This window comes from Saccharomonospora piscinae (genome assembly GCF_005862235.1).
Classification (GTDB): Bacteria; Actinomycetota; Actinomycetes; order Mycobacteriales; family Pseudonocardiaceae; genus Saccharomonospora; species Saccharomonospora piscinae.
In genome coordinates, this window is the sequence record NZ_VCEK01000004.1 from 560779 (window position 1) to 618449 (window position 57671).

General features: G+C 70.9%; 28 protein-coding genes and 1 pseudogene (1 of these 29 running past the window's edge). 18 read left to right on the plus strand and 11 right to left on the minus strand.

Annotated features, from left to right (window positions below; genetic code table 11):
• Positions 1-28 precede the first annotated feature (28 nt).
• The 3 genes from FFT09_RS19015 to FFT09_RS19025 form a co-directional block, all read right to left on the minus strand.
• Entirely contained in the window at positions 29-1120 is a 1092-nt protein-coding gene (locus tag FFT09_RS19015) for a helix-turn-helix domain-containing protein (RefSeq protein WP_138383511.1), read from the minus strand.
• Entirely contained in the window at positions 1117-1920 is an 804-nt protein-coding gene (locus FFT09_RS19020; RefSeq protein WP_138383512.1) for a hypothetical protein, read from the minus strand. Before FFT09_RS19020 ends, FFT09_RS19015 begins: the two co-directional genes overlap by 4 nt.
• Positions 1921-2090: 170 nt before the next feature.
• A complete protein-coding gene (locus FFT09_RS19025; protein ID WP_167305398.1) occupies positions 2091-2687 on the minus strand; it encodes a TetR/AcrR family transcriptional regulator in 597 nt (198 codons plus the stop codon).
• 118 nt (positions 2688-2805) lie between these two features.
• Here FFT09_RS19025 and FFT09_RS19030 point away from each other — a divergent pair, with 118 nt between their 5' ends.
• Entirely contained in the window at positions 2806-4668 is a 1863-nt protein-coding gene (locus FFT09_RS19030; RefSeq protein ID WP_138383514.1) for a flavin-containing monooxygenase, read from the plus strand.
• Positions 4665-5696, plus strand: a complete 1032-nt coding sequence (locus tag FFT09_RS19035; protein WP_138383515.1) for an SMP-30/gluconolactonase/LRE family protein — start codon at positions 4665-4667, stop codon at positions 5694-5696. Before FFT09_RS19030 ends, FFT09_RS19035 begins: the two co-directional genes overlap by 4 nt.
• Positions 5697-5775: 79 nt before the next feature.
• Here FFT09_RS19035 and FFT09_RS19040 read toward each other — a convergent pair whose 3' ends face one another.
• Together FFT09_RS19040 and FFT09_RS19045 are read right to left on the minus strand one after the other, a co-directional pair.
• Positions 5776-7482, minus strand: coding sequence for an ABC-ATPase domain-containing protein (locus FFT09_RS19040; RefSeq protein ID WP_138383516.1), 1707 nt, complete (start codon positions 7480-7482; stop codon positions 5776-5778).
• 210 nt (positions 7483-7692) lie between these two features.
• Positions 7693-8190, minus strand: coding sequence for a CGNR zinc finger domain-containing protein (locus FFT09_RS19045; RefSeq protein WP_138383517.1), 498 nt, complete (start codon positions 8188-8190; stop codon positions 7693-7695).
• Positions 8191-8315: 125 nt separating this feature from the next.
• Between FFT09_RS19045 and FFT09_RS19050 the strand changes: the two genes are divergently transcribed.
• Both FFT09_RS19050 and FFT09_RS19055 read left to right on the plus strand, forming a co-directional pair.
• Positions 8316-9158, plus strand: a complete 843-nt coding sequence (locus FFT09_RS19050) for an alpha/beta fold hydrolase (RefSeq protein WP_425273067.1) — start codon at positions 8316-8318, stop codon at positions 9156-9158.
• A 235-nt stretch (positions 9159-9393) separates the two neighbouring features.
• The gene (locus FFT09_RS19055; protein WP_081195281.1) at positions 9394-9819 is read left to right on the plus strand and encodes a cold-shock protein; all 426 of its coding nucleotides are present in this window, start codon (positions 9394-9396) and stop codon (positions 9817-9819) included.
• 83 nt (positions 9820-9902) lie between these two features.
• Here the strand turns inward: FFT09_RS19055 and FFT09_RS19060 are convergent, their stop codons facing one another.
• Together FFT09_RS19060 and FFT09_RS19065 are read right to left on the minus strand one after the other, a co-directional pair.
• Positions 9903-10478, minus strand: coding sequence for a 3-hydroxyacyl-CoA dehydrogenase NAD-binding domain-containing protein (locus FFT09_RS19060; RefSeq protein ID WP_081195283.1), 576 nt, complete (start codon positions 10476-10478; stop codon positions 9903-9905).
• Positions 10479-10537: 59 nt separating this feature from the next.
• On the minus strand, positions 10538-11944 hold the full coding sequence (locus FFT09_RS19065; RefSeq protein ID WP_081195284.1) for an acyl-CoA carboxylase subunit beta: 1407 nt from the start codon (positions 11942-11944) through the stop codon (positions 10538-10540).
• Between the two features lie 266 nt (positions 11945-12210).
• On the opposite strand from FFT09_RS19065, the gene FFT09_RS19070 reads away from it, so the two are divergent.
• Entirely contained in the window at positions 12211-13377 is a 1167-nt protein-coding gene (locus FFT09_RS19070; RefSeq protein ID WP_081195286.1) for a DegT/DnrJ/EryC1/StrS family aminotransferase, read from the plus strand.
• Between the two features lie 9 nt (positions 13378-13386).
• Here FFT09_RS19070 and FFT09_RS19075 read toward each other — a convergent pair whose 3' ends face one another.
• On the minus strand, positions 13387-13965 hold the full coding sequence (locus FFT09_RS19075) for a hypothetical protein (protein WP_138383519.1): 579 nt from the start codon (positions 13963-13965) through the stop codon (positions 13387-13389).
• Between the two features lie 207 nt (positions 13966-14172).
• Between FFT09_RS19075 and FFT09_RS19080 the strand changes: the two genes are divergently transcribed.
• Together FFT09_RS19080 and FFT09_RS19085 are read left to right on the plus strand one after the other, a co-directional pair.
• Complete coding sequence (locus tag FFT09_RS19080; RefSeq protein WP_081195290.1) at positions 14173-14703, plus strand: YceI family protein; 531 nt, start codon at positions 14173-14175, stop codon at positions 14701-14703.
• Positions 14704-14805: 102 nt separating this feature from the next.
• Positions 14806-15456, plus strand: a complete 651-nt coding sequence (locus FFT09_RS19085) for an NAD(P)-dependent oxidoreductase (RefSeq protein ID WP_138383520.1) — start codon at positions 14806-14808, stop codon at positions 15454-15456.
• Here the strand turns inward: FFT09_RS19085 and FFT09_RS19090 are convergent.
• Positions 15453-16364, minus strand: coding sequence for an ROK family protein (locus FFT09_RS19090; protein WP_138383521.1), 912 nt, complete (start codon positions 16362-16364; stop codon positions 15453-15455). The genes FFT09_RS19085 and FFT09_RS19090 overlap by 4 nt on opposite strands.
• The gene (locus FFT09_RS19095; RefSeq protein WP_024875688.1) at positions 16361-16804 is read right to left on the minus strand and encodes a type II 3-dehydroquinate dehydratase; all 444 of its coding nucleotides are present in this window, start codon (positions 16802-16804) and stop codon (positions 16361-16363) included. Before FFT09_RS19095 ends, FFT09_RS19090 begins: the two co-directional genes overlap by 4 nt.
• A 195-nt stretch (positions 16805-16999) precedes the next feature.
• Here FFT09_RS19095 and FFT09_RS23360 point away from each other — a divergent pair.
• The 7 genes and pseudogenes from FFT09_RS23360 to FFT09_RS19125 form a co-directional block, all read left to right on the plus strand.
• Positions 17000-18067, plus strand: a pseudogene (locus FFT09_RS23360) (Gfo/Idh/MocA family protein); the annotation flags it as partial.
• Positions 18068-18082: 15 nt separating this feature from the next.
• The gene (locus FFT09_RS23365) at positions 18083-18739 is read left to right on the plus strand and encodes an HAD-IA family hydrolase (RefSeq protein WP_244231425.1); all 657 of its coding nucleotides are present in this window, start codon (positions 18083-18085) and stop codon (positions 18737-18739) included.
• A gap of 127 nt (positions 18740-18866) precedes the next feature.
• Positions 18867-31706 (plus strand): type I polyketide synthase, encoded by a 12840-nt coding sequence (locus tag FFT09_RS23370; protein ID WP_138383523.1) that lies wholly within the window; start codon positions 18867-18869, stop codon positions 31704-31706.
• 13 nt (positions 31707-31719) lie between these two features.
• Positions 31720-33324: a bifunctional 3-(3-hydroxy-phenyl)propionate/3-hydroxycinnamic acid hydroxylase MhpA gene (mhpA, locus tag FFT09_RS19110; RefSeq protein WP_138383524.1), complete on the plus strand. Its 1605-nt coding sequence runs from the start codon at positions 31720-31722 to the stop codon at positions 33322-33324.
• Between the two features lie 58 nt (positions 33325-33382).
• Entirely contained in the window at positions 33383-34273 is an 891-nt protein-coding gene (locus tag FFT09_RS19115) for a class I SAM-dependent methyltransferase (protein ID WP_138383525.1), read from the plus strand.
• 166 nt (positions 34274-34439) lie between these two features.
• Positions 34440-35201 carry a thioesterase II family protein gene (locus FFT09_RS19120; protein WP_081195302.1) on the plus strand — a complete coding sequence of 254 codons (762 nt, stop codon included), beginning with the start codon at positions 34440-34442 and terminating at the stop codon, positions 35199-35201.
• 33 nt (positions 35202-35234) lie between these two features.
• Positions 35235-37976 carry a helix-turn-helix transcriptional regulator gene (locus FFT09_RS19125; protein WP_138383526.1) on the plus strand — a complete coding sequence of 914 codons (2742 nt, stop codon included), beginning with the start codon at positions 35235-35237 and terminating at the stop codon, positions 37974-37976.
• A gap of 379 nt (positions 37977-38355) precedes the next feature.
• On the opposite strand, the gene FFT09_RS22970 is transcribed toward FFT09_RS19125, so the two are convergent.
• Positions 38356-38502, minus strand: coding sequence for a hypothetical protein (locus FFT09_RS22970; RefSeq protein WP_167305399.1), 147 nt, complete (start codon positions 38500-38502; stop codon positions 38356-38358).
• Positions 38503-38607: 105 nt separating this feature from the next.
• Here FFT09_RS22970 and FFT09_RS19130 point away from each other — a divergent pair, with 105 nt between their 5' ends.
• From FFT09_RS19130 to FFT09_RS19145, 4 genes are all read left to right on the plus strand, one after another.
• The gene (locus tag FFT09_RS19130) at positions 38608-41499 is read left to right on the plus strand and encodes a helix-turn-helix transcriptional regulator (protein WP_167305400.1); all 2892 of its coding nucleotides are present in this window, start codon (positions 38608-38610) and stop codon (positions 41497-41499) included.
• Positions 41500-41537: 38 nt separating this feature from the next.
• On the plus strand, positions 41538-42191 hold the full coding sequence (locus FFT09_RS19135) for a VC0807 family protein (protein ID WP_024875680.1): 654 nt from the start codon (positions 41538-41540) through the stop codon (positions 42189-42191).
• 256 nt (positions 42192-42447) lie between these two features.
• Positions 42448-52773: a type I polyketide synthase gene (locus FFT09_RS19140; RefSeq protein ID WP_425273068.1), complete on the plus strand. Its 10326-nt coding sequence runs from the start codon at positions 42448-42450 to the stop codon at positions 52771-52773.
• A 43-nt stretch (positions 52774-52816) separates the two neighbouring features.
• Positions 52817-57671 carry the start of a type I polyketide synthase gene (locus tag FFT09_RS19145; RefSeq protein ID WP_138383529.1) on the plus strand. The gene runs 8576 nt beyond the window's last position, so the window shows 4855 of its 13431 coding nt (coding positions 1-4855); the start codon lies at positions 52817-52819; its stop codon lies beyond the right edge, outside the window.

A 57671-nucleotide genomic window follows, 5' to 3' on the forward strand; every position in this document is an offset into this window, starting at 1 on the left:
GTTGCGCACTGATGTCGAGCGGTGCAGCTCACGTCGCTTCGGTGAGTGGCGTTCGCGAGGTGATGGTGCGGAAGAGGCGTAGTGGAGCTTGGCATTCATTAGCGAGGGTGAGTTCGTCGGCCTGGTTCTCAGAATGGAGAAGCTCGACCGCCCGGGGAAGGAGAGACGGCTGTTCGAGCATGGGCATGGGCCCGGGTTCACGGCGGCGCCATCCTCGAGTGGATACGGTGGTCATGGCGTTCCGGTAGGTGACGTCTTTCATGATCTCGAGGGTGCGGGCGCGGTATAGGAGTGCTTGGAGGCTGACGTTCCAGCGTTGTTTGAGCTGGCTAAGTGTGCGCCAGTCGGCCTTGTGGGGTAGTTCGTTGGCGATCTCGTCGGCGGGCATGAGGAGCTCGGCAGCGAAGCGGTGTGCTTGGTCTTCGACGACTCGGCTGCCGGGTTCGGCGTCGAGGTGCATAACGAGGTGGCCGATTTCGTGGGCGACATCGAAGCGCTGGCGGTAGTAGTCGTCTTTCAGTGGATTGAGAAGGATGACCGGACGTTGTGCTGTGTCGAAGGAGTAGGCGTCGACGGTGGCGTTGTCGAGGGGGCTGAAAACGACGAGGCAGCCGTAATTCTCGACAAGTCGGATGAGGTGACCGACCGGTCCGGAAGGAAGCTCCCATTCTTTGCGGAGTAGACGTGCGGCTTCTTCCGGGCCGGTGCCAGCCGAGCTGTCGCCGGCCACGGGGTGCTGTGGGAGATTGCGCTCAGGGAACTGGACATGCCGTTCGATGGCGGTTGCGATGTCGACGGCCATGCAGCCGTACGCGTGCGCTTGGTCTCGTGAAATCTGGCTGGTCGAGCGCAGAGACCGGAAGTGTGGGGTTGCGGTCGTGGCGGGCAGGTTGGAGGAGCTGGTGATGAAGAACGCGGGATTGACATCGAGTGCCAGCGCGAGTGCAGCGACTGTGGATGCCGCCGGCCGCTTCGAGCCATTTTCGTATGCAGCGACGGCGGTGGGTGTCTTCTGGATCTGGACTGCGAGGGCGTTCTTACGGAGTCCGGTCAGCTGCCGCGCCAGTGTCAGCCTGCCGCCGTCGAAGAGGGCGGCAACGTCCTCCAACCGATCGTTCATGCCTCACCAATAGCACGGGGCGCAGAGCTGTCGTTCGGCAGGCGGCGGATTGAGACCGGCGCGTCGTTCGCCTCCGTCGACGAGGGCGGAACGGGATTGTCCGGAAGTTTGGGCGTGGTACGACCGGCGGGCGGTGGGGTTTGTCTGTCGAGCAAGTCGGAGCGCCACACCCAGGCGTCGCCCCGGTCCTGGTTCCATCGGATGCGACCGAGAAAGAGTTCGAAGTCGACTGTGTTGGAATCCATCGCGTGCGCCAGGACCAAGGTGTTGCGAAGGAGTTGCTCATGATCGCCCAGCTCCTCGAGGCGAGGGAGGCCAGCGACGTCTTCAATCGTGAAAAGCCCGCCGTCATCGGTGTTGTGAGGTTGTCTAGCCACCGTTTGCTTGGTCTCGCTCTTGTCGGTCCAACGGATCTTGGTCACTTGGCCGAAAGGGTATGAGGCGAGGAGCCAACGCCACCCGTCCACCATCCAACCAGGCGAGCCGTTGAGGTCGTGGCGCACGACGGTGCCGGGCGCCAGGTCAGGCATCGTTGCGAAGTCGCTGATTCCTGCGGCCAGCACGTCCCGCCCGACTGGTCCTTCCCCGGATGGTGCTTGGTAGTCGCCGCACTGGAAGACGCGGTCCAAGCGGTCGACCAAGTAGGTGTAGGCGTTGTAGCCGATCCACCCCTGCTTTTGCCCGCCTTCCGGATTGAAGTCCTGACGAACTTGTCCGTACGCCGATCCGTGGGCCCACAGTAGGGCTTCCAGTACCCCGCGGTCGGCTAGTAGATCCAGCACTTGATCTTCTTCGGCCACAGAAGAGATCGTACTTGTTGTCAGTAAACAGTGTCAAAAAATGAACCATTACGGCGTGTCTGTTGTCTGTTTGTGAACTGTGGGTCTCGTGGCGTGGCGTCCTGGCGCGGGTGCAGTGCGCGTGTCGTGGCCTCGCAATTTCATGGCCGCGGGTTGACCCGCTCGACGTTTCAGCCCTCTCCTCGCTTGGTCTCGTCCGGGCGGCGTCGCGGCGGGTCCGTCGTGAACAGCCCGCGATGCAGCACCGTCCGCACGTGGTCCGAACGATGGGTGCTGGCTGGGTGCTGACGCGCCATTTGCGCCGCCATCGCCATCGGCAGCGCCAGAAGCACGTCCTCGGTCCCGAGTTCGGGCCACAGCACGCCGCGAGCCCGGGCCTGATCGACCAGCGGTTCGATGGCCGCCGCCGTGCGATCACCGAGTGTGCGGGTTTCCGGTGGAACGGCGTCGGCGCTGACGAACCGGGCCAGCCAGGGGGCCTCCGCCTGGACGTCGAGCAGGTAGTGGAAGAGCCGCTCGAGGCCGTCCGTGACGTCGAGGAGCTTCCTCGCACGGGATTCGATGTCGGCGACGTTCTGTTCCAGCACGGCGGCCGCGAGATCCTCACGCGCCTCGAAGTGGCGGTGCAGCGTCGTGCGGCTCACGCCGGCGGCGCGCGCTATGTCCTCGAGCGGCGCGTCCGGGCCCAGGGTCGCGAAACAGTGCCTGGCCGCGGTGATCAGGCGATCCCGGTTGCGTGCGGCGTCGCGGCGCGGGGTTGTCGGCATGGATGGAGCGTAACCATCCGGTGGGTTGAAAGAAACGTACATCAATGTACGGTTAGTGGAGTGCCCAGGCGGGTTGGTGCCCTGGGCCCCGAAACCGACCGACGAGAGGGCCTCATCCGTGACCGAGAGGACAACCGCCGCCGTGCCACCGGCTGACCTGGGGTTCGACCCCGATGCCTTGCGGGAGAAGTACCGCAGCGAGCGCGACCGGCGGATCCGTCCGGAAGGTCTGGGGCAGTACGTGCGCGCGGCGGGGGAGTTCGGGTACTACGCGAGGGATCCGTACACGCCGCGCACGGAGCGTCTGCCGCTGACCGACCGCGTCGAGGTGCTGGTCGTGGGCGGCGGCTTCGGTGGCCTGCTGACCGGGGCGCGGCTGCGTGAGGCGGGGTTCGAGTCGGTCCGCATGATGGACGAGGCCGGGGACTTCGGGGGCACGTGGTACTGGAACCGCTACCCGGGCATCCAGTGCGACGTCGAGTCGTATGTGTACCTGCCGCTGCTGGAGGAGACCGGGTACGTGCCGCGGTGGCGCTACGCCCCCGGTGAGGAGATCCGGCAGCACGCGGTGCGGATCGCCGAACAGTACGAGCTGTATCGCGACGCCGTCTTCCACACCCGCGTCACGGAGCTCACGTGGGACGAGCGCTCGGCCGAATGGCAGGTGCGCACCGACCGCGGGGATGCGATGCGCGCACGCTATGTCGTCGTCTCCTCCGGCACGCTCACCCAGCCCAAACTGCCGGGAATCCCCGGGATCGAGGATTTCCGGGGACACACGTTTCACACCAGCCGCTGGGACTACGGCTACACCGGCGGGAGTGCCGACGGCGGGATGACCGGGTTGGCGGACAAGCGGGTGGCCGTGGTGGGCACCGGCGCGACGGGACTTCAGGTGGTTCCGCACCTGGCCCGCGACGCGGCCCACCTCTACGTCATGCAGCGCACGCCGTCGTCGGTCGATGTACGCGACAACCGGCCCACGGACCCCGAGTGGGCCGCGTCGCTGCGGCCGGGCTGGCAGAAGGAGCGGATGGAGAACTTCCTCGCGATCCTCGCGGGCGAAGAGGTCGAGCGGGACCTGGTTCAGGACGGCTGGACATCGACCGCGCGGCTGCAGCGCATGATGATCACGGGTGCTGTGGACACCTCGCTGGACCCGGCGGAGCGGGAGCGGCTCGACGAGCTGGCCGACTTCGCCACGATGAACCGGATCCGAGCCCGTGTCGACGCGGTCGTGGACGACCCGGCCACGGCGGAGGCACTCAAGCCCTGGTACCGGTACATGTGCAAGCGCCCGGGCTTCAGCGACACGTACCTGCAGGCGTACAACCGTCCTAATGTGACCCTCGTGGACACGGCCGACCACGGCGGGATCACGAGGATGACCGCAAACGCCGTCGTCGTCGGCGAGGACGAGTACGAGGTCGACTGCGTCATCTTCGCCACCGGGTTCGAGGTCGGGGTCTCCGGGGTGGTCTCGGGGACGCTGCCGGTGTACGGGCGGGGCGGGCGGACGCTGCTCGAGGCGTGGGGGCGCGGGCCGCGCACCCTGCACGGCTTCTACTCCCACGGGTTCCCGAACCTGTTTCACCTCGCGTCGCTGCAGAACGCGAACTCCGTGAACTTCACGCACATCCTGTCCGAGCAGGCCGACCACATCGCCGCCGTCCTTACCCGCGCGCACAAGACCGGTGCCCACCACGTCGAGCCGACCCGTGAGGCGGAGCAGGCGTGGTGCGACACGATCGTCGAGACCGCCGTCGACAACTCCGCGTTCCTCGCGGAGTGCACACCCGGCTACTACAACGGCGAGGGCACCCGGCGCGCGACACCGAGGTCGTACAGCCCCGGCCCGGTGGCGTTCCACCGCCTGCTGGCCGAGTGGCGTGCGGGGGACATGAACGACGTCCTCGTCGGTGCGGATGCGGCAACAGCGGACCAGGCCGCGGACGAGACGAGGGCGGAGGGACGGGCATGACACGCGATTCCGGGCGACGTGCGCCGGCCGTCGGCGCCGCCGTGGTGATGCTGGTCCTGGCGGGGTGCGCGTCGGATTCCGGCGGCCCGGCGGGCCGGGCAGGGGAGCAGCGGCACCCAAAGGAACAGAAGGCACGCCAGGTGCTCCACGTCGCGGAGCCGCGGGACCAACCCGCGGGAACCCTGCTCGAGGGGCCGACCTTCGGCGACGACGGACGGCTCTATCTCGTCGACGTCACGGCGCCGCCCGGCGGCCCCAAGGTCGTGGCCGTCGACCTGGCCACCCGCGAGACGGACCCGGTGTATACCGACGACTCGGGCGCCTACACGTCGGCACAGTTCAGTCCCGTCGACGGACGGCTCTACCTCACCGACTACGCGGGCGGCCGAATCCTCAGCGTCACCCCCGACGGTGAGGACCCGGAGGTGGTCGCGGGTGGCCCTGTGGACGGGCGCCCGATGCGGCCCGACGACCTCACCTTCGACGACGCGGGCAACATGTACGTCACCGACTCGTCGTTCACCACGTATCCGGATGCCGAACCGTCGGGTCGCGTGCTTCGGTTCGACGTCGACACCGGCGAGGGCACTGTGCTGGCCGACCACCAGCCCAACCCCAACGGCATTTCGTTCGACCTCGACGGCGGGGCGCTCTGGGTGAGCCAACTCGACGCCAACCGGATCGACCGGCTCACTGTGACCGAGGACGGCACCGCCGTCACCGCAGGTCACAGCGGGATGTACGTCGACGGCGGGACCGCGCAGACCGACTCGAACGCCGTCGACGCGGCCGGCAACGTCTACCAGGGCATGCACGGCGAGGCGAAGGTCCTCGTGTACGCACCCGACGGCACCCACAAGGCCACGATCACGGTGCCCGAGAAGGACGGAGACCTCAAGTCCGCGACGAACCTGGCGATCCGACCGGGAACGACCGACGGATACGTGACCGTGAGCGGCCCCGCTGGCGGATACGTCTACCGCTTCGATGCGCTCGCCGAGGGGGTACGGCAATCGAACGGCGGCTGACACTACCCAGCCGAGACCGACGGCACGGACCAGGCGTTCCGCGCTCACCGTTCGTGAGCCGCACCCCGGTGGCGTTGGCTCAGTCTCGCGTCGTGATGCGCGATCCTCGGTAGCGGTTGAGCGCGGCGTGCACCTCGTGGCGGCGGGGGAGCGCGAGGTGGCCGGGGTGGCCGCTGTGCGGGGAGAGCGCGTCCAGGCCGTCCCGCTCGATGCGCCGGTAGACCTCGTCCACCGCCTCGTGCAGGGATCGGCGTCCGTCGAGCAGGTCGGCGAGCCGGTCGAGAACGTGCGCGACGGCGGTGGTCTGCGCCGGGTCGACCAGCTGGGCGACGGCGCTGAGGTCGATGGTGTCCGTTCCGTACTGGATGGCGCCACGCCCGCGCGCCTTGGCGGGCTTGGTCTTGTTCTTCGGGCGCAGCGATGTCGCGGCAGGCACGCGGCGTGCTTCGGCGGCGAACACCCGCGTCGTGTCTTCCGTCGCTCGCTCGGCCGGAGTCTCGCGAGGCCCGTCGGTGATCGCGTGTGCCGCATCGGTGACATCGCGCGGAACGTAGGCGTCAAGTGCGATGACGTGGTCGGCCACGGCGAAGAACGCACTGGAGCCGCCCGCGACCAGCATCGTGGACACGCCCAGCTCCTCGTAGAGCGGACGGATGCGGTCGACGAACGGAGTGATCGGCTCCCGGTCGGCCGGAACGAGCTTGCGCATCAGCTCGTCGCGGATCATGAAATTGGTCGCCGACGTGTCCTCGTCGATCAAAAGCAGCGATGTCCCGGCTTCGAGCGCCTCGACGAGGTTGGCCGCCTGCGAGGTCGAACCGCTGGCGTTGGTGGTGGTGAAGCGCGTCGTGTCGGTGCCCGAGGGCAGGCCCGTGATGAACGGGGAAATGTTCACGCCCGTCACGGCCCGGCCGTCCTCGGCTCGGACGGTCACGGCGTCGTGCCGGGTGATGACCCATTCGCGCCCGTCCCCGGGAACGTGCGGGTAGACGCCGCGTTCGAGCGCGCGCAGCAGCGTGGATTTGCCGTGATACCCGCCGCCGACCACGACGGTGACGCCTTCGGGCACCCCCATGCCAGTGACGGTGCGCCCGCTGGGCAGGTCGAACGACACGCGCAGCGACTCCGGGCCCGCGAACGGCGTCGCACCGGCGGACATCGGCAGGTCCGAGTCACCCGAGCGGCGCGGCAGGATCGCTCCGTCGGCCACGAAAGCCACCAGGCCCCGCTCACCGAGCCGGGCTCGCAGGTGTTCCTGGTCGAGGTGCAGCTCGACGTGGGCGCGCAGGGCCTCGGCGTCGAGGTTGTCGTAGCGCAGCGACGACTCGACGATCCGGGGAACCGTGCGGGTGAGGATGTCCGCCGCGACCCGTCCGAGGGCCCGCCGTCCCTTCGCGGGCAGGGCTACCTCGAAACGCGCCTCGACACGGTCCTCGGTGATGAGCACGCTGGTGCGGGGCAGAACCTCCTGACCAGGCGTGCCGAAGGACACCGTACGGTCGCCGTCGGTGGCCTTCCGGGCGGCCTCGTGGCAGCGCCGGGTGAGGAAGTCGCTGACGGCGACCCGCTTGCTCGCGGTGTCGATCAGGTCGGCGGGCAGGCCGGTGGCGTCGAGGTCGAGGATCGCCCGAGCCTTCGACGGCGGCGCGTACGGGTCGACCTGGACGTGGTCGACGGCCAACCGGAACAGGCCGAGGTCGTAGGTGCCGTGCAGTTGCTTGTAGGAGGCGTACCCGCGCCCGTCGATCGACGCGAGCGTGCGCTCCAGTGTCTCCCGTGTCCGCATACCGTGGTCAGTTCCTGGAGCCGAGGCCGTCGATGATCGGGAACGGCCGGACTCCGGCGCTGGTGCCGGGCGAGAACCTCGGGGACAGAACAAGCGCAACCATGTTCACCCAGTCTGCCACACCGGTCGATTCACGAGCTCGCTGCGCAGCCTCCCGCGGGCCCGCTGCTCCCGACCGACCACCGGTGGGAACACGTCGTGCGCCGGCGGTCATCGACGTCGGCTGCGTTGGGCGTGGGCGCGCGCCTTCATCCTGTTGCCACAGGTGGCCATGGAGCACCACTTCGCTGTGCCCGGGCGGCTGTGGTCGATGAGGAACAGGTTGCACTCGGTGTTGGCGCACGCACGAAGGCGCCCCGGCAGTGTCTCCATGACTCGGGACCACGCCAGCACGGTCCGTGCGGCGAGTCGTTCGTCGGCCGGGGCGTCGAGCTGCCACTGGATGCCGTCGCTGGTGACCTCGGGAAGAAGCGTGGTCCTGCCGAGGGTCGCGGCAAGGCGCTCGGCGGCGTCGCTCTCCTCGCGGATCATCCCGTGCAGGGCAGCGCGAGTCCGTTGTAGATGGTGCAGCTCGGTTGTCGTGCCGGTGCCCCCGAAACGGTCGCGAAGCTCGTGACCCGCTGAGCCGTCGAGCTGCTCGGTGGGTGTGCCGTCGATGACGGGGGCGCTGTTGAGCACGGCCATCAACAGTTCTTCGTCTTCGATCACTGTCGCCTCCGGGTGGTCGGCTGTCGCCGGGCTCGGTTGCCTGCCCGGTTATCCCATGCTAGCTTGCGACTAACCAGTAAAACAGATTTAAGAGGTTTGCTGTGGCTGTCACCCACCATCGCACCGTGTCCGTCGACGGGCTGGACGTGTTCTACCGTGAAGCCGGGCCGCGGGATGCTCCCGTGATCCTGTTGCTGCACGGCTACCCGACCAGCTCCCACATGTTCCGGCATCTCATCCCCGCGCTCGCCGACCGGTACCACGTCATCGCCTCCGATCACATCGGTTTCGGGCGCTCGTCGGCTCCCTCCGTCGACGACTTCACCTACACCTTCGCCTCTCTCACCGAGGTCACCGCAGCGTTTCTCAGAGCTGTCGGGGTCACGAGGTACACCGTGTACGTCCAGGACTACGGAGCTCCGATCGCGTGGCGTCTCGCCCTGGCCGACCCGGAATCCGTCGAGGGCGTGATCTCCCAGAACGGCAATGCCTACGAAGAGGGGTTCGTCCCGGAGTTCTGGGAGCCCGTCTGGGCCTACGGTGCCGATCCGTCGGAGGCCAACGAGAGGGCACTGCGGCCCGCACTCGAACGGGAGGCGATCGAGTGGCAGTACACCCACGGAGTGCCCGACGTGACGACCGTCGACCCCGACGCCTGGGAGCACGACCTCGCGTTACTGGCTCGCCCGGGCGTCGACCGCGCGCAGCTGGCCCTGTTCGCCGACTACACCGGCAACCGCGCCCTGTATCCCCGGGTCCAGGACTGGCTGCGCACTTCGCGGGTGCCCGTGCTGGCGGTGTGGGGACGAAACGACGAGATCTTCGGGCCCGCCGGTGCCACAGCGTTCCGCCGCGACTCACCTGACGCACGCGTCGAACTCCTGGACGGCGGTCATTTCCTCCTGGAATCCCACCTGGATGAGGTCGTGCGGATCATCCGGGACTGGCGTGCCGCCATCGATGCCTAAAGCCCCTAACGCATTGGCGTTCGATCAGGGAGCGGCGGCCAGGCGAATGCGTCGCAAGGCGGAGGGGCGTCCGCGTACTGGAAGTACGTGGGCGCCTCCTCCAGCGCGGCGAGGCGTCGTCTGGGTGCCGCGAGCCGAACAGACCAATGTGTTAGGGGCTCTAAATCGCCGACGGTCCCGTGGTAGCATCGGAGGCGAAGTAATGCTGTTTGTTTTGTGGTGAAGGTAGGTTTTTGTGGTAACGGGTAAAGTGTTGCGTTTCGACGAGTTCAAGGGTTACGGGTTCGTCTCGCCGAGTACCGGCGGTGACGATGTCTTCATCCACGTGAACGACCTCGAATTCGACAAGAGGTTGCTCAGGCCGGGCGCGTTCGTGGAGTTCGAGGTCGAGGACGGGGACCGGGGTCCCAAGGCCTCGTGTGTGCGGCTTACCTCCGGTGGTGAGGCAACGCCGTCGAGCTCCGCGGCTCCGGTTTCCTCCAGTGGTCAGTCCGAGCGGCCCGACGACGGGCTCGTCGACGTGCTGTCCACCAAGGAGTTTCTCGCTGAGGTCACAGAGGCGCTGCTGGAAGCCGCGCCCACGGCGACCGGCGAGGAGATTCGCAACATCCGGGAGCGGCTGCTCCGTATCGGTCACTCTCGTGGCTGGGTCGACGCATAACGTTTTCGGTTCAATGCTCGCGTGGTGGTATGGGATTGCCCTTGCCGGCGACCCCATACCACCACGGCAGGAAATTCGATCGATCAGCTCGTGACGAGCGTTTCTGATTCCGTTGCCGAGTCGGACCCCGCGCGTGAGCGGAGACCGTACGCGAAATCGTGCAGGCAATCGCGAACGACCGGGTCGGTCAGTGGCACAGTGGTGACGTCGACCGGATTTCCCGCGTCATCCAGTCGAATTCCGGCGGTGCGAGTGGGCTGCCCGATGTCGGCGGCGATCCGGGGAATCGGGAATCCCGCGGTGGTCGTCGCGAAAACGGTCCGCGGGGTCCTGCGGGAGGCCGCCGCGCGCAGCACCTCGATCTTGAGATCGATGTCCTCGGGTACGGCCTCGATCACCAGGTCCGCCGGCCGGGCTGTGTGCGGAGCGACCGTGCAGTCGAACCGCGCGAGTCGTGCGGTGGTGAACGAGGCCGGCATCAGGTTACGTTCGTCGGGACGTCGGGCCCGGCGTGCGATGTCGACCCGTGCTCTGGTCAGCCTGGCCGGATCGGCCTCGATGCCGACCACGTGGTAACCGTGGTCGATCAGTGTCAGTGTCATGGTGGCACCGGCCCGGCCCAGGCCGATGATCCACACAGTGCCGAACGGCCGAGACATGGCCAACGCCTTCCATTACCAACCGCTGTCTCCTCCTGTCTCCATCGCGGCCCTGGATCTCAGAGCGGGATGTTGTTGTGGCTCCCTCGGCGAGCGGGTGCTGCGGAGAGCGCTTCGGCCACTCTGCGGCGCGTCCGGTCGGGGCGCACCACCTCATCGACCACACCGAGGCGGCGTGCGCGGTCGACGCCGCCTGCCTCGCGTTGTTGCTTGTCCACCAGTTCGGCTCGAAGCCGCTCGCGATCCTGCTCCGATGCGGCCGCGAGTTGCTTCCGGTAGAGGATTCCGACGGCCGCCTCCGCGCCCATGACCGCCACCTCGCCGTCCGGCCACGCGAAGACGTTCGTGGCGCCCAGCGAGCGGGAGTTCATCGCGATGTACGCGCCGCCGTAGGACTTCCTGGTAATGACCGTCACGCGCGGCACGGTCGCCTCCGCGAAGGCGTGCAGCAGCTTGGCACCCCTGCGCACGACACCGCCCCACTCCTGCTCCACGCCGGGCAGGTAGCCGGGCACGTCCACCACGACGACGAGCGGAATGCCGAAGGCGTCGCACATCCGGACGAAGCGCGACGCCTTCTCGGCGGACGGCGAGTCGAGACAGCCGCCCTTGCGCAGGGGATTGTTCGCCAGCACGCCGACGGTGTGGCCTGCGAGCCTGCCGAGACCGACCACCATGTTCGCCGCCCACTTGGGCTGGATCTCCTCGAACTCCCCGTCGTCGACGAAGTCGCGGACCAGCGGGCGCACGTCGTACGCCCTGCGGGGCGAGGCGGGCAGGCGAGCGCTCAGGTCGGGACCGTCCGGCAGCGTGTCCGGCTCGAACACGCCGGGCGCGGCGAGCAGGCTCGCGAACGCGCGGGCTCTGGCGTAGGCGTCGTCCTCATCCCCGGCGATGACGTGCGCGACCCCGGAGCGGGTCCCGTGGGCCTCGGAACCGCCGAGGCCCTCCATGTCGATCTGTTCACCGGTGACGCTGCGGACGACCTCCGGTCCCGTGATGAACAGGCGGCCGGGTGCCGCCATGATGACGAGGTCGGTGAGCGCGGGGCCGTAGGCGGCCGCGCCCGCTGCGGGGCCGAGAATGACCGAGATCTGGGGCACGGTGCCCGAGGCGGCGACGATGGCGGCGAACATCCGGCCGACCCCGTCCATCGACTCGACGCCGTCGGCGAGCTTCGCGCCACCGGAGTGCCACAGGCCGAGCACCGGGCAGCGCATCGCGACCGCGAGCTCGATCGCCTCGATGATCCGGTCGGCCTCCGCGGCACCGAGTGACCCGCCGCGCTTCGTCGCGTCGGTGCAGTAGGCGACGACGGGCACCCCGTTCGCGGACCCGGTCGCCACCCGGACCGAGCCGCCGTTGTCCTCGCCGTACGGCGTGAGTGTTCCCGGATCGAACAGCCGGCCGAGCCGGTTCATGGGCTCACGGAAGTCCGTGTCGTCCTGCACAGGCTGCAGTGTCATCGGTTCCCCAAGAACGTCGTGGTCGGCTGAGCGAAGCACCGGTCAGCAGGCCGCGCGGACTCAACTGGAGAAGAACTTCCCGAACAAGCCCGGATCAGGCAACCCCTGATCTCCGCTGGGCGCACAGGGGTCTAGGTCGTGGCCCGTGTCGTCGCTCCGATAAGGGGTTTCGTAGGGGGGAGGCCCTGTCCGCAGTGCTGTTAGCTTGGGTGCCGGCCGGCTCGTCGGATACCGGGCGGCCGTCGTAGCAGGAAAGGCTACCGATCATGAGTGATGCTTTGTCGCGGCCGCTGGACCTGCCAGCATGGCCGCAGTTCGACGACGCCGAGCGCGCCGGGCTGCTTCGTGCGCTCGACCAGGGTCAGTGGTGGCGAATGGGCGGCAGTGAGGTCGATTCGTTCGAGAGCGAGTTCGCCGACCACCACGGGGCGCCGCACGCGCTCGCGGTCACGAACGGCACGCACGCCCTCGAACTGGCGCTGCAGGTGCTGGGCGTCGAACCGGGCTCCGAGGTCATCGTGCCCGCCTTCACCTTCATCTCCTCGTCGCAGGCCGCGCAACGGCTCGGCGCGGTCGCGGTCCCCGTCGACGTCGACCTCGACACGTACTGCATCGACGTCGAGGCCACCTCGGCCGCGGTGACCTCCAAGACCGCCGCGATCATGCCGGTTCACATGGCGGGGCAGATGTCCGACATGGACGCTCTGGCGAAGCTCTCGGCCGATTCCGGTGTGCCGCTGCTGCAGGACGCGGCCCACGCTCACGGCGCGCGGTGGCGCGGCAAGCGCGTGGGCGAACTCGGCTCGGTCGCCGCTTTCAGCTTCCAGAACGGCAAGCTGATGACAGCGGGTGAGGGCGGTGCCGTCACCTTCCCGGACGCCGAACTGCACGAGATGGCCTTCCTGCGGCACAGCTGTGGCCGTCCGCGCACCGACCGGCTCTACAAGCACCGCGTCGCGGGCTCCAACTTCCGGATCAACGAGTTCTCCGCGAGCGTGCTGCGGGCGCAGCTGGCCCGGCTCGACGACCAGATCGAGACGCGCGAGGCGCGGAGCAAGGTGCTGAGCGGGTTGCTCGCCGACGTCCCCGGTGTCGAACCGCAGGGTCGCGACGAGCGGTGCGACCGCATGTCGCACTACATGGCGATGTTCCGGATTCCCGGTGCGACCGAGGAACGCCGCAACGCCGTCGTGGACGCCCTCGTCGCGCGCGGCGTCCCCGCCTTCACCGGGTTCCGTGCGGTGTACCGGTGCGACGCGTTCTGGGAGACGTCGGCACCGGCCGAATCCGTCGAGGCGATCGCGCAGCGGTGCCCGAACTCCGAGACCCTGCACGCCGAGTGTGTGTGGCTGCACCACCGCACCCTGCTGGGTACGGAGGATCAGATGCACACGGTCGCCGAGATCATCTCCGACGTGGTGGCCAGCTCCTGAGAACCCCGGTCACGGGTGGGTGGCGTTGCTCGGCGCCCACCCGTGACCACAACGGACGGTCGGTTTCGGCTCACCGGACGTCGCGAGTGCGGCACGGAGGGCTCCGGCGCCGACCGCGCTCGCCGCCGCCGGGATCGCGAGTACCCGGTGCGCCTCCCGCACGTGGGTGAACAACACATAGCCAAGCGGTGCGGTGCCCGCTGTCCGGCTGGATCGAGCGAAGTCGGCGACCTCGTCGTAGTAGCGCAGCCAGGACCCCGTCAGCCGGGTGCGGCCTTGGACGTCGTGAACGACCCGGCCCGCCGTGCCCGCCTCCGCCGCCGAGCGCGTCGCCAACGCCACCCGCTCGGCTGGCCGCATACCTCTGGTCCAGTGCCTCCAGCAGTGAAAGAGAAATTCCCGCCGATCCGCCCGGGATACCTGGGCGAGGACACACCACAGGTGGGTCACGGGCAGCGCGATCGACGCACCGGCCCGCCCGGTGTCACCCGGCGCCGTCTCCGCCGCGAGCCGGGCGAGCGCGTGCGTCAGGTCGGCTGGGTCCGTGTGCGCCGGGAGTACGGCGGCCACTGCCCTGACACCTGCCATGTGCTTCTACCTCGGATCAGCTCGCCTTGGGGACGGCATCCATCATCGGGCAAGCACGCCGGTTCGCGGCCAGGTCGCTGGGATACTGGGAGGCTTGAGGGGACCGGTAGGGGTTCGGCCGGTCGCGGGCGGGTCGCCTGACTCGCACAAGCCGTAGGTCGCGTGAATGCTATGCTCCGGGCTGCCAGCTATTGGAGGTGAGCACGAATGAGTGCTGTTGGCGGTGGAGACCTCGGCGGGCAGCAGATCGGCTGCGGTGTTTACACCATCGATCCCGAGCGGTCGACGATCTCGTTCCAGACCAGAGCGATGTTCGGGCTCATGGGGGTACGCGGCACCTTCGGCGTCGGCGGCGGCAAGATCACGGTGGCTGATCCGGTGGAAGAGTCCACTGCGGAGGCCACGGTGTCGGCCGAAGCGTTCTCGAGCGGCAACGCCAAGCGCGATGAGCACGTCCGTTCCGGGGACTACCTCGATGCCAAGAACCATCCGCACTTCTCCTTCGTCGGCGAGAGCTTCGAGTGGTCCGGTGATCACGGAACGCTTCGTGGCCAGCTGACCGTCAAGGAGGTCAAGCAGCCGGTGACGCTGGACGTCACGACGGTGTCCGGCGACGAGCAGAACCTCACCGCCCGTGCCACCACGACCATCGACCGCTTCGACTTCGGCGTCAAGACAGCGCCGGGTATGACCGGCCGTAAGCTGAACATCGTGCTGGACATCGTCGCGAGCCGCTGACCCCGGTTCGCCGGAGCACACCCCTATCCTGGTCCGCAGCCGTGGTCTCGTGCCGCGTCGCTCCGGTACGGTCGGCCGAAGTCGGCCGTCAGGAGTGGGGTAATGGCGAAAATCTGTGTTGTCGGCGCGAACGGTGTGCTCGGTTCGCGAATCCTCGATGAATCGTTGGACCGGGGACACCAGGTCACGGCCGTGGTGCGCCAGCCGTCCAAGTTGGGCACGCGGAGTGGAAGCCCGGCTGTGCTGACCGGTGACGTGCTCGATCCCGCGAGCGTCGCTGCCTTCGTCGAAGGGCAGGACGTCGTGGTGAGTGCGGTCGGTGGCGCAGACGGGCCCGGGCACGTCCGGCTCATCGAGCCGTCGCTGCGCACTCTCGTCGACGTGCTCAGGAAGGCCGGTCCTGAGGCGCCGCGGCTCGTCGCGGTCGGCGGTGCCGGCAGCCTCGCCATCGGGCCGGGCAAGAAGGTGTGGGACTTCCCCGGGCTCCCCGAAGGCGCACTGCAGACAATGCACGCGCACGGCGACGGACTCGCGTTTCTCCGCACCGTCACCGACGTGCGGTGGACCAGCGTCAGTCCGCCCGTCATCATCGCGCCGGGAGCGCGGACAGGGCGGTACCGTACCGGCACCGACAGCCTCGTCGCCGACGGCACGGGCAAGAGCCACATCAGCGCGGAGGACTACGCGGTGGCGCTGATCGACGAGATCGAGAATCCGCAGCACATCGGCCGCCGGTTCACGGTCGCGTACTAGCGTCCTCCGGCTCCGCCGCCAGGGGCCGCCAGGGCCGCCAAGGCTATCGCCCCGTGCAGCGAGGAGAGTCCACCGAGGACGGACGGGCGCAGCGCGGGCACGGGATGGCCGGGGCGTGCCAATCGCCGGAGGTGTCCCTCCACGCCGTCGACGAACCCCGGTAGGTCCGCCGCGAATCCGCCGCCGAGTACGGCGCAGTCGGGCCGCACCAGCTCGTTCACACTCGCCACCGCGGTCGCCAGGGCGAGGCAGGACTCGTCCACGACGGTCACGGCCCACGGGCTCCCTGCCAGCACGCCTTCGCGAAGGTCTGAAAAGGACACCGGAAGGCCACGTGCCGACGTCGCCCTGCGCAGGATCGCCGAGCCGGACGCGATCGCCTGCAGGCATCCGGTACGTCCGCATGCGCATCGCGGCCCCGCGCTGTCGACGACGACGTGCCCCAGCTCGCACGAACCCCGCCCGGGACCGGGCACGGACCGCCCGCCGAGGACGATGCCGCCGCCGATCCCCGTGCCGACGCCGACGTAGAGCAGATCGCGCTCACCGATCGCTTCGGCCTCGGCGACGGCGGCCAGATCGCCGTCGTCGGCCCAGCGCACGACGGCGTCCGGGAACGTCGACCGCAGTGCCGCTCCCAGATCCAGGCCGTTCCACGACGGGCGGCTGGGCCACACGGCGACCTTGCCCCGCTCGTCCACCGTGGCGGGGACCGCGACACCGACCGAGCGGATCGCCGTCGGCAGGTCGCGCACGAGCTGCGCGACGCCTGCGGCGAGCCGCGCCAGATCGTCGGACGCCGTGGCCCGGGGCGACCAGCGAAACGTCAGCTGGTTTGGCTCCACACCGTCGGCCTCCGCGCGCAGCGCGACCTTCGTGCCGCCGATGTCGATGCCGAGTACGCTCATGACCCGTTCGCTCGATGCCGTTCGACGAGCGCCCGCGCGGCGAGCCGGTAGCCCGCCGTGCCGAGCCCGGCGATCATCCCGTCGGCGATCGGCGCGAGGATCGAGTTGTGCCGGAACTGCTCGCGTGCCCACAGGTTCGAGATGTGGACCTCGATCCACGGGCTCGGATACGACGCGAGCGCGTCGCGCAGGCTCCACCCCGCCATCATCAGAGCACCGGGGTTCACGATCGCCCCGAGCGTGTCGTAGCTGTTCTGCACCGCCTGGACGAGCTCACCCTCGCAGTCGTGCTGCACCGACCTGACCTTCCAGCCGTGGTCGGCGATCTCGTCGGCGACCGCGTCCTCGACGTCGGCCAGGGTGTCGGTGCCGTAGATCTCCGGCTCGCGGCGGCCGAGGATGCCCAGGTTCGGACCGTTCAGCAACAGGATTTCGGACACGCGTACACCTCACAAAGCTCGGGGTGCGGCCAACGGTAGTCGGCGTGGCGCCTCGCACGGCACGGTGTCGTGCGGTGAGGGGGAGATAAGGGGTTCCTGAGGGGAAACCGGCCGCGCGGTCCGGCGGTAGCGTCGCCGGCGACCGGTCCGGCAGCGGTCGTCGGATTCCTTCGTCCCCTCTGGAGTGTAGTGATCATGAGTGGTGAACGTGCGTCCGCTGCGCCCGTGCGTACCGCGGTCGTCGGACTCGGCTGGGCCGCGAAGTCGATCTGGCTGCCGAGGTTGCGGGCGCATCCCGGCTTCGTGATCACCGCGGTCGTGGACTCCCGCCCAGCCGAGGGCGACGAGCTGGACGGTCTCGACGTGCCACGCTACGAGGACGCCGCGGCGCTGGACCCGGCCGAGGTCGACCTCGCGATCGTGGCGGTGCCCAACCGCCTCCACGCCGAGGTCGGGGCTCGCCTGCTGCAGCGGGGCATCTCGGTCTTTCTGGAGAAGCCGGTCTGCCTCAGCTCGGACGAGGCCGAGCGGCTCGCCGCCGCGGAGCGGGCAGGCAGTGGGCGGCTGCTCGCCGGCAGCGCCGCGAGGTACCGCTCGGACGTGCGAGCGCTGGCCGAGGTGATCGGCTCGCTCGGCCGCATCCGGCACGTCGACCTGGCGTGGGTTCGGGCCCGGGGCGTGCCCGACGTGGGCGGCTGGTTCACGCGCCGGCAGCACTCCGGTGGCGGGGCACTGGTCGACCTTGGCTGGCACCTGCTGGACCTGGTGCCCACCCTGCTCGGCCCGACCACCTTCGCCCAGGTCGTGGGAACGATCTCCGACGATCACGTCAACGACCCGTCGTCGGGCACCGCGTGGCGTGACAACGGCCGTGACACCGCGGCGGCGGAGTCCGCCGACGTCGAGGACACGGCGCGCGGCTTCCTCGTGACCGCCGGCGGGGTCTCGGTCTCGATCCGCGCGAGCTGGCGTTCGCACGAGCAGCTCGACACGACGACGATCACCATCGACGGCAGCGCGGGCACGGCGAGGCTGGCCTGCACCTTCGGCTTCAGTCCGAACCGCGCGGGAGGCCCGATGCTGACGGTGACGCGCGACGGCGAACCCACCTCGGTGCCCGTGCCGGAGGAGACGATCGGTGGCGAGTACGACACCCAGCTCGACGAACTGGTCGGCGAGCTGACGGACCCGGCGGCGCGAGGCCGCGCCGTGCGGGACGCGCGCGCGACGATCGGGGTCATCGAGCGGCTCTACGAATCGGCGCGGACGGGAGCGGAGCTGCCCGGCGAGGACGTCCGCGCCGTGGTGTTCGATCTCGACGGCGTGCTCGTCGACAGCACCGACGTGATGCGCCGCGCCTTCCGCACCGCCTACGCCGAGGTCGTCGGCGAGGGCGAGGCGCCGTTCGCGGAGTACAACAAGCACCTCGGCCGGTACTTCCCGGACATCATGCGGATCATGGGGCTGCCGCTGGAGATGGAGGAACCGTTCGTCCGGGAGAGCTACCGGCTGGCCGGGCAGGTGCCGATGTTCGACGGCGTACCCGAGCTGCTGGCCGAGCTGCGCGATCGTGGTGTCGTGATGGCGGTGGCCACCGGTAAGAGCGGGCCGCGTGCCCGGTCGTTGCTCGAACTGCTCGGGGTGCTGCCGTTGTTCGACTACGTGATCGGCTCCGACGAGGTGGCCCACCCCAAGCCCGCACCCGACATCGTCGAGCTGGCCCTGCAGAAACTCGGCGTCCGCGCCGAGGATGCGATCATGGTCGGCGACGCGGTCACCGACCTGGAGAGCGCGCGGGGGGCGGGCGTGCGAGCGGTCGCCGCGCTGTGGGGCGAGTCGGACGCCGCGGCGCTGCGCGCGGCCGGTCCCGACCTGGCGCTGACCGACCCGTCGGAACTGCTCCGGCTCTGCCCTCCCGTGGCCGCGCGGGCCTGACCGACCCGGACGAGCGCGCGCCAACGCGAAAGTTAGGGAGTCCTAGGGGCATGGCAGGGGTTAGGCCCGAGCCCGGTGACGAGCAGACTGCAGTCGAGGTGACGGCACGATCGACGGGTGTGGTGGCATGCTGCGTACCGAGCTGATCAGGCCGCTGCCGGAGCTGCTGCGGGAGCACGCCGAGCGCATGGGCGACAAGGTCGCGTTCCGCGACAGGGCGCGCAGCGTCTCCTACGCGGAGCTGGAGCGGCGGACCCGGCGGATTGCGGGCCACCTCGTCGGGCTCCGGCTGCAGCCCGGCGACCGCGCCGCGATCTATCTCGGCAACCGCGTCGAGATGGTGGAGAGCTACTTCGCGATCCTGCGCGCGGGCGCGATCGGCGTCCCGCTCAACCCCCGGGTCAGCGAGGCCGAGCTCGCCTACCTGCTCGACGACAGCGGTGCGCGGGTCGTCGTCACCGATCCCGCCCACGTCGCCAAGCTGGCGAACGTCCTCGGCGAGCGCACCGACGTGTCCATCGTGGTCACCGGTGGTGAGGGCCTCCCCGCCGAGGCTCCCCACGGCACGAAGCTCTTCGAGTCGATGGCCACCGTCGAGCCAGCCACCCCCGCGCGCGACGATCTCGGCCTGGACGACGTGGCCTGGATGCTCTACACGTCGGGAACCACCGGCAAGCCCAAGGGCGTGCTGTCGACCCAGCGCAACTGCCTGTGGTCGGCCGCGGCGTGCTACGTGCCGGTGCCGGGCCTGTCGGCCGACGACCGCGTCGTGTGGCCGCTGCCGCTGTTCCACAGCTTGTCGCACATCGCCTGCGTGGTGTCGGTGACGGCCGTGGGCGCGACCGCGAGGATCGTCGAGGGGTTCGCCGCCGACGAGGTGCTCGCCGCGATCGAGCAGGACTCCGCGACGTTCCTCGCGGGTGTGCCCACGATGTACCACTACCTCGTGCGGGCCGCGCGGGACAGCGGATTCCGCGCGCCGCACCTGCGCATGTGCCTCGTCGGCGGCGCGATCACGACGGCGGCGCTGCGGAGGTCCTTCGAGGAGGTCTTCTCGGCGCCGCTGCTCGACGCCTACGGCAGCACGGAGACGTGCGGGTCGATCACGATCAACTGGCCGAGCGGCGGCGGGGGCGAGGGCTCGTGCGGGCTTCCGGTGCCGGGGCTCGGCGTGCGCGTGGTCGATCCGGAAACCGGGATCGACGTGCCCTTCGACGTCGAGGGGGAGGTGTGGGTACGCGGTCCGAGCGTGATGGTCGGTTACCACAACCAACCCGAGATCACCGCCGAGGTGCTGCAGGACGGCTGGTACCGCACGGGTGACCTCGCCACGCGCGACGAGGCCGGTTACTTCACCGTCACGGGGCGGATCAAGGAACTGATCATCCGGGGCGGGGAGAACATCCACCCCGGCGAGGTGGAGGACGTGCTGCGGCAGCTGCCGGACGTCGCGGACGTCGCCGTGGTCGGCAAGCCCCACGAGGTGCTCGGTGAGGTTCCGGTCGCGTTCCTGGTGCCCGGTCCCTCGGGGCTGGACCCCGCACGGCTGTTCGCCGCCTGCCACGAACAGCTGTCGCCGTTCAAGGTTCCCGAGGAGCTGTACGAGATCGCCCGCGTGCCTCGCACGCCGTCGGGCAAGATCATGCGCCATGTCCTGACGCAGCAACCCGCGCGGCTGCGTGCGTCGGCCGGTGGCCAGTTCGACTCGCTGTTCCGGCTCGACTGGGTGCCGATGCCCACCCTCGGAGCGCCCGCGAGCGAGCAGGCACCCGAGGTCGCGGTCCTGCGACCGAGGGGGACGGTGCCGCACGAGGTGTTCGAGCTGGCCCGTGAGCTGCCCGCGACGACCCGGATCGTGGTGGCCACCGAACGCGCGATCGCCGCGAGCCCCGACGAGGACGTCCCGAACCTCGACGAGGCCGGAGTGTGGGGCTGGGCGCGCAGCGTGCAGCACGACCTCCCGGACCGCGTGGTGCTGGCCGACCTCGACACCGGCGAGGACGACGAAGCGACCGGCGCGGCCCTGGCGCAGGCGGTCGCAGCGGGTGCCACCCAGTTCGCCGTGCGTTCCGGCACGGTGCTGCTGCCCGAGCTGGTCCGCGCGGCGGCACACGGCACCGGTACCACGTTCGACCCCCGGCGCACCGTCGTCATCACCGGTGCGGACGGCGCGGTCGCCGCGGTCGTGGCCCGTCACCTCGTCGCGTGTCACGGCGTCTGGCACTTCCTGCTGCTCAGTCACGGCGGGCAGGACGATCCGAGCGCTGTCGCGTTGCGCACCGAGCTGACCCGGCTCGGCGCGAGGGCGACGCTGCTGGCGTGTGACGTGGCCGACCGGTCGGCGCTGTCCTCGGTACTCGCCGCGACCAAGCGCCCACTGACGGCTGTGGTCCACACCGGGGAGCCTCCCGGCGGTTCCCGGGGCACGACGCGCGAGGACGCCATCGCCGCCGCGTGGAACCTGCACGAGCTGACCGGCACCGAGGATCTGGCGGCGTTCGTGCTGTTCTCGCCCGCGGCCGGGGTGCTCGGCGCGCCGGGCTCGTACGACGCCGCGGCCGTGGCGTCGTACCTGGACGGACTCGCCCATCGCAGGCGGGCGGCGGGGCTGCCCGCGCTGACGCTGTCGTGGGGCCCGTGGGAAGCCGGCGGCACGGCCGGGGCTCTGCCCGCTCTGCCCGGCGTCGCGACGTTGCCCACCACGGACGGCCTCGCGATGCTGGACGCCGCGCTGACCGTCGACCGCGCGCTGCTGGTCGCGATGCGACTCGACACCGACGGGCTGCGGGCGGGGGAGGTCGCGGCGCCCCTGCGCGGGCTCGTCGACGCGGGCAGCGAGCCGGGCACTCCCGACGAGACCACCGAAGCGGCGCTGCGGGACCGCCTCGCGGAGCTGTCGCGGCCCGACTGCCACCGCGAGCTGCTCGAGATCGTGTGCGCCGAAACCGCTCGCGTCACCGGGCTCGATCGCATCGATCCGGGCGTCGCGTTCACCGACCTCGGCCTGACGTCGCTGGGTGTCGTCCGGCTCCGCAACGGCCTGACCAACAGCACCGGCCTGCGCCTGCCCGTCACGCTCGCGTACGACCATCCGACCCCCGACGCCGCCGCGGGCGAGCTCGCTTCCCTGCTGTTCGGCGGCCCGTCCGGGCCCGCGCCGGTGCCCGAGCCCGTCGCTGCCCCGGCACCCGACTCGGACGACCCGATCGCGGTGGTCGGGATGGCGTGCCGGTTGCCCGGCGGGGTCACCTCGCCGGAGCAGCTGTGGGCGCTCGTGGCGGACGGCACGGACGCGATCTCGACCTTCCCCGACGATCGCGGGTGGGACCTCGCCACGCTGTTCCGGCCGGATTCGGACGGGCCGGGAACCTCGATCACGCGCGAGGGCGGCTTTCTCTACGACGCGGGCGACTTCGACCCGTCCCCGTTCGGGATCTCGCCGCGCGAGGCACTGGCCATGGACCCGCAGCAGCGCCTGCTGCTGGAGACGTCGTGGGAAGCCGTCGAACGGGCGGGCCTGGCACCCGCGTCGCTGCGTGGTGCGGAGGTCGGTGTCTTCACCGGGCTGATGCACCACGACTACGCCAGCGGCGTCGAGCGGGTTCCCGCCGAGTGCGAGGGCTATCTCGACATCGGCACTGCGGGCAGCGTGGCCTCCGGGCGGGTCGCGTACGCCATGGGGCTGCGCGGGCCCACGATGACGGTCGACACCGCCTGCTCGTCGTCGCTGGTGGCCGTGCATCTCGCCGTCCAGTCGCTGCGGTCAGGCGAGTGCTCGATGGCACTCGCCGGTGGTGCCGCCGTGATGGCCACACCCCGGGTGTTCGTCGAGTTCAGCAGGCAGCGGGCGCTGGCCGAGGACGGCCGCTGCAAGGCGTTCGCGGCCTCGGCCGACGGCACGGGCTGGGCCGAAGGCGTCGGCGTGCTGGTGCTGGAGCGGCTGTCCGACGCGCGCAGGGCCGGACATCCCGTGCTCGCCGTCCTGCGCGGCACCGCGGTCAACTCCGACGGCGCGTCCAACGGGCTGACCGCGCCCAACGGTCCCGCGCAGGAACAGGTGATCAGGCGGGCGCTGGCCGCAGCGCGGCTCTCGCCGTCCGAGGTGGACGCCGTCGAGGCCCACGGCACGGGTACGGCCCTCGGCGATCCGATCGAGGCACGGGCTCTGCTGGCGACCTACGGCAGGGACCGGCCGCCGGAGCGACCGCTGATGCTGGGTTCGCTGAAGTCCAACATCGGGCACACCCAGTCGGCCGCCGGTGTCGCCGGGATCATCAAGATGGTCGAGGCCATGCGGCACGGCATGCTGCCGAGGACCCTGCACGTCGACGAGCCCAACCCGGAGATCGACTGGTCCGCTGGCGCCGTGGAACTGCTGACGGAGGCGATGCCGTGGCCCGAGCGCGATCGTCCGCGCCGGGCGGCGGTCTCCGCGTTCGGGGTCAGCGGCACCAACGCCCACGTGATTCTCGAACAGGCGCCCGGCAGCGACGAGCAGCGGCCGGAGGAGACCCCGGAGCCCGGGGTCGTGCCGTGGGTGCTGTCGGCCGCCGACGAGGCGGCGTTGCGCGGGCAGGCGGTGCGCCTGCTGTCCGCGTCGGATCCCTCGGGGGCGGGTGCGGTCGACACCGGTTTCTCGCTCGCGGTCACGCGGTCGGCCATGGCGTGCCGCGCGGTCGTGGTGGCGGGCGACGAGTCCGGCGCGGCGGCACTGCGCGGCCTCGCCACCGGAGACTCCGCGCCCGCACTGGTGACCGGTCGTGCCGACGTGCTCGGCAGGACCGCGTTCGTCTTCCCCGGTCAGGGCGCCCAGTGGGCGGGCATGGGAGCCGAACTGCTCGACACCGCGCCCGTGTTCGCGGAGGCGATGGCCGAGTGCGCGCGAGCCCACGCGGCCGTCGCGGACTGGTCGTTGCTCGACGTCGTACGGCAGGCCGACACCGCACCCTCGCTCGAACGGGTCGACGTCGTGCAGCCGTTGTCGTTCGCGGTGATGGTCTCGCTCGCACGGCTGTGGGAGCACTACGGGGTGCGGCCGGACGCCGTGATCGGACACTCCCAGGGCGAGCTGGCCGCCGCCTGCGTCGCGGGAGCGCTGTCGCTGGAGGACGCCACCCGCGTCGTGGTGCTGCGCAGCCAGGCGATCGCGCGCGGCCTCGCCGGGCACGGCGGCATGGTGTCGGTGCCGCTGCCCGAGGACGAGGTCGCGGCCCTGGCCGCCCGCTGGGACGGGGCGATGTCCATCGCCGCCGTGAACGGGCCCTCGTCGGTGGTCATCTCCGGCGAGCCGGACGCGCTCGACGCACTGCGCACCGAACTGAACGACGCCGGTGTCCGGGCACGCCGGATACCCGTCGACTACGCCTCCCACTCGGCGCAGGTGGAGCGCGTGGCCGACGAGCTGGCCGCCTCGCTCGCCGGGGTCCGCCCCCGCCGCGCCGTCGTGCCGTTCTACTCCACGGTGGAGGGGCGCTGGCTGGACGGCTCGGAGCTGGACGGCGCCTACTGGTACCGCAACCTCCGCGAACCGGTCCGGATGTGGCAGGCGACGAGCGCGCTCGCCGGGCAGGGTTACGGGTTCTTCGTCGAGGTGAGTCCGCACCCCGTGCTGGCACCCGCGGTGCGGGACACGCTGGAGCAGGCCGCGGCGCCTGCCACGGTCGTCGACACCCTGCGCCGCGACGACGGCGGCCTGCGCCGGTTCCTGCTCTCCGCGGCGGCGGGATACGTGCGCGGCCTCGCCGTCGACTGGGCCGCGTCCTTCGCGGGCCGTGCCGCTCGCCGGGTCGAGCTGCCCACCTACGCCTTCCAGCGCAGCAGGTTCTGGCTCGCGCCCGAACCGAGGCAGTCCACGACGGACGTCGACCCGTGGCGCTACACGGTGGACTGGCGCAGGCTGCGCCAGCCGTCGGGCCCCGCCGACGCGCTGCTGACCGGCCGGTGGCTGGCCGTCGTGCCCGAGTCGCGAACGGACGACGGGTACGTGGCCGCCGTGCTCGACGGACTCCGGTCGCGAGGCGCCGAGGTCGTGCGCGTGGACGTGGCGACCGGCAGCGCGGCGATCGCCGCCCGGCTGCGGCCCGAGGGAGACCGGTTCGACGGCGTGCTGTCCCTGCTCCCGCTCGACGAGGACGCGCATCCCGACTTTCCCCCGGCCACGGTGGGACTCGCGCAGACGCAGGCGTTGCTGCACGCGCTGGACGAGGCCGGGATCTCCGCGCCGCTGTGGTCGGCGACCCTGGCAGGAGCGGAGACCCCGGCCGGTGCGCTGGTCTGGGGCTTCGGCCGGGCCGCCGCGCTGGAGTACCCGGCACGGTGGGGCGGTCTCGTCGATCTGCCCGAAACCCTCGACGACCGGGTGTTCTCCCGGCTCGCCACGGTCCTCGGGGGACTGGACGGCGAGGACCAGGTGGCGATCCGGCCCGACGGCGCGTTCGGGCGTCGCCTCGTCCGCGCACCGCGGGCGGCACAGGCCGAGCGGACAGAGCGGACAGAGTGGACAGAGTGGACACCGCGCGGCACCGTCCTGCTGACGGGCGGTGGCGGTGGGGTCGCTTCCGGCATCGCCCGCTGGCTCGCCGACAACGGTGCCGAGCATCTTGTGCTGCTGAGCAGGGGCACCGACTCGACCACGGCACTCGCCACCCGGCTGCGGGAGCGCGGCACGGCCGTCACGGTCGCGGCGTGCGACGTCGCCGACCGGGCCGCCCTGTCCGACGTCCTCGCGGACCTGCCCGAGCAGCCACCACTCACGGCGGTCGTGCATGCGGCCGGAGTCGGCCAGAGCCAGGCGATCGCCGAAGCGGACACGGCCGACCTCGCCGGGGTGCTCTCGGCGAAGGTGGCCGGTGCCCGCAACCTCGACGAGCTGCTCGCGGACACGCCGCTGGACGCGTTCGTCCTCGTGTCGTCGGGTGCCGGGGTGTGGGGCAGCGGAGGGCAGGCCGCCTACTGTGCCGCCAACGCCTACCTCGACGCGCTCGCCGCGACGCGCCGGGCCGAGGGCCGGACGGCGACGTCGGTCGCGTGGGGCGCGTGGGGAGGCCCGGGGCTGTCCGCCGTCGACGGCAACGCGGAGCGACTGGCCAGGCTCGGCGTGCGGGAGATGGAGCCGGAGCGCGCGGTGGCGGCGCTCGCCCGCGAGGTCGCCGGCGGTGCCGCGTGCGTGACCGTCGCCGACATCGACTGGGCGCGCTTCGCACCCGTGTTCACCTCGTCGCGGCCCAGCCCGTTGCTTCGCGAACTGCCCGAAGCGGCGCAGGCCGCACCCGCCCCGGACCGGGCGGAAGGGCAGCCGGAAGGGCAGACCGAGCTGGCGCGGCGGCTCGCGGGTGTGCCGTCCTCGGAGCGGCCACGGGTGCTGCTCGACCTCGTCCGGCATGAGGCCGCCGTGGTACTCGGCCACGCGAACTCCGCCGCGATCGAGCCACGCACGGCGTTCAAGGACCTCGGGTTCGACTCCATGACCGCCGTCGAACTCCGCAACCGTCTCATCGCGGTGACCGGCGCTCCGCTGCCGAGCACCGTCGTGTTCGATCACCCGACCGCGCAGGCGCTCGCCGACCTGCTGGGTGCGGACCACGCCGACACCGATGAGCCCGCCGCGACCGCACCCGCGCGCGTCCGTGACGAACCGATCGCGATCGTGTCGATGAGCGGGCGGTTCCCGGGCGGGGCGGACAGCCCCGACGAGCTGTGGGAACTCGTCGCGAGCGAGCGGGACGCGATCGGCCCGTTCCCCGTCGACCGCGGCTGGGACCTCGCGAGCCTGTTCCATCCCGACCCCGACCGCGCGGGCACCTCGTACGCGCGGGAGGCAGGCTTCCTCGGCGGGGCCGCGGAGTTCGACGCGGCCTTCTTCGGCATCGCGCCGCGCGAGGCGCTGGCGATGGACCCGCAGCAGCGGCTGTTCCTCGAATCGGCGTGGGAGCTGCTGGAGCGCGCGGGCATCGATCCGGTGTCGTTGCGCGGCAGCGCGACCGGCGTCTTCGCGGGTGCCTTCCACCAGGACTACGGCTCCGGCAGGGACCCCGCGATGCAGGAGGTCGAGGGCTACTTCGTCACCGGTGTCGCGTCGAGCGTGCTGTCCGGGCGAGTCGCGTACACGTTCGGTTTCGAAGGCCCGGCGGTCACGGTGGACACCGCCTGCTCGTCCTCACTGGTGTCGCTGCACCTGGCCAGTCAGGCGCTGCGTGGCGGCGAGTGCGATCTCGCGCTGGCCGGCGGCGTCACGGTGATGGCCTCGCCGTCCGGTTTCGTCGAGTTCTCCCGGCAGCGCGGCCTGTCGGCCGACGGCCGCTGCCGCGCGTTCGGGGCGGGCGCTGACGGCACGGGCTGGGCCGAAGGCGTGGGACTGCTGCTGCTCGAACGCCTCTCCGACGCGCGGCGCAACGGCCACCCGGTGCTGGGCATCGTCAGGGGCTCGGCCGTGAACGCCGACGGCGCGTCGAACGGGCTGACCGCACCGAACGGGCCCGCGCAGCAACGGGTCATCCGCGACGCGCTCGGCTCGGCCGGTCTGTCGCCCACGGACGTCGACGTCGTCGAGGCGCACGGCACGGGAACCCGGCTCGGCGACCCCATCGAAGCGCATGCCGTGCTCGCGACCTACGGCAACAACCGTCCGGCGGAGCAGCCGGTGTGGCTCGGCTCGCTGAAATCGAACATCGGGCACGCACAGGCGGCCGCCGGGGTCGCGGGCGTGATGAAGATGCTGCTCGCGATGCGGCACGGGCTCATGCCGAGGACCCTGCACGCCGAGCGGCCCTCACCGGAGATCGACTGGGATGCGGGCGCCGTGCGGCTGCTCAGCGAGGCGCGTGAGTGGACCGTGCGGGACCGGCCTCGCAGGGCAGGCATCTCGTCGTTCGGGATCAGCGGCACCAACGCACACGTGATCATCGAGGAAGCCGCCCCGGAGCCCACGGAGCTCCCGCACCTCTCGGAGCCCCCGGAGCCCGTTGGGCTGCCACCGGTCGTGCCGTGGGTGCTCTCCGCCGCGACCTCCGCTGCGCTGCGCGCGCAGGCGAGCCGCCTCCGCGCCTTCGCCGACGGTGAGGACACCGGCTCCACTCTCGACATCGGCCGTGCGCTGGCCGCCCGTGCCACGCTGGCGCACCGCGCCGTGTTGCTGCCAGCCGGGATGGAGGACGCCCGGCACGGTCTCGGGGCACTGGCGGCGGGTGAGCCCGGTGCCTCGACCGTCACCGGTACGGCGACCGAGGGCGCGGTGGCCTTCCTGTTCAGCGGGCAGGGCGCGCAGTACGCGGGCATGGGGCGCGAGTTGTACGACGCGTTCCCCCGCTACGCCGAGGCGTTCGACGAGGTGTGCGCCGAGCTGGACCTGCCGCTGCGGGAGGTGGTCCTCGGCGGCGACGACGAGACGCTGGCCGATACCGGCTACACCCAGCCCGCGCTGTTCGCCGTGGAAGTGGCGCTGTACCGCCTGCTCGCGTCGTGGGGGCTGCGGCCGGACTTCGTGGCGGGGCACTCGGTCGGCGAACTCGCCGCCGCGCACGTCGCCGGTGTGCTGTCGCTGGCGGACGCGTGCCTGCTGGTCGCCGCACGCGGACGGCTGATGGCGGCGCTGCCCTCGGGCGGTGGGATGGCCGCCGTCGAGGCGAGCGAGCACGAGGTCGCGCCGCTGCTGGCGGAGTTCGGCGAGAAGGTGAGCCTCGCCGCTGTGAACGGCCCCTCGTCGGTGGTCGTCTCCGGCGAGGAGGAACTGGTGTCCCGCCTGGCGGGGACCTTCGCCGACCGGGGCCGCAAGACCACCCGCCTCCGGGTGAGCCACGCGTTCCACTCGCCGCTGATGGAACCGATGCTGGCGGAGTTCCGTGCGCTCGCGCGCCGTGTGACCTTCGCCGAACCGGTGATCCCGGTCGTGTCGACGCGCACCGGAGCACGGGTCGACACCGAGCTGTGCTCGGCCGAGTACTGGGTCGAGCAGGCGCGCGAGGCCGTGCGGTTCCGCGACGCGGTGTCGACGTTGCGCGAGTCCGGGGTCGACAAGTTCCTGGAGCTGGGGCCGGGCGGGGCGTTGGCGGCGATGGTCATGGACTGCCTTGGCGAGCAGGCCGACGCCACGGTGGTGCCCGTGCTGCGGCGGGACCGGCCGGAGCCCGGCACACTGCTCGCCGGTGTCGCGGGGATTCACGTGCGGGGCGCCGCCGTCGACTGGGCCACGCTGTTTCCCGCCGGCATGCCGGTCAGGACGGACCTGCCGACGTACGCGTTCCAGCGCACCCGGTTCTGGCTCGAACCGGGCCTTCCGGCGGGCGACGTCACCGTAGCCGGGGTCGACGGGTCGGAGCATCCGTTGCTGGGCGCCGCCGTGCCGGTCCCGAGCACGGGCGGCTGTGTCTGCACCGGTGTGCTGTCGGCGAGCAGGCAACCGTGGCTCGCCGAGCACCGGGTGGGCGGCACGGTCCTCGTGCCCGGAACGGCGTTGGTGGAACTCGCGATCACCGCGGGCGACGAGGCGGGCTGCGGCAGGCTGGAGGAGCTGGTCGTCGAGGCGCCACTGGCGCTGCCCGACGACGGCGACGTGCGCGTGCAGGTCGCCGTCGGCGAGCTGGACGAGCAGGGACGTCGGCCGGTGCAGATTCACTCGTGCCCGGCGTCGACGGTGGACGCGGGCTGGACGCGGCACGCGACCGGCCTGCTGTCGGCTCTGTCGGCGCCATCGGAGCTGCCGGGGCACGTGACCGGAACGTGGCCGCCTTCCGGTGCGGCCGAGGCTTCGGTGGAGTCGTTCTACCCGCGCATGGCGGAGGCGGGCTACGACTACGGTCCGGCGTTTCGCGGGCTGCGCGCGGTCTGGACGTCCGAAACCGGGGTCGTCGCCGAGGTCGAACTGCCCGAACCGCACGAGGGTGCCCCCTCGGCCGAGCAGTTCGGCCTGCACCCGGCGCTGCTGGATGCCGCGTTGCACGCGGCGAGCTTCGGCGCGCTGACCAACGCGCCGGAGGAGCACCTGCTGGTGCCGTTCGCGTGGCACGGCGTCAGCCTGCACCGCGCGGGCGCCCGCGCACTGCGGGTGACGGTGACACCGAGCGGGCCGGACCGGGTCGCCGTCGAGGCGTACGACAGCGCGGGGGCCGCGGTGCTCTCGGTGGCCGCGATCGCGTTCCGGCCGTTGCCGCGCGAACGACTGATCCCGCGACGCCCCGCCGGTGGCGACACGGTGTACGAGCTCGGCTGGCGCGCGCTGCCGTTGCGGGGCGACGGCGGCCCCGGTGAGGTGACGTGGGCCGACCTCACGGACGGCGCGGACCGGCACGGCTCGGACGGTGCCCGCGAGCTGACCGCAAGGGCACTCGGCGTCGTCCAGGAATGGCTCGCGCGCGAGGACGAGAACGAGGACGAAGACACAGACACAGCCAAGCTCGTGATCCTGACGCGGGCGGCGGCGACCCTCGATGACGAGCCCTGCGACCCCGCCGCCACCGCTGTGTGGGGACTGGTCAGGACCGCGCAGGTGGAGCACCCCGGCAGGATCGTGCTGGTCGACACCGACGACGACGAGGCGTCGTGCCGGGTGCTGCCCGCTGCCGTCGCCACCGGTGAGCCACAACTGGCGCTGCGTGGCGGCAGGGCGTTCGTGCCGCGCCTCGCGCGCGCCGGGGTGCGGCAGGCCGAGGGCGCCGAGAGCCGTGCTCTCGACCCGGCGGGCACCGTACTGGTCACCGGGGGAACCGGGGAGATCGGTGGGCTCATCGCGCGGCGGCTCGTCGCCGAGCACGACGTCACGCGGCTCGTGCTGCTGTCCCGGCGTGGCCGGGACGCGGACGGCGCCGACGCCCTGGTCGCCGACCTCGCGGCGGCCGGCGCCGAGGCCGAGGTCGTCGCCTGCGACGTCGCCGACCGGGCCGCGCTCGCGGCCGTTGTCGCGGCCGTGCCCGCCGCGCATCCACTGACCGCGGTGGTCCATGCGGCCGGGACACTGGACGACGGCGTGCTGTCCAGCCAGTCGCCGGAACGCCTCGACACCGTGTTCCGGCCCAAGGTCGATGCCGCGTGGCACCTGCACGAACTGACGAAGGACCTCGAACTGGCGGCGTTCGTGCTGTGCTCGTCGGCCTCCGGCACGCTCGGCAGCGGAGGGCAGGCGAACTACGCCGCCGCCAACGGGTTCCTCGACGGCCTCGCCGCGGCACGCGCGGCGCGGGGACTGCCCGCCGTGTCACTGGCGTGGGGACTGCTCGCCGGTACCGGTGGCATGACCGGCGGACTCGGCGATGCCGACCGGCAACGCGGCGACCGGGGCGGGATGCGCGCGCTCGAACTGCCCGAGGTCGGCGAGCTGTTCAGCGAGTCTGTGCGGCGAGCCGACGCCGTGGTGGTCCCGGCCAGGCTCAACCTCGCCGAACTGCGGGACGTGCCACCGCTGCTCTCGGACCTGGTGCGCAGGCCGAAAAGCACCGCGATGCGGGCCGAGCCGGAACCCGGTGCGCGGGCGAAGGGGTTCACCGCCATGCCCGCCCCCGAACGCGCCGAGGCGCTGCTCGAACTCGTGCGCGCCGAAACCGCCCTCGTCCTCGGACACGACGGCGCCGACGCGGTCGAGGCCGACCGATCCTTCAACGACCTCGGCTTCGACTCGCTGACGGCGATCGAACTGCGCAACCGGCTGGCGAAGGCGACCGAGGTGTCGCTGCCCGCGACCCTCGTGTTCGACTATCCGACCCCCGGTGCGCTCGCCGACCACGTGCTGCGCCGCCTCGCCCCGGAGTCGCCGTCGGTGCTGTCCGAACTGGACCGGCTCGCCGAGACGCTGCTCGGCGCCGAACTCGACGACGACCTGCACCGGCAGGTGGCCGCGCGGCTCGACGTGCTCGCCACCAAGTGGCGTGCGGGCACCGGCGCCGCGGACGACGACGTCAGCCCCGACGATCTCGGCGGCGCCAGCGACGACGAACTGTTCGGGATCATCGACGACGAACTGGGCCTGGCGGACCCAGAGTGAGAGGAGTGGCCGCGTGAGCGGGTACGCGACCGAGACGGATGTGCTGATCGTCGGCTACGGCCCGGTGGGCGAGGTGCTGTCGATACTGCTGGCCCAGCAGGGGCACACGGTCACGGTCGTGGAGCGATGGCCGACGCCGTACCCGATGCCGAGAGCGGTGGCCTACGACGGCGAGGGCGCTCGGATTCTCGCCGCCGCCGGAGTCGCCGACGACCTCGCCGACGTCCGGGAGCTGACCCGGGACTACACGTGGCACAACGCGGACGGCGAGACGCTCATGCGGCTGGAACCGCCCGCGACCAGCCGGATGGGCTGGCCGGAGGCGACGTCGATGTACCAGCCGGGACTCGAACGAGCGCTGGCCGAGCGCGGCGAGCAGCTGCCGAATCTGTCGGTGCTGCGTCCCTACGAGGCGGGCGGCCTCGAACACGGCGACGACGGTGTGACGGTGACCGTCCGTTCCCCCGAAGGGCAGGAACGGGTGATCTCGGCAGGCTGGGTGGTCGGCTGCGACGGCGCGAACAGCTTCGTCCGGGAGCACCTCGGCACCACCATGACCGACTTCGGCTTCTCGACCGACTGGCTGATCTGCGACGTCGTCCTGAACGAGCCACGCGAGTTCGATCCGAACAACCTGCAGATCTGCGATCCCGAGCGGCCGAGGACCGCCGTGTCGGCCGGACCCGGCCACCGGCGATGGGAGTTCATGCGGGTGCCGGGGGAGACCCTGGAGGAACTCGATCAACCGGAGACCCTGTGGCGCCTGCTGGGGCTGTTCGATCTGACCCCGGACAACGCCGTGGTCGACCGGCATGCGGTCTACACCACCGACGCCCGCTGTGCCAGGAAGTGGCGCTCGGGCAGGCTGCTCATCGCGGGCGACGCCGCGCACGTCATGCCGCCGTTCATCGGGCAGGGCATGTGCAGCGGTCTGCGGGACGCGGCGAACCTCGCGTGGAAGCTCGGACTGGTCGTGTCCGGTATGGCGCAGGAGTCCGTCCTGGACTCGTACACGATCGAGCGCCGGGCTCACGTGCGAGCCGCGATCGAGGCATCCATCGCGCTGGGCAAGATCCTGTGCGAGACGGACTCCGCCGCCGCGGCGGGCCGGGACGCCTACCTCCTCGACGGCCAGCGACGAGGCAGGCCGGTTCAGGGGCCGCACCAGGGCCTGGCCGATTCGTTGCGGGACGGGTTCCTGTACCGCAACGACCGGGGTGTGATCGTCGCGCCGGCTGGCGAACTCGTCCCCCAGGGGACGGTGGCTCGCGGTCCGTCGAGCGGGCTCTTCGACACGGTCGTCGGTACCGGCTTCGTCCTCGTCACGTCGGTCGATCCGGACGATCTCCTGGACTCCGAGGACACGGCAACGCTGGCCGAGCTGGGTGCGCACGTCGTCAGGGTGCTGCCCGCGGGGACGCCACCCGAGCAGGCGGGGCCCCGGGACGTGGTGGACGTCGACGACGTCTACCTGCCGTATCTGGCCGAGACGGCGGCCCTCGGAGCGCTCGTGCGCCCGGACTTCTACCTGTTCGGCTCCGCCGGTGACGCCGCGGGCGTCGCGGGCGTGGTGCGCGATCTGCGGCGCAGGCTGGCCCCGCCGGTGCCGGCACGTTGACCAGCTACCCGGGTAGCCGCCGACGCGGACTCACCCGCTGAACCGAGAGGTAGTGCTCATGGTGGAAAGCGTTCGGGAACTGGGCAAGTTCCTGTCCAGGGTCGTCCCGCTGGACCCGGAGCTCCGGGTGCGGCAGCTGTACGGGCTCGCCCCGGTCGACCTCGAGTTCGCGGCTAGGTCGACGACCTACATGAACTACGGCTACTGGGAGGACGGTTGCGCCGACATCGACGAGGCCGGGGAGGCGATGGCGCGGCTGCTGGGCGATGCGGCCGGCATCACGCGGGGTGACACCGTCCTCGACGTCGGCTTCGGTCACGGCGACCAGGACTTCCTGTGGCTGCGGGAACGTGATCCCGCCCGGGTGCTCGGGCTGAACATCACGCCGTCCCACGTCACCTCCGCCCGCGCGAGGGCCGAGGCCGACGGCGTCGCGGACCGGCTCGACTTCCGTGAGGGATCGGCCACCGAGGTGCCGTTCCCCGACGGGATGTTCGACCGGGTGGTCGCGCTGGAGTGCGCCTTCCACTTCCGGCCGAGGACCGCGTTCCTCGCCGAGGCGTTCCGGGTCCTGCGGCCGGGTGGGACGCTGGCCGTGCTCGACGTCCTGCCGGTCGAGAAAGACATTCCGCAGTCCGCGCTGCGCTCGCCGTACTTCAGCTGGGTCAACACCACGATCGACGCGGCGAACTGGCACGACGGCGACGAGTACGGGGACCGGCTGGCCGAGGCCGGGTACACCGACATCTCGATCGAATCGATCCGCGACCGGGTGTACCAGCCGTACCGGGACCACATGGTGAACCGGTTGTCCGACCCCGGCTTCGTCGCGGAACTGACCCCCGAGCAGCACGAGATCCTCGTCAAGTCGTGGAGCTGGCAGCAGCAGCTGGACGAGGACCTCGCGAAGCTGGACTACGTGCTCGTGGTCGCCCGCAAGCCCGGGTGATACCGCCGACGGTAAGGGTGGCATCAGGGCTCGCGCCCCGCAGATAGGGGTTGACCGCAGGGCTTTGCTGGGTAGCGTCGGGGCACATTGCTCGGTGGGGGGCCGGTGGTCCGAGCCATTCGGCCGCTCGCCGGTTCCCTGCGGTCCCCGGGAGGTTGACAGCGACGTGAGCGCCACCAATATCGACGAAGGACTGTGGCTGCGCCGGTTCCAGAAAGCCGAGCCGGGAGCCGTGCGGCTGCTGTGCCTGCCACACGCGGGTGGTTCGGCCAGCTTCTTCTTTCCCGTCGCGCGTGCGCTGTCGCCGGGGGTCGACGTGGCGGCGGTGCAGTACCCGGGCAGGCAGGACCGGAGGCAGGAGCCGTTCGCGGACAGTGTCCCCGAGCTGGCGAAAATGATCTTCGATGTGCTCGCCGGATCGCTCGCCACGCCGACCGCGTTGTTCGGCCACAGCCTCGGGGCGAGTGTGGGTTTCGAGCTGGCACGGCTGATGGAGGCCGAGGGAGCCGGGCCCGTGCGGCTGTTCGCCTCCGGCCGCCGAGCACCGTCGAAGCACCGCGACGAGAGCGTGCACCAACTCGACGACGAGGGCCTGCTCGCCGACGTACGCAGCCTGAGCGGTACGGACTCGCGGGTCTTCGACGACGACGAGCTCGTGCGCATGGCCCTGCCCGCCATCCGCGCCGACTACCGGATCGCCGAAACCTACACCTACACGCCGGGCGCGCCGCTGACGTGCCCGATCACGGTGTTCACCGGGGACGCGGACCAGAAGACGACGCACGACGAAGCGCAGGCGTGGCGCGAGCACACCACCGGCGACTTCGAGCTCAATACGTTTCCGGGGGGCCATTTCTTCCTCGCCACGAACCAGAGCAAGGTTCTCGACCGGTTGTCGGCGAGCCTCGACGGGGCGGGGGCGATTTGAGGCGATTACGGAAATAGCACGAAGGGAACCGCGGTGAGTCTGGTCGATCGTGACGAGCAGGTGCGTGCTCTCGACCATTTCCTCGCCGAATCCGCGGCGGGCCGTGGGGCCGTGGTCTCGCTCGAGGGGCCGGTCGCGTGTGGCCGCACCGCACTGCTGCGCACCTTCTGCCGCCGAGCCGAGGCGTCCGGGGCGCTGGTGCTGAGCGCCACCTGCTCGGGAACGGAGCGGGAGCTGCCGTTCGCGGCGTTGCGCCAGCTCCTGCACCATCCCGACGTGCCGAGGGAACTCGCGCGCCTGCCACAGGTGGGAGCGCCGGCAGGCGAGGTGACGCCCGAACTGGCCCTGACGCTGCACACGGTATGGCACGGCGTGCGCGAGCTCGCGACCGAGCGCCCGGTCGTGCTCGCGGTCGACAACATCGCCAGCGCCGATCCCGTGACGCAGCGGTGCCTGCTCTACCTCGCGGGAAGGCTCGAGGTAGCGCCCGTGTTGCTGGTGCTCACCGACGACGTCGAGTCGTCGCGCACGCACCTGCGCTTTCGTGCCGAGTTACTCGGTCAGGCCGGTTTCCACCGGCTCCGGTTCGGCCCGCTTTCCCCCTGCGGCGTGGGGGAACTGCTCGCCCGCCGGTGGGAACGCTCCACCGTGGCGAGGCTGGCGCCGGAGCTGCATCGCCTGAGCGGCGGCAACCCGCTGTTGGTGCAGGCACTCGCCGACGACTACGACGCCACCGGCGCCGAGCGAGCCGACGGTTACGGCCTCGCGGTGCTGAGCCTGTCGCAGCGCGGCGAACCGCCCGCGCCGAGGGTGGTCGCCGGTCTCGCCGTACTCGGTGACGATGCGGAACCGGGACTGGTCGCCGACCTGATCGGCGCCGATGCCGACGAGGTGGGCCGATCGATCCGGGCCATGACGGCAGCGGGGCTTCTCGCCGAGGGCACGCTGCCACATCCGGTCGCGCGGAGGGCGGTGCTCGACGCGATGCCCTCCGACGAGCGTGCCGAGCTGCACCGGGCCGCGGGCTCCGTTCGCCATGCCCACGGTGCGCAGGCGACAGCGGTGGCGCGCCACCTGGTCGACGCCGGTTCGCTCGACGGCGACCGGCGTAGGGGTAGCGACGGCTGGGCGATCGAGGTGCTGACCGACGCCGCCGAATCGGCGACGGCCGGGGGTGACCTCTCCTTCGCGGTGGCGTGCCTGCGGCTGGCCCACGAGACGGAAGCGGGTGGCACGCTGACGGCGTCGCTGCTGGCGAGGCTGGTCGACGCGGAGTGGCGGCTCAACCCGGCGAGGGCGGCTTCGCACCTGTCCCGGCTGGTCACCGTGACCCTGGCCGGTGAACTCGGCCTCGCGGACGGGCTCGACGTCGTGCGCCGGTTGCTGTGGCACGGGCGTGATGAGGAGGCGAGAAAGGTGCTGGACGGCATTCGGTCCGGCGCCGTGCCCTCCTCGGACGCGGGCCGGTTGCGGCAGTTCGAGACGTGGCTGACACTGGCGCACCCCAGGATGGCCGACCGGGACCGGCGCGTGCCCGCGCAGCGCGAGGTGCCTGCCGCGAGCGGTGCGACCGACACCTGGCTGAGCACGGCCGCGACCATGATCGAGCTGCTGGCCGCGGGCCGGGAGGCGGAGGCGGCCGACAGCGCCGAACGGTGTCTCGCGGGCCTGCCTTTCCGCCAGCTCACCAGCTGGGCCGAGGAAGCGGCGGGGCTGGCGCTGCAGATCCTGGTGGCCGCCGACCGGCTGGCGGTGGCGAGGCTGTGGTGTCACCGGCTGCTCGACGACGTCCAGGCCGGCTCCGCCGTGACCTGGCGCGCGACACTCACGGCCGTGCTCGCGGACGTCGCCCTCCGCACGGGCGATCTCGCAGGCGCCGTCACGCACGGCACGGCTGCGCTTGCGGCGTTGCCACTCAAGGCATGGGGGGTGACCGCGGGGCTCCCGCTGAGCGTCCTCGTGCTGGCGGCGACGAGGCAGGGCGACTACGCCGCCGTGACGGAACACCTCCGTGAGCCGGTCACGGGATCCGTGTTCGACAGCCGTTTCGGGCCGCGTTACCTGCATGCTCGTGGGAGCTACTACCTGGCTCTCGACAACGGGCACCGTGCGCTGGCCGACTTCCTGTCCTGCGGAGAGTTGCTCCGTGGCTGGGGTCTGGACTTCGCGAGCCTGGCACCGTGGCGGACGAGCGCCGCGGAAGCCTGGCTGCGGGTCGGCAACCACGACCAGGCGCGACAACTCGCCTACGAGCAGGCCGCACGGCCGGACGCGAGGGGAGCCCGCACGCGGGCGCTGTCGTTGCGGATGCTGGCCGCGACCGGGCCCGCCGATCGCAGGCCCGAGCTGCTCACGGAGGCACTGGAGCTGCTCGAGCACTGCGGAGACCGGTACGAGCAGGCCCAAGTCCTGGCCGAGCTGAGTCACGGGCGCCATGCGCTCGGCCAGACCCGCCGTGCGCGGATGGCGTTTCGCCGGGCCTGGCATCTCGCCGAGACGGCGGGTGCGGCTCCGCTGATGCAGCGGCTGCTCAACGTCGAGGATCGCCCTGCCGCGGTGTCGGCGCCCCTGCGGGTGGGCACGGACGCCGCGTTGACGGCGTCGGAACACCGGGTCGCCTCACTCGCGGTACTCGGCTGTTCCAACCGCGAGATCGCTGGGAAGTTACATATTACGGTGAGCACTGTCGAACAACATCTCACGCGAATATATCGCAAGCTGAAGGTGAAGCGGCGCGATGATCTACCCGTCGAGTTGTGTTTGGGTGCTTCCTGATTCCTGTTGTTTCCGTGTTCGTTGTTTTTCTTAATTCGAGTTGAATATGCGCACCGTGAACGCTGTCGGCGGTGTCCTTTTCCGGCCATCGAGGCTCCGCTGCGACCACCGTTGGGCTCGAAGGTTGCCGCGTACCGTACTCCGGGCGCGAGCCGGCCCGGCCCCCGGGGTCCGCGTGGTCTCGACCCGGCGGGATCCACCTTGTCACGACACTCTGGACTCCCGCGTCGGCCATGTCGCCGTCTGTGTCCGGCTTCCAGAGCTGCGACGACGAGGTCACGTCGGCGCGGTGGCGCCGCGTTGGCGTCACGCGGCGGTACTCCCGGCGTAACGGATTACTCCGTTCGTCCCAATCACGGAATGTGTGTGTTTCGTTTCTTCAAGTGATCGTCCGATGTTGCAGGTCGGTGACCGCATTGTAATGCCGGAGCCCTTTTTTGGCTGTTGCCGGTGATTGCTTGCGGGTGTTGTGGGCGAGTGATAGCGTGCCGAACTGCAGGGCCGACTTCCTGTAGTTTCGGAGCATGCTGACAGGGTGGCTGCCTAGTCGGCTACATTTCCATGAATCGTGATGAACTATTCGTTGCCTGGTATTGTCCTGCGACGACGAACTGGGGTGAGGTGTGTAGTCTTGCTGGTTGAGCGGAGGCGCGAGCTGGGGCTGCTGGACACGCTGTTCGCGGAGGCGGACGCGGGCCGGGGGCAGGTCGCTCTCGTCGACGGCGTGGTGGCGAGTGGAAAGACGGAGCTGCTGCGCACGTTCGCCGAGCAGCGCGGCGACGGGGTCGTGACCCTGGCGACGGGCGGGGCGCGATCGCAGCGGTATCGCCCCTTCGGCAGTATCAGGCCGCTCGTGTCGGCGTTGCCGCTGGCGTCGTCGCGGACGGAGGCACTGCTCCGGCACCTCGACGGCCGCGACGGGAACGACCCCACCGCGTCGCACACCTTCGACGTCGCACACAGCTTGCTCCAGCTCGTGCTCGAAGTGTCGGAGAACGCTCCCCTCCTCATCACCCTCGACGACGCGCAGCACATCGATGCGCAGTCCATGGAATGCGTGCTCCACATCGCCAACCACATCCGTTCGGCTCGCGTCATGCTGCTGCTGGCCGAGGCCGCGTACGGTGGCTCGATCAGCTCGGGCTACCGCATCGAGCTGATCCGCCAAGCGAACTTCCGCAGGCTGAGTCTGGCGCTGCTGTCGCCCGACGGCGTCAAGGAACTGCTCGAACAGCACGTGGATCCGAGCGTCGCGCACCAGCACGCGCCCGCCTGCCATGCGGTCAGTGCGGGCAACCCACTGCTGGTGCGGGCGCTGGTCGAGGACCAGCCGGACGAGCCGCACGCCATGTCCGTCGTCGGACCGCAACGGTCTCCGAGTGTCGGCGACACCTTCCGGCAGGCCGTGATGACCTGCCTCGAACGCAGTGGCCACGGCGTCGTCGACATCGCTCAAGCGATCGCCGTGCTCGGGCGCGACTGCACGGTCGACCGGGTGGGCTCGCTGCTGGGCCAGCGTTCGACGGAGGTCGAACGTGCCTTCCGTACCCTCCGCCTCGCGGGTTGTCTCGGCGAGCGTGAGTTCAAGGACTCGCTGTTCCGGCAGGCTGTGCTCGACAGCATCGAGCTGACCGAGCTCGCTCGGCTGCACCGGTCGGCGGCGTCGGTGATCCATGCCGCCGAAGCGGACATCGCCAGTGTCGCGGGGCATCTGGTGGCCGCGGGCGGCGTCCCGGACGAGTGGGCCGTGACCAGGTTGATCGAGGCGGCGGAGGCGGCCCTGCGCGCGGACGCCCCCGACCGCGCGATCGAGTACCTCGAACACGCTCTGGCCGGTTGCGGCCACGATGCCACGGGCACCAAGCTGCGACTGCTCCTGCTGGGCGCGCACTGGCGTGCCAATCCCTCCCACGGCATCAGGCACGTGGCGAGGTTGAGCCCGCACCGGTACCGGGGTGAGCTGGACGTCGAACAGTCGGCGATTCTGCTGCGTCTCCTGCTCTGGGAGGGCCGGATCCACGAAGTGCGGACCGTGCTCGACCGGCTCAGCGAGACGTGCCGGTCGGGCCAGGACACCGCAGGCGGTTCACTGGAGTACACCGGTGCCTGGCTGCGGCACACGTGCCCCGAACTCGCCGAGCGATGGGCCGAGCTGAACGGCGAGTCCGACACCGCGACCGAGCCCGAACCGTCCCCGGCGAGCTGGTGGACCAAGGCGTCGGTGGCGCTGCATGCCGTGCTCACCGGAACTCCCGACGGCTCGCCTGCCGCCAACGCCGAGAGCGTGCTGCAGGCGACGGCGCTGGGCGATCGCACCATCGAGCCGGTGTGGCACGCACTGTGGACTTTGATCCACGCCGACCGCCTGGACAGTGCCCTCCAGTGGTGCGACCCCCTGCTCGCCGAGGCGAAGGCACGGAAAGCCACCTGGTGGGAGGCGATGTTCTCCGCCTGCCGGGCCGAGATCGCGTTGCGGTACGGCGAGCTGCCCGTCGCGGCCAGGTACGCGTCGCGTGCCCTCTCGATCGCCGGTACCGAGGGCTGGGGCATCGGCATCGGGCAGCCACTCAGTGTGCTGATGAACGTGGGCACGGCGACGGCCGATCACGACGCCGTGCAGGACCACCTGCGGCAGGACGTGCCCGCCGCGATGTTCCGTACCGGATACTGCCTGCCCTACCTGCGCGCCCGGGGCCGCTACTACCTGGCGAACGAGTGGTGGGACGCCGCACTGGAGGACTTCCAGCACTGCGGCGAGCTGACGGCCCAGTGGGGTTTCGAGGCTCCCGCGCTCGCGCCGTGGCGCACGGACGCCGCCGAGGTGTACCTGCGGCTCGGTGAACCGGCCCGTGCGCGCGAGCTGGCGGAGGAGCAACTGGACCGGGTCGGCAAGAGCAATCCCCGCGCACGCGGCGTCGCGTTGCGAATCATCGCGACCACCCTCGACGACGTCCCACGGCTGCGCCTGCTCAAGGACACGGTCGAGCTGCTGCAGGCCAGCGGGGACCGGCTGGAGCTGGCTCACGCGCTGTTCGAGTTGAGCAGGGCCCATCAGGCTCTCGGCCAGTCGGCCAAGGCCCGCATGGTCTCGCATCGCGGTAGCCGCCTGGTCCAGGCCTGCCGGATGGAGACCTCGTGTTCTGACGTCGAGCCCAGCGGCAAGGTCGCGGGCAGGGGGCGCAGCAGGTCGGTCGCGTCCGTCCCGTCCTCCGAGGCCGCGCGTCGGACGACCACGAAGCCGACCGCCCAGCTCACCCCGTCGGAACAACGGGTCGCGGCACTCGCCGCGGTCGGCTACACCAACCGGGAGATCTCGGCGCGGCTGCACATCACCGTGAGCACCGTCGAGCAGCACCTGACGAAGATCTTCCGCAAACTCCGGGTGACGCGCCGGACTGACCTGCCCGCGGACCTTCCGCTCGGTGTCGAGGAGCCGGGTAAGCCCAGCGTGAAGCCACTGCTCTCGCCGCCGACGATGCAGGTCGCCGTCAAGCGCCGGAGCATGACCGCCGATACCGCGTAACGGCCGGCCCCCGGTACAGTGTGCGGCGGAGGTGGGCGGTGACTGAAGTCGAGGACCGGAAAGCTTCTGGCCGGAGTGGGCGTGCCGACCTGATCTGGATGGTGGTCCTCGACGTCGCCATCCCGCTCGCGAGCTTCTACGGCCTCCGCGCCGCGGGCGTGAATCAGTGGCTCGCGCTCGTGATCAGCGGTGCGCTGCCGGGGGTGCGGCTGGTGTACCAGCTGGTCCGCAGGCGCCGGCTGGAGATGCTGGCTCTGTTCTCGCTGAGCATCGTGATCGCGGGCACCGCCATCGCGTTCCTCACGCACGACCCCAGGCTCATCCTCGCGCGGGAAAGTTACATTACTCTCCTGATAGGACTCTGGATTCTCGTCACGCTGCTGGGGCGGCATCCGTTCATCTACACGGCCACGATGCGCGTGATGCCGGACGAGGATGCCGCGCAGTGGCGCCGGGAATGGCAGGAGAGTGCGCAGTTCCGGCGGGCGATGCGCGTCATCACCGCGTTGTGGGGCATCTCGTTTCTCATCGACGCCGCCGCCCGGGTCGTGATGGCCTACACCTTACCCGTGGATCTCGTGCCCGTGCTGAGCATGCTGCTGATCCTGGTGATGTTGACGCTCGTCGTCATCGGGAGCAAGGCGTACGCACGTCGCCAGACCCGTCGTGCCCAGGAGCGCGCGCAGGACTGAGCCGCGCGGCACGACAGGGGCACGGGGCGGGCCCCTAGGGGTTGCTCGCGGTGTCGGGGCCGCCGTAGGTTTTTGCTGGCAAGCTGGCAACGGTGAGTGAGAACCGCTCCGTGAGCGGGAGTATGCGCACTCGTCGAGGTCGCTTCGGTATTTCCCGACGGTCCGGAGGCCTGAAAGTTGTTGCCTGACAGAAGGGGCGGCCGAGACCGTCGCGAGTGGGCGCTCTTCTCCCGCTGATCGCCGCGATGGGAATCGGTTGATGGACAACGAAGAGAAGCTGCGCGAATATCTCCGCCGGGTGACCACGGATCTGCGCAAGGTACGGCGGCGCCTGCGTGAAGTCGAGGACGCCGCGCACGAACCCGTCGCGATCGTGGGCATGAGCTGCCGTTATCCCGGTGGCGTGCGCAACCCGGACGACCTGTGGCGGCTCGTCTCGTCCGGCGGCGACGGCGTGGGTGGTTTCCCCACCGACCGGGGCTGGGACGTCGAGCACCTGTTCGACGGTGCGGGCGACGGCAACGGACGGCCCTTCAGCGTCGAGGGCGGCTTCCTGGACGGGGCGGGTGACTTCGACGCCGAGTTCTTCGGGATCTCGCCCCGCGAGGCGCTGGCGATGGACCCGCAGCAGCGACTGCTGCTGGAGTCCTCGTGGGAGGCGTTCGAGAGCGCCGGGATCGACCCGCTGCCGCTGAAGGGCAGCCGGACCGGCGTGTTCGCCGGGCTGATGTATCACGACTACGGAACGAGCGCGGGCGCCGTGCCGGACGACGTGCAGGCCTTCGTCGGGGTCGGTAACTCGGGCAGCGTGCTCTCCGGACGAGTCGCCTACACCTTCGGTTTCGAGGGGCCCGCGGTGTCGATCGACACCGCCTGCTCGTCGTCGCTGGTGGCCCTGCACTGGGCGGTGCGGAGCCTGCGGGCCGGTGAGTGCGGGCTGGCGCTCGCGGGCGGGGTCACTGTCATGCCGACGGCGACGGTGTTCGCCGACTTCCTCCGCCAGCAGGGCCTCGCCACGGACGGGCGGTGCAAGTCGTTCGCCGAGGCCGCGGACGGCACCGGATGGTCGGAGGGCGTGGGGGTCCTGCTGCTGGAACGGCTGTCGGACGCGCGCCGCAACGGCCACCGTGTCCTCGCCGTCGTCCGGGGCTCCGCGGTGAACTCCGACGGTGCGTCGAACGGGTTGACGGCGCCGAACGGGCCCGCCCAGCAGCGGGTCATCAGGCAGGCGCTCACCGAGGCAGGGCTGGAGCCGAGCGAGGTCGACGCGGTCGAGGCGCACGGCACGGGCACGACCCTCGGCGACCCGATCGAAGCTCAGGCGCTGCTCGACACCTACGGCCGGAACCGGTCCGAGGACAGGCCGCTGTTGCTGGGCTCGGTGAAGTCCAACCTCGGCCACACCCAGGCCGCCGCCGGGGTCGCCGGGCTCATCAAGATGGTCCTGGCCATGCGCCACGGCGTGCTGCCGAAGACACTGCACGTCGACGCGCCGACCAGCCAGGTCGACTGGACGACCGGAGCGGTGTCGCTGCTGACCGAAGCGGTCGAGTGGCCACGAACGGACCGGGCGCGCCGGGCGGCGGTGTCGTCGTTCGGTGTGAGCGGCACGAACGCCCACGTCGTCCTCGAACAGGCGGTGGACGACGAGCCCGCACCGGAGGGGACGACCACCCCTGCGGCACCGCCGGTGCTGCCGTGGGTGGTCTCCGCGCGAACGGAGACCGCGCTGCGAGCGCAGGCGGCGGCCATCGGGTCCGCCCTGGACGAGTTCGGCGGCGACCCGGTGGACGCCGCGTGGACGCTCGCGAGCGGACGGGCGGCGTTGCGGCACCGGGCGGTCGTGTTCGAGCCGTCGGAACTCGCGGAGCTGGATTCCTCGCCGACCGCCGTCAGCGGCGTCGTGACGGACGCGAAGCAGGCTTTCCTGTTCACCGGACAGGGGTCCCAGCGAGCCGGCATGGGCAGTGAGCTGTACGCGGCGTATCCCGCGTTCGCGGCGGCGTTCGACGAACTGTGCGGTGAGCTGGACCGGTACCTCGACCGGCCCGTGCAGGACGTCGTGTTCGGTGACGCGGCGTTGCTGGACCGTACCGAATACACGCAGGCCGGGTTGTTCGCGCTCGAGGTCGCGTTGTTCCGGCTCCTGGAGTCCTGGGGGCTCACGCCCGACTACGTGCTCGGGCATTCGATCGGCGAGCTGGCGGCCGCCCACGTGGCGGGAGTGCTGTCGCTTGCCGACGCCTGTGAGCTGGTGGCCGCCCGTGGACGGCTGATGGGGGCGCTGCCCGAGGGCGGCACCATGATGTCGTTGCGCGCGACCGAGGGTGAGGTCGCCCCGCTGCTGAACGAGCGCGTGTCCCTGGCCGCGGTGAACGGCGGCATGTCGGTCGTGCTGTCCGGCGACGACGACGCGGTCGACGCCGTCGTCGCGCGGTTCGACGACCGGAAGACGCGACGGTTGCGCGTGAGCCATGCCTTCCATTCCGCGAGGATGGACGCGATGCTGGCCGAGTTCCGGGCCGTCGCCGAGCGGCTGGAGTTCGGTCAGCCGCGGATTCCCGTGGTGTCGAACCTGACGGGTGCCGTCGTGTCGGCGGAGCTGTGCGATCCGGAGTACTGGGTGCGCCACGTCAGGGAGACGGTGCGGTTCGCCGACGGCATGGCGTCACTGGAGGCGCTGGGCGTCGCCACGTTCGTCGAGCTCGGACCCGACGGGGTACTCACCGCGCTGGGCCAGGACTGCCTCACCGGCGACGACCTGGCGTTCGCGAGCGTGCTGCGGCGGGATCGGGACGAGCCGTCGACGGCCGTGGCGGCACTCGCCGCTGCCCACGTGCGGGGCGCCGACGTCGACTGGTCCGCCTTCTTCGAGGGCTCCGGTGCCCGGGCCGTCGACCTGCCGACCTACGCCTTCCAGCATCGGCACTACTGGCTGCCTCCGGCAGGCCACGAGCCCAGCGAGCACCCGTGGCAGACCGCCATGGTCGACCACGCCGACACCGGGGAGACCCTGTTCAGCGGCCGGTTGAGCCGGACGGCTCAACCGTGGCTGGCCGACCACGTGGTACTCGGCCAGGTGATCCTTGCCGGCGCCGCACTGGTCGAGCTGGCGCGTCACGTCGCCGCGACGCTCGATCACGCCGCGCTCGCGGAACTGACGCTGGAGCGACCGGTGGTACTGCCTGACCGGGGCGAGCTCCAGTTGCAGATCACCGTGGCACCGCCGGACGAGTCCGGAAACCGCGAGATCGCCGTCTACACGCGCACCGAGTCGTGGATCCGGCACGCGACCGGTGTGCTCGGCCGGGAGCCCGGCAGGCCGGCTCCCATGGGCTGGTCCGTGGTGTGGCCGCCCGCTGGTGCCGAGAGTGTCGAGCTGGACGAACACTACGACAACCTCGCCGCGGCGGGGATCTCGTACGGTCCCGCGTTCCGCGGCCTCAAGTCGGCGTGGCGCCGGGGCGATGAGGTGTTCGCCGAGGTGGCTCTTCCCGACGAGATCGAGGCGGACGGCTACGGTGTCCACCCGGCGCTGCTCGATGCCGCCCTGCACGGGATCGCGCTGTTCGACGGCGACCCCGCGCTGCCGTTCACGTGGTCGGGCGTGTCGTTCCACAGTGGCCTCGCACCGGGGCCGCGCACCCTGCGGGTCCAGATCACCCGGCAGGGGCAGGGTTTCGCGCTCGCGCTCGCGGACGGCGCGGGAGCATCGGTGTCCACAATCGATGCCCTGACCCTTCGCCCCGCGTCCGCCGAGCACGTGCCGGGAGCACGCAGCGGCGCGCTGTACGAGCTGGACCTGGTGCCGGTCACCGCGCAGGCCGACGAGCCGAGCCTGCGGGATGCCGTCGTGGTCGATGTCAAGGTCGGCGCGGACGCGGTGGTGGCCGACACGCATCGTGCGGCGGCCGAGGCACTGGACGTGGTACGGAACTGGCTGGCGGACAACGACTCGGCCGAGGACGCGGGCACGCGCCTGGTGGTGGTCCTGCACGGTGCGTCATCCGATGGCGAACTTCCCCGCGCGGCGGTGCGGGGGCTCCTGCGCTCGGCGCAGTCCGAGCATCCGGACCGGGTGATCCTGGTCGATGCGGACGGCGACGTGAACCTGCCCGCGGTGCTGGCCTCCGGTGAACCGGAGCTTGTCGTGCGGGATGGCCGCCTGTGGGCGCCGAGGCTGGCCCGGATTCCGGAGCAGCCGCACGCCGGAGCGGACCTGCCCGCTGAGGGCACCGTGCTGGTCACGGGCGCGGGTGGCGCGCTGGGAGCCGCGCTCGCCCGGCACCTGGCACGTCGTGGCGTGCGCAACCTGCTCTTGCTCGGGCGCCGCGGTGCCGAGACTCCGGGTGCCGCCGACCTCGTGGCGGAACTGGCCCAGCTGGGCGCACACTCCTGGTTCGCTGCGGCCGACGTCGCCGACCGTGCCGACGTCGAAGCCGCCATCGCGACGATCCCACCCGAGTGCCCCCTGATGGGTGTGGTGCACGCGGCGGGTGTGCTGGACGACGGTGTGATCTCGTCCTTGACGCCGGAGCGGGTCGCCACGGTGCTGCGGCCGAAGGTCGACGGCGGATGGGTGCTGCACGAGCTGACGCGGGACCTCGATCTGTCGTTGTTCGCGTTGTTCTCGTCGGTGGCCGGCGTGTTGGGGTCGGCGGGGCAGGCCGGCTACGCGGCGGCGAACGCGTTCCTGGACGAGCTGGCGCGGTACCGGCGCGCCCGGGGCCTGGCGGGGCTGTCGCTGGCCTGGGGGCCGTGGGCCGAAGGCGGCATGGCGGGCGACTTCGATGCCGCCGCACGGCAGCGGCTGACGCGCGCGGGGCTGTCGCCCCTGCCGAGCTCGGCCGCTCTCGACCTCTTCGATGCCGCGATCGCCACCGACCGGTCCGTCATCGCGCCGATCGAGTTGGACCGAGCGGTGCTGCGAGCGCAGGACCTGGTCGCTCCCGTGCTTCGCGACATCGTTCCGTCGCGACCCCGCCGCACAACCACAGCGGGATCGAGGCAGGCGACGGATCTGGCGGTGGAGCTCGGGCGCCTCGACGGCGAGGCCCGCCGGAAAACCGTGCTGGACATGGTGTGTGCGCAGATCGCCGTGGTGCTCGGGCACGCCTCCGGTGAGGCCGTTCCGCCCCAGGACGCCTTCGACGAGTTGGGTTTCGATTCGTTGACGGCGGTGGAGTTGCGGAATCGGTTGAATGCGGTGTCGGGTTTGCGGTTGCCTGCGACGTTGGTTTTTGATTATCCGACGCCGTTGGTGTTGGCGGAGTTCGTGGTCGGGGAGCTTGTGGGTGAGCAGGCTGGGCCTGTGGTGGTGGCCCCGACTGTGGTGGGTGATGACGAGCCGGTGGCGATTGTGGGGATGAGTTGTCGTTATCCGGGTGGGGTGTCGAACCCGGAGGAGTTGTGGAACCTGGTGGCGTCGGGTGTGGATGCGATTGGCCCGTTCCCGACCGACAGGGGTTGGGAGATGGATGGTGCCGGCGGTTTCCTGACCGATGCGGCTGAGTTTGATGCTGGGTTCTTTGGGATTTCGCCGCGTGAGGCGGTGGCGATGGACCCGCAGCAGCGCCTGCTTTTGGAGGCGTCGTGGGAGGCGTTGGAGCACGCCGGTATCGACCCGGTGGGGCTTCGGGGCAGCAGTACGGGTGTGTTCGCGGGGTTGATGTATCACGACTATGGCAGGGGTGCGGAGAGCATTCCTGAGGGTGCTGAGGCGTTTTTGGGGTTGGGTAACACCGGCAGCGTTTTCTCCGGTCGGGTGGCGTATAGCTTTGGGTTTGAGGGTCCTGCGGTGACGGTGGATACGGCGTGTTCGTCGTCGCTGGTCGCTCTGCACTGGGCTGTGCAGGCACTGCGTTCCGGTGAGTGTTCGATGGCGCTGGCCGGTGGTGTGACAGTGATGGCCTCGCCGGGAACGTTCGTGGAGTTCGACCGCCAAGGCGGACTAGCTGGCGACGGCAGGTGCAAGTCGTTCGCCTCATCGGCGGATGGCACCGGATGGTCCGAGGGTGTGGGTGTGTTGGTGGTGGAGCGTCTTTCCGACGCGCGGCGGTTGGGGCATGAGGTGTTGGCGGTGGTGCGTGGTTCGGCGGTGAATCAGGATGGCGCGTCGAACGGGCTGACCGCGCCGAATGGTCCGTCGCAGCAGCGGGTGATCCGCCAAGCCCTGGCCAATGCTGGTCTGGACCCGTCCGAGGTGGATGCGGTTGAGGCGCACGGCACGGGCACCACTTTGGGTGATCCGATTGAGGCTCAGGCACTGCTGGCGACGTATGGGCAGGATCGTGAGCGGCCGTTGTGGTTGGGGTCGATCAAGTCCAACCTGGGTCATACGCAGGCTGCGGCGGGGGTTGCTGGTGTGATCAAGATGGTGCAGGCCATGCGCCACGAGACCCTGCCCCGAACCCTGCACGTCGACGAACCAACACCGGAGGTCGACTGGTCGTCTGGTGCGGTGCGCCTGCTGACCGAGCCGACAGAGTGGCCGGAGGTGGACCGGCCGCGTCGGGTGGGTGTGTCCTCGTTCGGCATCAGCGGCACCAACGCACACGCCATCCTCGAACAGGGACCAGCCGTCCCCGCACCGACCGAGCGGGCAGCCCATACCGCGCTGCCCGTGGTGCCGTGGGTGGTGTCGGCCAAGACCGAACACGCCCTGGATGAGCAGATCGCTCGCCTCCGGTCCTTCGCCGCGGCCCGTGAGCTGGCCCCGGTGGATGTGGGCTACTCGTTGGCTACCAGGTCGGTGTTCGAGCACCGTGCGGTGCTGCTGGATGACGGTGTGGTGCGTGGTAATGCCGCGGTGCCTGGTGGTGTGGCGGTGCTGTTCACGGGTCAGGGTGCGCAGCGGACGGGTATGGGTCGGGAGTTGTATGCGGCGTTCCCGGTGTTCGCTGAGGCTTTCGACGCGGTGTGCGCGGAGTTGGATCGCCATCTCGATGCTTCGGTGCGGGACGTGGTGTTCGGTGGCGGTGATCTGCTGAACGAGACGATGTGGGCGCAGGCTGGCCTGTTCGCTATCGAGGTGGCGCTGTTCCGGCTGGTGGAGTCGTGGGGCTTGACCCCGGACTATGTGGTGGGGCATTCGATTGGTGAGGTCGCTGCTGCGCATGTGGCGGGTGTGTTTGACCTGGTGGATGCGTGTCGGTTGGTGGCGGCTCGGGGCCGGTTGATGCAGGCCCTGCCCACTGGTGGGGTGATGGTCTCGTTGCAGGCCACCGAGGCCGAGGTCGCGCCCTTGCTGTCAGGGGCTGTGTCGCTGGCGGCGGTGAATGGTCCGTCGTCGGTGGTGCTCTCCGGTGACGAGGACGCTGTCACGGCCGTGGTGGACCGGTTCGAGGGTCGTAAGAGCAAGCGGTTGACGGTGAGTCATGCGTTCCATTCGGTGCGGATGGAGCCGATGCTGGACGAGTTCCGCACGGTCGCTGAAGCACTGTCGGGCCAGCCGCCGCAGGTGGCGCTGGTGTCGAACCTGACCGGTGGCGTGGTCTCCGATGAGGTGTGCTCGCCGGAGTACTGGGTGCGGCACGTGCGCGAGACCGTGCGGTTCGCGGATGGGATGAGCACCCTGCACGAGCAGGGTGTGACCCGGTTTGTCGAGTTGGGCCCGGATGGGGTGTTGTCGGCGGCGGGGCAGGACTGTGTCTCCGACGGGGTGTTCGCCCCGGCCATGCGGCGTGGGCGGGACGAGGCGGCCACGCTGGTGCGGGCTGTGGCGGAGATGTTCGTTCACGGCACCGATCTCGACTGGGCCGCCCTGTTCGCCGGTTCGGGTGCGCGGCGGGTGGAGTTGCCGACGTATGCCTTCCAGCGGGAGCACTACTGGTTGCGTTCGTCCGGGATGCCTACGCGCGATATCCGCACGCTGGGGCTGGATGACGCCGAGCATCCGTTGCTCGGTGCGTTGATGGAGCTTCCCGGCAGTGGGTCACTGGCGTTCAGCGGCCGGGTCTCTCTGCATACGTGGCCGTGGTTGGCCGATCATGCGGTGGGTGGCACGGTGTTGGTGCCGGGGACGGTGTTCGTGGATCTGGCTCTGCACGCCGGGCTTCGGGCTGGGTGTCCGGTGGTGGAGGAGCTGACGTTGGAGGCTCCGTTGGTGTTGGGTGCGGGTGTGGCGCCGGTGGTGCAGGTGTCGGTGGGTGCTGTTGAGGGTGGTCGTTGTGGTGTTGCGGTGCATTCGCGGTGGCGTGAGGGCCTGGAGTGGGTTCGGCATGCGACGGGCACGGTGACGGCGGAGCCGGTGGAGCCTGCCGCCGGGGTTGTGTCGGGTGGTGGGGTGCCTGCTGGTGCTGTCGAGGTCGATGTGGAGGGGTTGTACGACGGGCTGGCTGGGGTGGGGTTGGAGTATGGGCCGGTGTTTCAGGGGGTGCGTCGGGCGTGGCGTGCCGAGGATCGGGTGTTGGTGGATGTGGCGTTGCCGGAGGGTGTTCAGGTTGAGGGCTTTGGTGTGCATCCGGCGTTGCTGGATGCGGCGTTGCACGGGATCGGGTTGCTCGACGGGGCCGGTGAGCGACACGACGGTGTCGTGTTGCCGTTCAGCTGGTCGAACGTGTCCCTGTTCGCCGTCGGAGCCACCGCCGCACAGGTCACGATCACACCCACCGAAACCGGCTACTCCCTCCTGCTCACCGACGAGGCGGGAGAACTCGTCGCGGCGATCTCCGACCTGACACTGCGACCGGTCGCGGCCGACCAGCTGACCGGCAGCACGGATTCGCTGTACCAGCTGCACTGGAATGAGCACCCGGCCACGCACGACAAACCTCTGGCTACAGCGACGATGCTCGGCGAGGACCGCCTTGGGCTCGCGGGCAAACTGGCCGACGCCGGCGTCACGCTGTACGGCTGCGACAGCGTCGAACAGCTCACGGCGTCCGGCCCGTTGCATGAGATCGTCCTGAAGTCCTTCGGCGCGGGCGAATCGCCGGTGGACCATGCCTACGATCAGGTGGCGGACACGGTGTCGCTGCTGCGTGACTGGCTGGCGGACGCGCAGTCCGCCGAGTGCCGGCTGGTGCTGGTGACCCGGGGCGCCACCGACGGGGGCGACCTCGCGCACTCCGCGGTCTGGGGCCTCGTGCAGTCGGCACAGGCCGAACACCCCGGCCGCTTCACGATCGTCGACCTCGACCACGCCGAAGCCTCGCTCGCCGCACTCCCGTCGGCGATCGCGACGGCCGCGCCTCAGCTCGCGATCCGTGAGGGCCGGCTTCGGACACCGGAGCTCGCCCGAGTGCCGTCCGGTGCGTCCGGGACGGAGCTGAACCCGGAGGGAACGGTGCTCGTCACGGGCGCGGGCGGTGACCTCGGCATCGCGGTGAGCCGGCACCTCGTCACGAAGCACGGGGTGCGAAACCTGGTCCTGGTGGGCCGGCGCGGGCCGGAAACGCCGGGGGCCGCCGAACTCGTCGACGAGCTGGCCGCGCTCGGTGCCCGTGCGCGGTTCGTGGCCTGTGACGTCGCGCAGCGCGACCAGCTCGCCGCCGTGCTCGACGGCATACCCGGTGACGCGCCGCTGACCGGGGTCGTTCACGCCGCCGGTGTCCTCGACAACGGTGTGGTGTCCGCGCTGACCCCGGACCGCGTGGCGACCGTGTTCCGCCCGAAGGTGGACGCGGCGTGGCATCTGCACGAGCTGACCCGGCGGCTCGACCTGTCGATGTTCGTGTTGTTCTCGTCCGCGACCGGTGTCCTCGGCTCGGCGGGCCAGGGCAACTACGCCGCGGCCAACGCCTTCCTCGATGCCCTCGCCAGGAACCGTCGCGCGGCGGGCCTGCCCGCGTGCTCGCTCGCCTGGGGGCCGTGGGCGGACTCGGGAATGGCGCGAGGACTGGCCGAAGGGGACACCGGACGGATGACCAAGGCGGGCATTCTCCCGATGACCGTCGAGCAGGGGCTGTCGATGTTCGACGCGGCACTGCGCACCGAGGGCGCCGCGCTCGTGCCGATCCTGCTGGACTCCTCGGCGCTTCGCGCCTCGGCAGACGAGGTCCCGCCGCCGCTGGCCGCGCTCGCGGGAGACCGGCGGCGCCGGGCCACCGCGCGACGCGACTCCGCCGAGCCGATCGCCGACCGGCTGAGCACGCTCGGCGCCGCCGATCGCGAGCGGGTGGTGCGCAACCTCGTGCGAACCGAGACGGCCGCCGTGCTCGGACACGCCTCGGCCGAGGCCGTCCCGGCCCATCGCCCCTTCAGCGAGCTCGGGTTCGACTCGCTCACCGCCGTCGAGCTGCGCAACCGGCTGGACGCCGCGACGGGACTGCGGCTGGCGGCCGGTGCGGTGTTCGATCACCCCAGCCCCGAAGCGCTCGCCGCACACGTCCTGGTGGAGCTGGACCCCGACACGGCGGCCGTGCGCACGGCGCTGGCCGGTCTCGACCAGCTGGAAGGACTGCTCGCCACGCTCGCCCCCGCCGAGGACGAGCGCGCGAGCATCGCGCTGCGCCTGAACACGCTCGCCGCGATGGTGGCGGACCAGCAGCAGGACGGCGCCGGAGTCGGGGACCAAATCGGCGCGGCAAGCGACGACGAGCTGTTCGACTTCATCGACAACAAGCTGGGCGGACAGCGGTGACGCCGGTAGGGCAGGCGCGCGCACGCGGGAAGGTGGATGCCTGATGGCGAACGAGGAGAAGCTCCGCGAGTACCTCAAGCGCGTCACCGTCGACCTGCACGACACCAGCGAACGGCTGCGCGAACTCCAGGAACGGGACCGCGAGCCGATCGCCGTCGTCGCGATGAGCTGCCGGTATCCGGGCGGGGTGCGCTCCCCGGAGGACCTCTGGGACCTGGTGGCGTCCGAACGGGACGCCATCTCCTCGTTTCCCGACGACCGGGGCTGGCCGCTCGACGAGATCATCGACCCGACCGGGACCAGGCACGGAACCTCCTACACCGCGGAAGGCGGGTTCCTGACCGGGCCCGGCGACTTCGACGCCGAACTCTTCCGCATCTCACCGCGTGAGGCGCTGGCCATGGACCCGCAGCAGCGGTTGCTGCTGGAGACCACCTGGGAGGCGTTCGAACGCGGGGGGATCGACCCGCTCGGCGTGCGAGGCGAGCCGATCGGCGTCTTCACCGGCGTGATGTACCACAACTACGCCGCCATGCTGCGCGAGGTGCCCGACGGTGTCGCCGGGCACCTCGGCACCGGGTCGGCCAGCAGTGTCGTGTCTGGGCGCGTGTCCTACGTGTTCGGCATCGAGGGACCGTCGGTGACGCTGGACACCGCGTGTTCGTCGTCGCTGGTCGCGCTGCACCTCGCGGCGCGGGCACTGCGGGCGGGAGAGTGCTCGATGGCGCTCGCCGGTGGTGTCACGGTGATGCCCGCGCCCGGTGCGTTCATCGAGTACAGCGCGCAGGGCGCCCTCGCGCGCGACGGCCGTTGCAAGCCGTTCGCCGCCGCGGCGGACGGGATGGGCTGGTCGGAGGGCGCCGGGGTCCTGCTGCTCGAACGGCTCTCCGACGCGGTGCGCAACGGGCACCAGGTGTTGGCGACGCTGCGTGGTTCGGCGGTGAACTCCGACGGCGCGTCCAACGGCCTGACCGCACCCAACGGCCCCTCGCAGCAGCGCGTCATCCGGCAGGCACTGGCCTCCGCGGGCCTTTCCCCGTCCGATGTGGATGTCGTCGAGGGACACGGCACCGGCACCGTGCTCGGTGATCCGATCGAGGCGGATGCTCTGCTCGCCACCTACGGCCAGGGCAGGCGAGCGGAGCGGCCGCTGTGGCTGGGGTCGGTCAAGTCGAACATCGGTCACGCGCAGGCCGCCGCGGGCGTGGCCGGTGTGATCAAGATGGTGATGGCGCTGCGGAACCGCGTGCTGCCGAGGACGCTGCACGTCGACGCCCCGTCACCGAAGGTCGACTGGGACGCCAGCGCGGTGTCGCTGCTGACCGCGCGCCGGGACTGGGAGGCGGCCGACGCGCCACGACGAGCCGCGGTGTCGTCGTTCGGGATGAGCGGCACCAACGCGCACGTGGTACTCGAAGAGGCGATCCCGCAGGACGCGCAGGGTGAGCCCGGTGCGGTCGACGGTGTCGCGCCGCCCGCCGTTCCGTGGGTCCTGTCGGGGATGTCGGAGGACGCCCTGCGTGACCAGGCGCGGCGACTGCTGTCCTCCTTGGACGACGGGCACACCGCACGCGCCGTCGACGTGGGGTACTCGCTGGCGACGACACGGGCGAAGCTCGAACACCGCGCCGTCGTGGTCGCCGAGGACGTGGCCCGCCTGCGGGCCGGGCTCGACGCGGTCGCGGCGGGAGCACCGGCGCAGGAGGTGGTCCGCGGCCTCGCGGCAGGGCGGCCGAGTGTCGTGTTCGTGTTCCCGGGCCAGGGAACCCACTGGGCCGGGATGGCCGTCGGCCTGCTGGACTCGTCGCCGGTGTTCGCCGCCCGGTTCGCCGAGTGCGCCGCCGCGCTCGAACCGTACGTGGACTTCTCGCCGGAGGACGTGGTGCGCGCCGTGCCCGGCGCGCCCGGATTCGACCGGGTGGACGTCGTGCAGCCCGTGCTGTGGGCCGTGATGGTGTCGCTGGCGGCGGTGTGGCGTTCCTACGGTGTCGAGCCATCGGCGGTCGTGGGGCACTCGCAGGGCGAGATCGCCGCGGCGTGCGTCGCGGGCGCACTCAGTCTTTCCGACGGTGCGCGAGTGGTGGCGCTGCGGAGCAGGGCGCTGGTCCCGCTGTCGGGACAGGGCGGCATGCTCGCCGTCGTGCAGAGCGCCGACTGGGTGGCGCAGCGGCTGGAACCGTTCGGCGGCAGGCTGTCCATCGCGGCGGTCAACGGCCCGAACTCGGTGGTGGTGTCCGGAGACCTCGACGCTCTGAACGAGCTGGAGGTCGCGCTGTCGAAGGCGAGGGTGATGCGCTGGGCGGTGCCCGGAGCGGACTTCGCCGCGCACTCCCACCAGATCGAGGCGCTGGAGGGCGAGCTGGCCGAGTCGCTGGCCGGTCTCGCTCCGCGTTCCTCGGAGGTGACGTTCTGCTCCACGCTGACCGGCGGCCTCGTCGACACCGAATGCCTCGATGGCGACTACTGGTACCGCAACCTGCGCGGCACGGTCGGATTCGAGGCGGCGACTCGCACGTTGCTCGCCGAGGGACACCGGGTGTTCATCGAGGTCAGCCCGCATCCCGTGCTCGGCCTCGGCCTGCAGGAGACCTTCGGCGACACCGGTGCGGTCACGCTGGGCACCCTGCGCCGCGACGAGGACGAGCCGCGCCGGTTGCTGATGTCGCTGGCGGAGGCGCACGCGGGTGGCGTCGACGTCGACTGGACCGCGGTGTTCGCCGGAACCGGGGCCCGCCGGGTGGAACTGCCGACCTATGCGTTCCAGCACCGCACGTACTGGCTCACGTCGGAGACGGGCGCGCTCGGCTCCCGGGGCACCGACGGCGCGGCCTCCACCATGGACTCCTGGCGGTACCGCGTCTCGTGGCGCCAGTTGCCCGAGATCGTCTCGGAGGAGGACGCGGGGGAGCTGCACCTGGTGGTCGTCACCACCGGTAGTGGCGCGCGCGGGTTCGCCGAGGACTGCGTCAGCGCGCTGGCGGCCGGTGAGGTGCGGGTGCTGGAGATCGAACCCGGCGACGACCGGGAGTCGATCACCTGTGCCGTGCGCGAGGCCGTCGGTGACGACGGGGCTCGTTTCGGAGCGGTGCTGTCGTTGCTGGCGCTCGACGAGCGGCCGAGGCCGGGACACGACGTGGTGCCGGGCGGGTTCGCCGACAGCCTGCTGCTCGCGCAGGCCCTCTCCGACGCCTCGGTGACCGCGCCGCTGTGGATCGCGACCAGCGGCGCCATGTCCACCGGCGTGCACGACGAGGTGACCCATCCCGGCCAGGCGCTGCTGTGGGGATTCGGTGCGGTGCTCGCCGCCGAGGCACCCCAGCGCTGGGGCGGGCTCGTCGACCTGCCCGACCGCCTCGACCAGCACACGAGGCGGCTGCTGCACAGCGTGCTGACCGGCACGCACTCCGAGAACCAGCTGGCCGTCCGGCCGTCCGGCCTGTACGCGCGCAGGCTGGTGCACGCCCCGCTGGGCGGAGCGGAGCGGCAGCGCACGTGGACGGCGGCGGGCACCGTCCTGATCACCGGCGGCACCGGTGCGCTGGGCTCGCACGTCGCGCGCTGGTTCGCGCGCAACGGCGCGCCACATCTGCTGCTGGTCAGCCGCCGGGGCGCTGACGCACCCCACGCCTCGGACCTCGTGGCCGAGCTGACCGAGCGCGGCTGCCGGGTCACCGTCGTCGCCTGCGACGCGAGCGATCGCGGCGCGCTGGCCGAGGTGATCGCGGGCATCCCGGAGGAGTATCCGCTCACGACCGTCGTCCACACCGCGGCGCTGCTCGACGACGGCCTCATCGACACGTTGTCGGTGGACCAGCTGGAGCGTGCGCTGCTGCCGAAGGTCGTGGCGGTGCAGAACCTCCACGAGCTCACCTGCCATCTCGACCTCACCGCGTTCCTGCTCTTCTCGTCGATCGGCGGGCTGTTCGGGCAGGCCGGGCAGGGAAACTACGCGCCGGGCAACGCGTTCCTCGACGCGTTCGCGCGGTACCGCAGGGCACAGGGGCTTCCGGCGACGGCCATCGCGTGGGGGCACTGGGCCGGCGGCGGGATCGGTGCCGGTGCCGTGGAGGAGGCGTTCGCCCGCGTCGGGTTGCGCCCGATGGAGCCCGCGCTGGCCGTCTCCGCGCTGCGGCAGGCCGTCGAGCACGACGAGACCTCACTCGTCGTCGCGGACTGGCAGTGGGAGCGGATGGCAGGCCACGGCGTCGCCCCTGATCCGCTCGTGCGCGATCTGCCGGAGTTCGCCAACGCGACGCAGCGTGCCGACGCGGTCGTCGCGACCCGCGTCCACGCGGCCACCGGTACGCAGCGGCGTCGTGAGGTGCTCGACGCGGTGCTCGCTGAGGTCGCCGTCCTGCTCGGGCACGATTCCGCCACGGACGTGCCGGAGATCAGGTCCTTCCAGGACCTCGGGTTCACGTCGTTGACCTCGCTCGAACTGCGAAACCGCCTGGCCGTGGCCACGGGGCTCAACCTGCCGGCCACGCTGGTCTTCGATTACCCGACCCCCGCGGCGCTCGCCGACCACCTGCTGGCGGAACTCTCCGGGACACTCTCCGGGACGCTGCCTGCCGGCACGGACCCCACGGTCGCCGCGGTGACGGGCGATCCGGTGGTGATCGTCGGGATGAGCTGTCGCTTCCCCGGCGCCGTTACCGGGCCGGACGACCTCTGGCGGATCGTGGCCGACGGCGTCGACACCGTCAGTGGGTTCCCCACCGACCGGGGCTGGGACCTCGCGACGCTCTACCACCCCGAACCGGGCCATCCGGGGAAATCCTATGTGGACAGCGGGGCGTTCCTGCACGACGCGGCGGAGTTCGACCCGCTGCCCTTCGGGATCAGCCCGCGCGAGGCCCTGGCGATGGACCCGCAGCAACGACTGGTGCTCGAAGGGT

What these genes read in the sequence shown, in the direction of transcription:
- FFT09_RS19015 (WP_138383511.1), bottom strand. Translation starts at nt 1,120, where the DNA reads ATGAACGATCGGTTGGAGGACGTTGCCGCCCTCTTCGACGGCGGCAGG.
- FFT09_RS19025 (WP_167305398.1), bottom strand. Translation starts at nt 2,687, where the DNA reads ATGCCGACAACCCCGCGCCGCGACGCCGCACGCAACCGGGATCGCCTG.
- FFT09_RS19035 (WP_138383515.1), top strand. Translation starts at nt 4,665, where the DNA reads ATGACACGCGATTCCGGGCGACGTGCGCCGGCCGTCGGCGCCGCCGTG.
- FFT09_RS19040 (WP_138383516.1), bottom strand. Translation starts at nt 7,482, where the DNA reads ATGCGGACACGGGAGACACTGGAGCGCACGCTCGCGTCGATCGACGGG.
- FFT09_RS19060 (WP_081195283.1), bottom strand. Translation starts at nt 10,478, where the DNA reads ATGTCTCGGCCGTTCGGCACTGTGTGGATCATCGGCCTGGGCCGGGCC.
- FFT09_RS19065 (WP_081195284.1), bottom strand. Translation starts at nt 11,944, where the DNA reads ATGACACTGCAGCCTGTGCAGGACGACACGGACTTCCGTGAGCCCATG.
- FFT09_RS19070 (WP_081195286.1), top strand. Translation starts at nt 12,211, where the DNA reads ATGAGTGATGCTTTGTCGCGGCCGCTGGACCTGCCAGCATGGCCGCAG.
- FFT09_RS19075 (WP_138383519.1), bottom strand. Translation starts at nt 13,965, where the DNA reads ATGGCAGGTGTCAGGGCAGTGGCCGCCGTACTCCCGGCGCACACGGAC.
- FFT09_RS19080 (WP_081195290.1), top strand. Translation starts at nt 14,173, where the DNA reads ATGAGTGCTGTTGGCGGTGGAGACCTCGGCGGGCAGCAGATCGGCTGC.
- FFT09_RS19085 (WP_138383520.1), top strand. Translation starts at nt 14,806, where the DNA reads ATGGCGAAAATCTGTGTTGTCGGCGCGAACGGTGTGCTCGGTTCGCGA.
- FFT09_RS19090 (WP_138383521.1), bottom strand. Translation starts at nt 16,364, where the DNA reads ATGAGCGTACTCGGCATCGACATCGGCGGCACGAAGGTCGCGCTGCGC.
- FFT09_RS23370 (WP_138383523.1), top strand. Translation starts at nt 18,867, where the DNA reads ATGCTGCGTACCGAGCTGATCAGGCCGCTGCCGGAGCTGCTGCGGGAG.
- FFT09_RS19115 (WP_138383525.1), top strand. Translation starts at nt 33,383, where the DNA reads ATGGTGGAAAGCGTTCGGGAACTGGGCAAGTTCCTGTCCAGGGTCGTC.
- FFT09_RS22970 (WP_167305399.1), bottom strand. Translation starts at nt 38,502, where the DNA reads ATGCTCCGAAACTACAGGAAGTCGGCCCTGCAGTTCGGCACGCTATCA.